51 protein-coding genes (1 of these 51 running past the window's edge) are annotated in these 57,506 nt (G+C 60.5%); 25 read left to right on the top strand and 26 right to left on the bottom strand.

Annotation, left to right across the window (positions count from 1 at the left end):
* Positions 1-1,004 carry the 3' portion of an aminotransferase class I/II-fold pyridoxal phosphate-dependent enzyme gene (locus AB4Z25_RS28945; protein WP_112390124.1) on the top strand. Its footprint begins 175 nt before the window's first position, so only the last 1,004 of its 1,179 coding nucleotides appear in the window; its start codon lies off the left edge, out of view; the stop codon is at positions 1,002-1,004.
* A complete protein-coding gene (locus tag AB4Z25_RS28940) occupies positions 994-1,740 on the top strand; it encodes a 4'-phosphopantetheinyl transferase superfamily protein (protein WP_112538975.1) in 747 nt (248 codons plus the stop codon). Before AB4Z25_RS28945 ends, AB4Z25_RS28940 begins: the two co-directional genes overlap by 11 nt.
* Here AB4Z25_RS28940 and AB4Z25_RS28935 read toward each other — a convergent pair.
* The 5 genes from AB4Z25_RS28935 to AB4Z25_RS28915 all read right to left on the bottom strand — a co-directional run bounded on the left by AB4Z25_RS28935 (position 1,710) and on the right by AB4Z25_RS28915 (position 17,264).
* Entirely contained in the window at positions 1,710-3,302 is a 1,593-nt protein-coding gene (locus AB4Z25_RS28935; RefSeq protein ID WP_112538994.1) for a glucosamine inositolphosphorylceramide transferase family protein, read from the bottom strand. The two genes, AB4Z25_RS28940 and AB4Z25_RS28935, sit on opposite strands and share 31 nt — an antisense overlap.
* A 29-nt stretch (positions 3,303-3,331) precedes the next feature.
* Positions 3,332-6,127: a condensation domain-containing protein gene (locus AB4Z25_RS28930; RefSeq protein WP_112538974.1), complete on the bottom strand. Its 2,796-nt coding sequence runs from the start codon at positions 6,125-6,127 to the stop codon at positions 3,332-3,334.
* Positions 6,127-14,208 carry a non-ribosomal peptide synthetase/type I polyketide synthase gene (locus AB4Z25_RS28925; protein ID WP_112538973.1) on the bottom strand — a complete coding sequence of 2,694 codons (8,082 nt, stop codon included), beginning with the start codon at positions 14,206-14,208 and terminating at the stop codon, positions 6,127-6,129. Before AB4Z25_RS28925 ends, AB4Z25_RS28930 begins: the two co-directional genes overlap by 1 nt.
* On the bottom strand, positions 14,205-16,124 hold the full coding sequence (locus AB4Z25_RS28920; protein WP_162698758.1) for a non-ribosomal peptide synthetase: 1,920 nt from the start codon (positions 16,122-16,124) through the stop codon (positions 14,205-14,207). Before AB4Z25_RS28920 ends, AB4Z25_RS28925 begins: the two co-directional genes overlap by 4 nt.
* Before the next feature lie 282 nt (positions 16,125-16,406).
* Entirely contained in the window at positions 16,407-17,264 is an 858-nt protein-coding gene (locus AB4Z25_RS28915) for a glycoside hydrolase family 16 protein (RefSeq protein ID WP_310294078.1), read from the bottom strand.
* 144 nt (positions 17,265-17,408) lie between these two features.
* Here AB4Z25_RS28915 and AB4Z25_RS28910 point away from each other — a divergent pair, with 144 nt between their 5' ends.
* The 6 genes from AB4Z25_RS28910 (at position 17,409) to AB4Z25_RS28885 (ending at position 23,886) form a co-directional block, all read left to right on the top strand.
* A complete protein-coding gene (locus tag AB4Z25_RS28910; protein ID WP_442210479.1) occupies positions 17,409-18,839 on the top strand; it encodes a hypothetical protein in 1,431 nt (476 codons plus the stop codon).
* Positions 18,836-20,062, top strand: a complete 1,227-nt coding sequence (locus tag AB4Z25_RS28905; RefSeq protein WP_112538971.1) for a polysaccharide pyruvyl transferase family protein — start codon at positions 18,836-18,838, stop codon at positions 20,060-20,062. Before AB4Z25_RS28910 ends, AB4Z25_RS28905 begins: the two co-directional genes overlap by 4 nt.
* A 212-nt stretch (positions 20,063-20,274) precedes the next feature.
* Positions 20,275-20,952: a Crp/Fnr family transcriptional regulator gene (locus AB4Z25_RS28900; RefSeq protein WP_442210501.1), complete on the top strand. Its 678-nt coding sequence runs from the start codon at positions 20,275-20,277 to the stop codon at positions 20,950-20,952.
* Positions 20,953-21,320: 368 nt separating this feature from the next.
* A complete protein-coding gene (locus tag AB4Z25_RS28895) occupies positions 21,321-21,962 on the top strand; it encodes a LuxR C-terminal-related transcriptional regulator (protein WP_442210476.1) in 642 nt (213 codons plus the stop codon).
* 218 nt (positions 21,963-22,180) lie between these two features.
* Complete coding sequence (locus AB4Z25_RS28890) at positions 22,181-23,371, top strand: glycosyltransferase (RefSeq protein ID WP_442210473.1); 1,191 nt, start codon at positions 22,181-22,183, stop codon at positions 23,369-23,371.
* A 119-nt stretch (positions 23,372-23,490) separates the two neighbouring features.
* Positions 23,491-23,886 carry a DUF1236 domain-containing protein gene (locus AB4Z25_RS28885; protein ID WP_112390116.1) on the top strand — a complete coding sequence of 132 codons (396 nt, stop codon included), beginning with the start codon at positions 23,491-23,493 and terminating at the stop codon, positions 23,884-23,886.
* Positions 23,887-23,959: 73 nt separating this feature from the next.
* Here AB4Z25_RS28885 and AB4Z25_RS28880 read toward each other — a convergent pair whose 3' ends face one another.
* From AB4Z25_RS28880 to AB4Z25_RS28865, 4 genes are all read right to left on the bottom strand, one after another.
* Entirely contained in the window at positions 23,960-25,003 is a 1,044-nt protein-coding gene (locus AB4Z25_RS28880; RefSeq protein WP_112390115.1) for a Gfo/Idh/MocA family protein, read from the bottom strand.
* Between the two features lie 9 nt (positions 25,004-25,012).
* Entirely contained in the window at positions 25,013-25,798 is a 786-nt protein-coding gene (locus AB4Z25_RS28875) for a ThuA domain-containing protein (RefSeq protein WP_112390114.1), read from the bottom strand.
* A 198-nt stretch (positions 25,799-25,996) separates the two neighbouring features.
* Positions 25,997-26,338, bottom strand: coding sequence for an SMR family transporter (locus AB4Z25_RS28870; protein WP_112390113.1), 342 nt, complete (start codon positions 26,336-26,338; stop codon positions 25,997-25,999).
* 18 nt (positions 26,339-26,356) lie between these two features.
* On the bottom strand, positions 26,357-26,920 hold the full coding sequence (locus tag AB4Z25_RS28865; protein ID WP_112390112.1) for a TetR/AcrR family transcriptional regulator: 564 nt from the start codon (positions 26,918-26,920) through the stop codon (positions 26,357-26,359).
* A 159-nt stretch (positions 26,921-27,079) separates the two neighbouring features.
* Between AB4Z25_RS28865 and AB4Z25_RS28860 the strand changes: the two genes are divergently transcribed.
* The 3 genes from AB4Z25_RS28860 to AB4Z25_RS28850 are packed head-to-tail and all read left to right on the top strand — an operon-like array spanning position 27,080 to position 28,372.
* On the top strand, positions 27,080-27,469 hold the full coding sequence (locus AB4Z25_RS28860) for a group II truncated hemoglobin (protein ID WP_112538968.1): 390 nt from the start codon (positions 27,080-27,082) through the stop codon (positions 27,467-27,469).
* A 7-nt stretch (positions 27,470-27,476) separates the two neighbouring features.
* On the top strand, positions 27,477-27,851 hold the full coding sequence (locus AB4Z25_RS28855; RefSeq protein ID WP_112538967.1) for a DUF423 domain-containing protein: 375 nt from the start codon (positions 27,477-27,479) through the stop codon (positions 27,849-27,851).
* Complete coding sequence (locus AB4Z25_RS28850; RefSeq protein WP_442210466.1) at positions 27,848-28,372, top strand: GNAT family N-acetyltransferase; 525 nt, start codon at positions 27,848-27,850, stop codon at positions 28,370-28,372. The genes AB4Z25_RS28855 and AB4Z25_RS28850 overlap by 4 nt, the downstream gene beginning before the upstream one ends.
* Positions 28,373-28,410: 38 nt before the next feature.
* Here AB4Z25_RS28850 and AB4Z25_RS28845 read toward each other — a convergent pair whose 3' ends face one another.
* The 8 genes from AB4Z25_RS28845 to AB4Z25_RS28810 all read right to left on the bottom strand — a co-directional run bounded on the left by AB4Z25_RS28845 (position 28,411) and on the right by AB4Z25_RS28810 (position 32,974).
* Positions 28,411-28,788: a pentapeptide repeat-containing protein gene (locus AB4Z25_RS28845; RefSeq protein ID WP_112538966.1), complete on the bottom strand. Its 378-nt coding sequence runs from the start codon at positions 28,786-28,788 to the stop codon at positions 28,411-28,413.
* A gap of 58 nt (positions 28,789-28,846) precedes the next feature.
* Entirely contained in the window at positions 28,847-29,620 is a 774-nt protein-coding gene (locus AB4Z25_RS28840) for a sugar phosphate isomerase/epimerase family protein (protein WP_112538991.1), read from the bottom strand.
* Between the two features lie 75 nt (positions 29,621-29,695).
* Positions 29,696-30,058, bottom strand: a complete 363-nt coding sequence (locus AB4Z25_RS28835) for a bleomycin resistance protein (RefSeq protein ID WP_112538965.1) — start codon at positions 30,056-30,058, stop codon at positions 29,696-29,698.
* On the bottom strand, positions 30,059-30,373 hold the full coding sequence (locus AB4Z25_RS28830) for an antibiotic biosynthesis monooxygenase family protein (RefSeq protein ID WP_112538964.1): 315 nt from the start codon (positions 30,371-30,373) through the stop codon (positions 30,059-30,061).
* An 8-nt stretch (positions 30,374-30,381) separates the two neighbouring features.
* Positions 30,382-30,654 (bottom strand): hypothetical protein, encoded by a 273-nt coding sequence (locus tag AB4Z25_RS28825; RefSeq protein ID WP_112538963.1) that lies wholly within the window; start codon positions 30,652-30,654, stop codon positions 30,382-30,384.
* Positions 30,651-31,061, bottom strand: coding sequence for a DUF2325 domain-containing protein (locus AB4Z25_RS28820; protein WP_112538962.1), 411 nt, complete (start codon positions 31,059-31,061; stop codon positions 30,651-30,653). Before AB4Z25_RS28820 ends, AB4Z25_RS28825 begins: the two co-directional genes overlap by 4 nt.
* A 112-nt stretch (positions 31,062-31,173) precedes the next feature.
* Positions 31,174-32,460: a TonB family protein gene (locus AB4Z25_RS28815; protein WP_112538961.1), complete on the bottom strand. Its 1,287-nt coding sequence runs from the start codon at positions 32,458-32,460 to the stop codon at positions 31,174-31,176.
* 61 nt (positions 32,461-32,521) lie between these two features.
* The gene (locus tag AB4Z25_RS28810; RefSeq protein WP_112538960.1) at positions 32,522-32,974 is read right to left on the bottom strand and encodes a hypothetical protein; all 453 of its coding nucleotides are present in this window, start codon (positions 32,972-32,974) and stop codon (positions 32,522-32,524) included.
* 144 nt (positions 32,975-33,118) lie between these two features.
* Between AB4Z25_RS28810 and hemP the strand changes: the two genes are divergently transcribed.
* The 7 genes from hemP (at position 33,119) to AB4Z25_RS28775 (ending at position 38,122) form a co-directional block, all read left to right on the top strand.
* Positions 33,119-33,298 carry a hemin uptake protein HemP gene (gene hemP / locus AB4Z25_RS28805; RefSeq protein WP_112538959.1) on the top strand — a complete coding sequence of 60 codons (180 nt, stop codon included), beginning with the start codon at positions 33,119-33,121 and terminating at the stop codon, positions 33,296-33,298.
* A 9-nt stretch (positions 33,299-33,307) separates the two neighbouring features.
* A complete protein-coding gene (locus AB4Z25_RS28800; protein ID WP_112538958.1) occupies positions 33,308-34,357 on the top strand; it encodes a ChuX/HutX family heme-like substrate-binding protein in 1,050 nt (349 codons plus the stop codon).
* Positions 34,358-34,367: 10 nt separating this feature from the next.
* Positions 34,368-35,300 carry a heme/hemin ABC transporter substrate-binding protein gene (locus AB4Z25_RS28795; protein WP_112538957.1) on the top strand — a complete coding sequence of 311 codons (933 nt, stop codon included), beginning with the start codon at positions 34,368-34,370 and terminating at the stop codon, positions 35,298-35,300.
* Between the two features lies 1 nt (position 35,301).
* A complete protein-coding gene (locus AB4Z25_RS28790) occupies positions 35,302-36,417 on the top strand; it encodes an iron ABC transporter permease (protein WP_112538956.1) in 1,116 nt (371 codons plus the stop codon).
* A gap of 10 nt (positions 36,418-36,427) precedes the next feature.
* Positions 36,428-37,213, top strand: coding sequence for a heme ABC transporter ATP-binding protein (locus tag AB4Z25_RS28785; protein WP_112538955.1), 786 nt, complete (start codon positions 36,428-36,430; stop codon positions 37,211-37,213).
* A gap of 148 nt (positions 37,214-37,361) precedes the next feature.
* Positions 37,362-37,712 carry a DUF883 family protein gene (locus AB4Z25_RS28780; protein WP_112390096.1) on the top strand — a complete coding sequence of 117 codons (351 nt, stop codon included), beginning with the start codon at positions 37,362-37,364 and terminating at the stop codon, positions 37,710-37,712.
* An 8-nt stretch (positions 37,713-37,720) separates the two neighbouring features.
* Positions 37,721-38,122 carry a hypothetical protein gene (locus AB4Z25_RS28775; protein WP_112538954.1) on the top strand — a complete coding sequence of 134 codons (402 nt, stop codon included), beginning with the start codon at positions 37,721-37,723 and terminating at the stop codon, positions 38,120-38,122.
* Positions 38,123-38,454: 332 nt separating this feature from the next.
* Here the strand turns inward: AB4Z25_RS28775 and AB4Z25_RS28770 are convergent, their stop codons facing one another.
* Together AB4Z25_RS28770 and AB4Z25_RS28765 are read right to left on the bottom strand one after the other, a co-directional pair.
* Positions 38,455-39,009, bottom strand: a complete 555-nt coding sequence (locus AB4Z25_RS28770) for an RNA polymerase sigma factor (protein WP_112390457.1) — start codon at positions 39,007-39,009, stop codon at positions 38,455-38,457.
* Between the two features lie 9 nt (positions 39,010-39,018).
* Positions 39,019-39,222, bottom strand: coding sequence for a NepR family anti-sigma factor (locus tag AB4Z25_RS28765; RefSeq protein WP_112390456.1), 204 nt, complete (start codon positions 39,220-39,222; stop codon positions 39,019-39,021).
* A 265-nt stretch (positions 39,223-39,487) separates the two neighbouring features.
* Here AB4Z25_RS28765 and AB4Z25_RS28760 point away from each other — a divergent pair, with 265 nt between their 5' ends.
* The 4 genes from AB4Z25_RS28760 (at position 39,488) to preA (ending at position 44,591) form a co-directional block, all read left to right on the top strand.
* Complete coding sequence (locus AB4Z25_RS28760) at positions 39,488-40,282, top strand: response regulator (RefSeq protein ID WP_112390455.1); 795 nt, start codon at positions 39,488-39,490, stop codon at positions 40,280-40,282.
* Between the two features lie 235 nt (positions 40,283-40,517).
* Complete coding sequence (locus tag AB4Z25_RS28755) at positions 40,518-41,483, top strand: PAS domain-containing sensor histidine kinase (protein ID WP_112538990.1); 966 nt, start codon at positions 40,518-40,520, stop codon at positions 41,481-41,483.
* Between the two features lie 417 nt (positions 41,484-41,900).
* Positions 41,901-43,262: an NAD(P)-dependent oxidoreductase gene (locus AB4Z25_RS28750; protein ID WP_112538952.1), complete on the top strand. Its 1,362-nt coding sequence runs from the start codon at positions 41,901-41,903 to the stop codon at positions 43,260-43,262.
* A gap of 15 nt (positions 43,263-43,277) precedes the next feature.
* Positions 43,278-44,591: an NAD-dependent dihydropyrimidine dehydrogenase subunit PreA gene (gene preA, locus AB4Z25_RS28745; protein WP_112538951.1), complete on the top strand. Its 1,314-nt coding sequence runs from the start codon at positions 43,278-43,280 to the stop codon at positions 44,589-44,591.
* A 93-nt stretch (positions 44,592-44,684) separates the two neighbouring features.
* Here the strand turns inward: preA and ftrA (AB4Z25_RS28740) are convergent, their stop codons facing one another.
* The 5 genes from ftrA (AB4Z25_RS28740) to AB4Z25_RS28720 form a co-directional block, all read right to left on the bottom strand.
* Positions 44,685-45,644 carry a transcriptional regulator FtrA gene (gene ftrA / locus AB4Z25_RS28740; RefSeq protein WP_442210455.1) on the bottom strand — a complete coding sequence of 320 codons (960 nt, stop codon included), beginning with the start codon at positions 45,642-45,644 and terminating at the stop codon, positions 44,685-44,687.
* A 56-nt stretch (positions 45,645-45,700) separates the two neighbouring features.
* Positions 45,701-47,611 (bottom strand): hypothetical protein, encoded by a 1,911-nt coding sequence (locus AB4Z25_RS28735; protein WP_442210452.1) that lies wholly within the window; start codon positions 47,609-47,611, stop codon positions 45,701-45,703.
* A 17-nt stretch (positions 47,612-47,628) separates the two neighbouring features.
* Entirely contained in the window at positions 47,629-48,573 is a 945-nt protein-coding gene (locus AB4Z25_RS28730; protein ID WP_442210496.1) for an ATP-binding protein, read from the bottom strand.
* Positions 48,574-48,620: 47 nt separating this feature from the next.
* Positions 48,621-50,918: a hypothetical protein gene (locus AB4Z25_RS28725; protein WP_442210449.1), complete on the bottom strand. Its 2,298-nt coding sequence runs from the start codon at positions 50,916-50,918 to the stop codon at positions 48,621-48,623.
* Between the two features lie 142 nt (positions 50,919-51,060).
* Entirely contained in the window at positions 51,061-51,447 is a 387-nt protein-coding gene (locus tag AB4Z25_RS28720; RefSeq protein WP_442210447.1) for a hypothetical protein, read from the bottom strand.
* Positions 51,448-51,997: 550 nt separating this feature from the next.
* On the opposite strand from AB4Z25_RS28720, the gene AB4Z25_RS28715 reads away from it, so the two are divergent.
* Complete coding sequence (locus AB4Z25_RS28715; protein ID WP_442210445.1) at positions 51,998-52,204, top strand: hypothetical protein; 207 nt, start codon at positions 51,998-52,000, stop codon at positions 52,202-52,204.
* A gap of 65 nt (positions 52,205-52,269) precedes the next feature.
* Here the strand turns inward: AB4Z25_RS28715 and ftrA (AB4Z25_RS28710) are convergent, their stop codons facing one another.
* Positions 52,270-53,319, bottom strand: a complete 1,050-nt coding sequence (gene ftrA, locus AB4Z25_RS28710; RefSeq protein ID WP_442210442.1) for a transcriptional regulator FtrA — start codon at positions 53,317-53,319, stop codon at positions 52,270-52,272.
* A 580-nt stretch (positions 53,320-53,899) separates the two neighbouring features.
* On the opposite strand from ftrA (AB4Z25_RS28710), the gene AB4Z25_RS28705 reads away from it, so the two are divergent.
* Both AB4Z25_RS28705 and AB4Z25_RS28700 read left to right on the top strand, forming a co-directional pair.
* On the top strand, positions 53,900-54,646 hold the full coding sequence (locus AB4Z25_RS28705; protein ID WP_442210440.1) for a hypothetical protein: 747 nt from the start codon (positions 53,900-53,902) through the stop codon (positions 54,644-54,646).
* Between the two features lie 177 nt (positions 54,647-54,823).
* Positions 54,824-56,890 (top strand): ATP-binding protein, encoded by a 2,067-nt coding sequence (locus AB4Z25_RS28700; RefSeq protein ID WP_442210438.1) that lies wholly within the window; start codon positions 54,824-54,826, stop codon positions 56,888-56,890.
* Between the two features lie 206 nt (positions 56,891-57,096).
* Here the strand turns inward: AB4Z25_RS28700 and AB4Z25_RS28695 are convergent.
* A partial coding sequence (locus AB4Z25_RS28695; RefSeq protein ID WP_442210435.1) for an abortive infection family protein occupies positions 57,097-57,506 on the bottom strand: 410 nt, incomplete at its 5' end.

The raw sequence follows: 57,506 nt of genomic DNA, 5'->3' as shown, positions 1-57,506 counted from the left end.
TTTCGGCGATCGCCGCCGCCGGCATCGGCCCCGGCGACGAGGTGCTCGTGCCCGCCTATACCTGGATCGCCACCGCCGCCGCCCCGCTCGCTGCCGGCGCCGTTCCCGTGCTTGTCGATATCGACCAGACGCTGACCATGGATCCGGCCGATATCGTGCGCAAGATCACGCCGCGGACCAAGGCGATCATTCCGGTTCACATGGCCAACATGGTCTGCGACATGGATGCCATCATGCGGATCGCCCGTGAGCACAATCTCCTGGTCATCGAGGACGCCTGCCAGGCGGTCGGCCTGACCTACAAGGGCAAGCGCACCGGCTCGTTCGGTGATGCGGCGGCCTACAGCTTCAATCAGTTCAAGAACATCAATATCGGCGAAGGCGGGGCTCTCGCCACCAACGATGCCACCCTCTTTGCCCGGGCGCGCATGTATCACGATATCGGCGCGCTGTTCCGTGGCCATCTCGAATTCATCAAGGAGCCGCCGATCCTCGGCGTCAATTTCAAGGCCAACCAGATCCAGGGCGCGATGCTGAATGTCCAGCTGAAGAAGCTCGATCCGATGATCGCCAAGATGCGCCGTCGCTATGATGTGATGACCGACATCCTGTCGCATAGCGACGTGCTGCGCGTCGGCCCGCATAACGATGTCGGCAATGCCGCCGGCCTGCATGTGATGTTCGACACCGAGGACGACGCCAAGCGCTTTGCCGCCGAACACAAGCGTGGCGTCTACCGCCTCTACGATTCCAGCCGCCACGTCTTCACCAACTGGCAGCCGATCCTGCAGAAGCGTACCGCCCATCCGGGCATGAACCCCTACAAGTGGGCCGACAAGAGCGTCGATTACGGCGGCGACACCTGCACCCAGTCGCTCGACATCCTGAAGCGTACGTGCCGCATCAGCCTCGGCGAAAACTATCCGCTGATGCTGATGGCCCATCTTGCCAAGCGGATGGTGCAGCAGCGCCCGGCCGGCGGGCAGCTCGCCTATGCGACCTGAGACGGCTGGCAGCGACGGCATCATCGACCTCTGGCTGTTCGATCTCGAACCGCCGCTGCCTTACGTCCACGATCTCGAACGGCTGCTCAGCGGCGACGAGCGGACCCGCGCCGCCGCCTTCGTCTTCGACGCCGACCGCAACCGTTACATTGCCGGGCGCGGGCGGCTGCGCGAAATCTTGGCGCACTATCTCGGCCTGCCGCCGCAGGACATCCGCTTTACCTACAACGAATATGGAAAGCCCGGTCTCGACGCCGGGCTTCACGGCGTTCTGCATTTCAATCTGAGCCACAGCGCCGGGCTGGCGCTGCTGGCCGTTTCGGACCGCTATTCGCTCGGCGCCGATATCGAACAGGTGGCGCCACTCAAGGAAGACGTGGCCGCCTATTGCTTCTCCGATGCCGAGCGGCGCGATCTCGCAGCCTTGTCGCAAGACGAGTACCTGGACGGCTTCTATCGCTGCTGGACCCGCAAGGAGGCCTTCGTCAAGGCGCATGGCGAAGGCCTGTCGCTGCCGCTGCAATCCTTCGACGTCTCTATCGGCACGGAAGCCGCGCCTCTTCTCAAGAGGCTGGACTCCGATCCATCAGGCCTTCGGAACTGGAAGCTTTTTAATCTCGCCCTGGCGCCAGGCTTTGCCGGCGCCCTGGCAGTGTTGACGGGCGGCAGGAACTCCCGGCTGCAATGGCGCAGCCTGGAGGAACTCTACGCCGTCAGCCGCGCATCCAGTATGTAGCGCCCGCCTGCCTCGTCGAAATGATGGCAGCCGTGCAGGCCAGCCTTGAAATCAGGCGTGATCACCCGGACGCACCGCTCGCGATAGGCATCTTCGCTGAGCTCATCGATCTCCATAATATTCAGACCATAGCCGTAGACGCCGTTGGTGTTGCGCTGCGACGGCCGGTAGAGATGCCCGCCGCGTTCGAACATCCGCCCGCCGTTGCGGGCCGCGACGCTGCCGATCACCACAGGATTGTGCCGGTGCGGCTTCAGACCCTTCAGATCCGGGCCATCGACCTCGTAGATATAGAGCTCGCTGCAGTGATCCTCATAGGCGTGATAGTCGGAGAGATTGCTGAACAGCCACCACTTGCCACCATGCTGGACCAGCATGTTGTCCGCGGCGGACCGCCCTTCGAGCGCCGTCGAATGCAGCTCCCATTTCAGCGGAAACTCGACGCAGCGCCAGATCTCGATGCGTTTGGTGGCATGCGTCTCCGGCATCATGAAGATGTCGTCGCCATCGCGAAAGACGTAGGGATAAGAGAGATGGTGCTCGCAATTCAGCGCGATGCCGACAGGAACGAGCTTGTCGCCCTCGAAGCGTCCGACCGAGATATGCGCCTTGTGACCGCCGGTCGAATAGGATTCGTAGAACAGGTAGCAATTGCCATCATGCTCGAAGAGAAAGGGGTCGGCCTTGATGTCGTCCTTGGTCGGCGGCACCTCGATCGATTGCGACGGATCGAAATCGTCGATCTTTCCCCGGCCGGTATAGAGCGTCCAGACGGCGGCGCGCAGATGCATCCGCCGGCCGGCAGCATCCGCCGCGCGTTCGAGGAGATGCAGGCCGAGCGCCGCGCCATAATGCAGCACAGTCGCAAGCTTCGGTGGTGTTGCAGGTTTCCGCACTCGGGCAGGCTCGATGTTGAGCTCGCCGGCAGCCGCCTTGCGCAGCTCGCGCATCAACAGCGTCACCGAACGTTCCTTGATGAAGGCGGTGTTGCGGGCTGCTGAAATCTTGATGTTGAAACTGCAGGCGGCAATTGTCGACTTGCCCGCCCCGCCGCGGTCGGCCGACAGGATAAGCTCGGTCGCCGGTGCCTTCGACAGCAGATCCCGGTATCCGAACCAGCTGCCGTCCGCCGAGCATTCGTCGGAGAAATTGAACGACCAGACGCCGAACGGCAGAAGGTTCGCCACCGTTGCCGGCAGCGATGCCGGTGTCATCCGGATGATCAGATCCAGCCCGAGTTCGACCGCGAGCCGCGCGACATAATTGCCCCGCGCCGCATCGTCGGACATCGCATGCATGACGTCGAAGCGCTGCTCGGCAGCCTGGAAGCTGCCGGGCAGATAGGCGGGCTGGCGGGCAAAAAGCCGGTTCTCGATCTGCCATTGCAGCCGGAACAGGCGCGATGCCCTCGCCGTGCCGTCGGGACGATCGTGGACGATGACGGTCTCGAGCACGAAACGGCTGTCGGCCTTGATCCGGTCGAGCACGGCCAGCTGCCAGCTTTCCAGCCCGTCCTTGTTTCCGGCCAGAACGCCGATCCTCAGCGGTCTGTCTTGTCCCATGATGTCGCTCCGTTTCAACGGGTTGCGGGTCATTTCTGATCTGCTGACTGCAGCTTCTTCGAGATTGCCGAAGCCAGTTCGCGGATCCCGTCGCTGCTGAGCGAGTCCTCATGCCAGCCGCTAAGGTCGACGCATGCTGTATCCTTGGCAACCGCCTCGCCCCAGCCGAACCGCAACTTGCGGGCGCGCGGGTGATGTGCCTGGCTACGCAGGAAGACGATCGACGGATCCTGCGTCTGCGCCGGCTTGTACTGCCTTGATGCGCGCACCAGCAGGCCGGTCACCGCCTCATTGGCGACTTCCTCGGGCGAATACTCGCCCTTGCGGACGCCGAAGAGACGCAGCAGGCCGAGCGTGACGTTGAACTCCTTCAGGTAATCGATGACAGGCATGCGGCCACCGAGCACCTTCTGCGTGAAGTAGATCGACCGCTTGACGCGCCGCTCTATCGTCCAGCGCTTCTGGCGGAACTTCGGCTGCGAGCGGAAATATCCCGGCGCCCAGGCATCGATCATCGCCGTGAACTGCACGTTCTTGCCGGCTTCGCGCAGCTGTCTGGCGATCTCGAAGGCGAGAACGCCGTTGACGCAAAGGCCGACGATGGAAACCGAGGTGACCTGCGGCGGGATCTGCATCGCGTCTATGGCAAGGGCGGCAATCTCCTCGAACGACTTGCTTTCCAGCGCATCATCGAGCCGCGCGTTGAACATGTTGACGTTGTAGACCGCGACCGTTTCCGGCAGCTCGCTTGCCAGCCGGTAGTAGAGGAACGGGTGATTCAGCGTATAGACCGCTTCCGTTCCCGTTCCCGGCTTGCAGGTGATCATTTCCCAGGGATTTTCAGGAGCTTGAACCTCTGCCTTCACAGGCGCCGTCGAGACGCCGAACACCGATGCGGTGAACCGCTCGAGCGTCGGTTCACGGAACAGCAGCTCGAGGTTCGGCTTTTCGTTGAACTTTTCGCGCACGGCAGCAAGCATCCGCAGCGCCAGCAGCGAATGACCGCCAAGCGCGAAGAAATCGCTCTCCGGCGCTACCGTGGGAACATTGAGGATCTGCTTCCAGAGGGCGGCAACCGCCGCCATCTTTTCCGGATCAGCCTTCATGGCGGCACCACCGGTGGCAACGGCCTGGACAGCCTTGGCCGGAGCGGACGCCGGCAGACGCACCGCCGAACGGTCGATCGATCCATCGGCCGACTTCGGAAGCCGCATCAGCACGCTGATTTCCTTCGGCAGCTTGTCACCGGGAATATGCGCTTCCAGATGGCGCATGAGGATCGCCGGCAGCCGGTCGAGCGCATCCTCGCAGCTCGGCGACGGAACGACGAAGGCCTGCGAGCCGATCTGCCCGCCACCGGAAACGACGGCAGCCTCGCCGACGGAAGGATGCGCACGCAGCACTCCCTCGACATCGTGCGGATCGAAGCGGTGAACCGCAACGGGAGCAGCCCCGCGGCGCGGCACCGTCAGTGCCGAAAGCGGCATGTCGGGATTGGCGAGCACCGCATCGTAGGTCTCCTTCCAGTAGCGCAGGAAGAGCTCTATGGTTTCCTTGTCAAACAGATCGGTGTTGTATTCGATCGACATGCGCCAGCCGCTCGGACGGCCGACCATCATGAAGCTCAGATCGTAGATGACGCCGGGCGATTGCGACGGAGCACTGATCAACTCGAATTCGCCATAGCGGCGGTCTTCGAGGAAAGCCTTGGACAGGTTGAAATTGACCGAGATCAGCGGATTGCGCGACGGATCGCGCGGCGGATTGATCATCCCGACCAGTTCGTTGAACGGCATGCGCTGGTGGTTGAGAACCCCTTCCAGCATCTCGTTCGACGAACGGATATGCTCGGCGAAGGTCGGATCGCCGCCCATGTCGTATTTCAGGACCAGCGTGTTGATGAAGACGCCGATCAGATTTTCGAGGTCGGTATCCTCGCGTCCCGCGACGTTCGAGCCGAACAGAACGCAGTTTTCCCCGGTCAGCCGCTGCAGCATGGCGCTGATCACGGCGGTGCCGTAGCTGTAGAGCGAGACGCGTGCCTTGCGCGCGGCGGCATCGATCTTGTCGCCGAAATCCATCGGCTGCAGGACCGAGATCAGGTCGGCGCTGGTGGTCTTGACCGGGCCGCGCGGCCGGTCGGGAGAGACTTCGAAATACGGCGCATCCGTCAGCTTCTCGCGCCAGAAGGTGCTTTCTGTCTCGAAGCCGTAACTCGCCAGATATTCGGTCTGCCACAGCGCGTAGTCGCCATATTGCAGGGCAAGCTCCGGCACGTCGGGCTGGCGTCCGGCATCGATTGCCGAGGCGATCTCGCCCAGTTCGCGGCCGAGCACGCGGATCGACCAGCCGTCGAAGCAGCTCTGATGCGCGGTGATCAGGAGAACGCCGACATCGTTTTCCATCATCAGCAGGGTGACGCGGAAGAGCCCTGCCTTGCTGAGATCGAAGGGCACCCGCGCGGTTTCCTCGCCAATCGACGGCACGCGGCTCTTGCGGGTTTCCGGCGGCATATTGCGCAGATCGATGACTGGCATCTTGAAGTCGACGCTGTCGACGACCTGCTGGTAGGGACGGCCATCCTTTTCGACGATCCTGGTGCGCAGCACTTCATGGCGCTGGATGATTTTGCGGAACGCCGCTTCCAGCGTTGCCGCCTTGAAGTTGCCGCGGATCTCCCAGCGGACCGCGACGTTCAGCCCCGGATTGCCGGGATTGAGCTGGTTCAGGATCCAGCAGCGCAGCTGCGTTTGCGTGCACGGAAACTCACCGATGATCTGCTGGCCGTCCTCAGGCTGCGCAGGTGTCTTTTCGAATGCGCTCATCATGCTCTCCCCAAGCCGCGGCGTGCGCCATTACGGAAATCCTTCAGTGAAGGGACGTGGTACTGCGCCGCCGTCTGGCTCATCACGTCCTGCTGCTCGGCGAAGGCCGCAAGTTCGGCGATCGACGGATGGCGCAGCAGGTGCTTGGCTTCGAGCGGCAGGCCGGCATCCAGCATGCGGGCTGCAATGCGGAAGATGGCGAGCGAGTCGGTGCCGAGCGCGTAGAGGTTGTCCTCGACGCCGACATCCGGAAGGTTGAGAACATCCTGCCAGATGGCGAGCAGCTTGCGCTCCATCTCGGTGCGCGGCTGCACGGTGATGATCTGCGCCTCACGCTTCGGCACACCCCGCAGCTTCAAGGTCTTGCGGTCGAGCTTGCCGTTGGCCGTCTGCGGCAGCTGGGCTTCGGGCACCCAGAAGGACGGCACCATGTAGCCCGGCAGCTTGGCCTTGGCATGGGCTGCAAGCTCTGCCGGAGACGGCTCGCCTGCACCTGCTGCCGGCACCACATAGGCAACCAGCGACTTGTCGCCCTTGTCGTTCTCGGCAACCACCACCGCGCATTGCGCAATCCCCGGGACCTGGCCGACGACGGATTCGATGTCGCCGAGCTCGATGCGGAAGCCACGCAGCTTGACCTGCTGGTCGCGGCGGCCGAGCAGCTGCAGCGAACCATCCACCAGACGCCTGCCGACATCCCCCGTCTTGTAGAGACGCTGTGGCTTGCCCTGATCGAAGGCAACCGGGACGAAGGCTTTCTCGGTCAGGTCGAGACGGTCAAAGTAGCCGTTCGCCAGGCCGTCACCACCGATGCAGAGCTCACCGGTAACTCCGATGGGTGCGATCTGGTCGGTATCGTCGAGGATGTAGAGCTGCGTATTGGCGATCGGATGGCCGATCGTGATCGGCTTTGCCGCATCGGTGACCTGCTGGACGGACGACCAGATGGTGGTTTCAGTTGGGCCGTACATGTTCCAGAGCTCGCCGCCGATCGACAGCAGCGACTTCGCCAGATCCTTCGGCAGCGGTTCACCGCCGCAGAGCATCTTGAGAGCAGGCTTGTTCTTCAGCCCGGCCTCGACAAGCATCTGCCAGAGGGTTGGCGTTGCCTGCAGAACATTCGCGCCACTCTTGTTGACGAGATCGACCAGCGCAAAGCCGTCCTGAACCGTTTGGCGATCGGCGATGATGACCTTGCCGCCCGAAATCAGCGGCAGGTAAAGCTCCAGCGCCGCGATATCGAAGGAGATCGTCGTAACGGCAACGATGCTGTCATCGGCCGTGAAGCCAGGCTCGCGCTGCATCGACAAGAGGAAGTTGACCAGAGCGCCATGCGAGACTTCGACGCCCTTCGGCACGCCGGTCGAACCCGATGTGAAGATCACATAGGCGGCCGCGCCGGCCTCAACGGAGTTTTTTAGGACTGCCTCCGTCATCGATGCGGTCTGTGGCTTGTCGAGGCGGATAACCGGGACACCCGAGGCAAGGGCCGCCAGATCGTCGCTGTCGCAGACCATGCCGCCGATCCGGGCCGCATCGATCGTCTGGCGCAGGCGCTCGACGGGATGGCCGGGATCCATCGGTACATAGGCATGTCCCGATTTCATGATCGCAAGCAGAGCCACAACCATGCCGATCGAGCGTTCGCAGAGCAGCGCTACCCGCTGGCCGGGCTGCGGAACAGCCATCTGGATATCCAGCGCAAGGGCGTTGGAGCGGGCCTCGAGGTCGCGGTAGCTGATGGTCTCGGCGCCATACTGGACCGCCGTTGCATCGGGCTGCTCGGCAGCGCGCTTGGCAAACAGCGAGACAGCAAGCTCTTCCTGGTCGTAGGGTGCGGCCGTGTCGTTGAGCCCGCCGATCAGCCAGGAGCGTTCGGCCGCCGTCAGCATCGGCACGTTCTCGATCGGCAGCGTCAAATCGTCGGCCAGCGCACTGACCATCGTATCGAAATGACCGATCCAGCGCTCGACCGTTTCGCGGTCGAAGACATCGGCATTGTAGTCGACGTCGATGCGGACACCGTCGCGGCCTTCGATCATGTTGAAGAACAGGTCGAAGTTGGAGAAGGCCTTGGCATTCGGCGCCATCTGCGCCTTCAGATCGCCGAAGCTCTCGCCGCCGGCAACACGTTCCAGGTTGAACTGGATTTCAGTCAGCGGCAGTCGGCGTGCGTCACGCTTGACGCCGAGCTTCCGGACCAGCGTGCCGTAGGTATAGCCCTGGTTTTCGAAAGCCTGGAACACCAGCTGCTGGGTGGCCTTCAGATGCGTCAGGAAGCTTTCATGCGCATCGACGGTCTGGCGAAGCGGCAGAAGATTGACGCAATGGCCGAAGAGCACGTCGTCGCCGGCAAGCGTCTGGCCCGCCGATGGAATGGCGATGACGATATCCTGCTCGCCCGACAGGCGGGAGACCATGACCTGCAGCGTGGCAAGCAGCGTCGAGAACAATGTCGCCCCCGACTTCGCCCCGGCCTTCTTCAGCGCCTTGTAGTACTTGGTGTTGATGAAGCCCGTGCAGGTGCCACCAGCAAAGGTGCGCGGTTCCTGGCGCGGACGGTCGAGCGGCAGTTCCGGCAGACCCGGAATGGTCTTGAACTGATCGAGCCAGAAGGCTTCGGTCGCAGCCGAGCTTTCCGTGGTCGGCGCATATTGCGTCGCATAGGTGGCGAAGGACATAGCCTTCGGCAGCGCCACGTCCGTGCCTTCCTTGATTGCCGAATAGACGGTCGACAGCTCGCCGACGAAGATATTCAGCGACCAGCCGTCGCAGATGATGTGGTGGCCGGTGAAGACGAAGACATGCTTGTCCTTGGCAAGCTTGATGATGGCCGCCCGGGCAAGATAGCCCTCGACCAGATCGAAGGGCGTGCGCGCCTCGCCGTCGAGAATTTCCTGCAGCCGTGCGTCCGGATCGCTGTCGCCGGACATGTCGATCAGCGGCACTTCGAGGCGGAAGTTCGGGATGAATTCGAAGCTTTCGCCGCTACGGGCAAAGCGGATGCTGAGCGCGTCATGGCGTGCCGTGACACGATCGACCGCCTGCTGGAAGATCGCATGGTCGAACTCGCCTTCCAGCGTCAGCAGGAAGGATTCGTTGAAAGCGCACGAGGCTTCGTCACCGGCCTGGGCGGCGAGCCAGACTTCCTTTTGCGCTTCCGTCAGCGGTGCGGACTGCAGCTTCGGCTGGCTTTCGGTCTCCGACTTGTAGAACGGGTTGGAAGCGCCGTTGGTCTTGCGCTCCGCCGGTGCAAGGATGCCGACACCCTGCAGGGCATCGAGGCTCTTGCGGAAAGCGGCGGCAATGGCGTTGAAGTCCTCTTCGACATGCGCCGTGGTCAGGAAGCAGGGATAACCCTCCTGGATGTGGATGCCGTTGAGGCGCATATGGGCGTAGATCAACGAACCGAGCGGATCCTCGCTGCCGAAATCGGTGATGAACCAGCTCTTGTAGCCCTGGATGACAATACCGATGCCGCGCTTGGCAAGGTCGGCGTTCATTTCGGCGATCAGCGCCTGGGTGCGTTCGGCAACCCAATCATAAAGAATGGCACCGTCGCCCTTGATATGGTCGATGACCGCACGCATGGCGGCCAGAACCAGAGGATGGCGGACGAAGGTGCCGGCGAAGAAGGTCGGCGCCGTCATCGGAACCGAGTCATCGCCATAATTCCAGTTGCCACCGTCGAGCGCGTCCATGAAGCGGCTGCTGCCGGTCAGAATGCCGATCGGCATGCCGCCGCCGATGACCTTGCCATAGGTGGCCATGTCGCCCTTGATGCCCCAGATGGCCTGCATGCCGCCCGGATCGACGCGGAAGCCGGTGACGACTTCGTCGAAGACAAGCGCGAATTCGGCATCGGTGGCGATCTGGCGAAGCGAGCGGACGAACTCGACCGGACGAAGTTCCGGATGACGGCTCTGCACCGGCTCGATGATGACGGCAGCGATATCGTCTGCGTTGGAGCGGATATATTCGAGGCTCTCGGCAGCGCCGTAGCGCAGCACGATCATGTTCGAAACCGACGCCGCCGGAATGCCCGAGGCAACCGGAATTGCCGTCGGATTGTCGGCGCGGTTGCGGCCCTTGACCAACACTTCATCGAACTGGCCATGATAGTCATTCGAGAAGACGACGATCTTGTCGCGGCCGGTCACGGCTCTGGCAAGACGCATGGCGGCCATCACCGCTTCCGAGCCGGTGTTGCAGAAGGTAACGCGCTCATGGCCGGTCAGCGTGGCGATCATGTCGGCCACTTCGCCGGCAAGCGGCGTCTGCGGTCCGATCGCAAAGCCATCGTCGGCCTGGTCCTTGACGGCACGGACGACGAAATCGGGGGCGTGACCGAAGGCCGTCTGGCCGAAGCCGTTGACCAGATCGATATATTCGTTGCCGTCGATATCCCAGATGCGCGAACCCTTGGACCGGTCGCAGACCAGCGGGAACACCATTTCCTTCCATTCAGGACGGAAGCCGGAGGCGGTGCGCGGATCGGCGAGGCGGCGGCGATAGCGGGCGGTCGAGGACTTGGAGCGGCGCGTCTTGGTCTCGTATGCCGCGATCAGATCGGTGATGAACTGGCGCTTCTCGGGCGAGAGCTCGTTGACGGTGCTCTTCGTGCCCGGCTTGTAGAGCTTCATGCGCCGGGATTCCACCGGTGCATCGGCGGGCGCGCTTTCGCCAGCGGGTGCCACTGAAGGTGCCGGTGCGGCCTCGACCGGCTGTGGTGCTGCGGCAGCGGCCGGCGCGAAACTCTGGACCGGCGCCGGTGCGGCCAGCGCCGTGCCGCCCTGCATCAGGCTCATCTGCTGCGCAAACAGCGACTGCATGACCTGCAGCTGGGACTGCATCAGGGCTTCGAGGGTACCGGGTGCGGCAGAGAGTGGATTGGCAAGCGGCGGAGCGCTGATCATCACCGGCTGTGCGGCAGCCTGAACCGGTGCCGGTGCGGCTACTGCGGCAGGGGCTGCAGCAACAGCGGCAACAGGTGCGGCCTGCGCCGGCATTTCGCGGTCCAGATGGCGGGCAAGATCGGCGATCGACGGGATGTTGCTCAGCAACTCGCGGAACGAGATCTTGACCTTGTATTCGCGCTCCACCTTCTGAGCGAACTGGCCGATCAGCAGTGAATCGAAGCCAAGTTCGAGGAAGGTCGCAGCAGTCTCGTTCGCACTGAGCGACTCACCCGAGATGTCGCTCAAAATCCGAAGCAGCGAGGCTTCGAGAACAGGAACACGATCGACAACGGAAGAAACGGTCATGGATTTACTCTCACCGGTAGGTTGCGTTTGCAGTTCTTGAACTCCGGCGACGGATGCCGTCACCGCAGCGGGGGCTGATACGGTTGCTGGTTGGGCTTGTACGGGGGCAGTTGTTGCTGCCCGCCGCGTGGAAGGAGGCGCATCGACCCAATGGCGCTTGCGCTGGAAGGGATAGGTCGGCAGGTGTGTTTTGCTGCCGCCATGCGACCATGCCTGCCAGTCGATATTGCAGCCGGCCATCCACAGCTTGCCGACGGCTTCGCCGAGCGTTTCGGCGGCAGCGTCGGCACGGTCATGTTCCGGCAGCGACTGGATGATCGTCGCAACGCCTTCCTTGGGCAGCGTCTGCGATGCGAAGGTCGAGAGCGCCCGGCCGGGGCCGATTTCCATCAGCACCGGCTTGACGCCGCGGCACAGCGTTTCGAGGCCGGCCGAGAAGCGAACGGTTTCGCGGCAGTGGCGTGCCCAATAGTCCGGGGACGTACCGCGTTCACCGGTCTGCCAATCGCCGGTGACGCAGGAGATGTAAGGGAGCGTCGCCGTGCCGTAGGTCACCCGCGCCGTCTCGTCACGCAGCGCATCGGCGGCATTGTCCATCATCGCCGAATGGAAGGCATGCGAGGTGTGAAGGCGGCTATAGGCGATCCCGGCCCCGTCGAGCGAGGCGCAGACGGCATCGACGGCCGTGAAGGTGCCGGAGATGACGCAGAGCTTCGGCGCATTGACGGCAGCGATCTCGACGCCTTCGCGAAGATAGGCCGAGACCGTATCGACATCGGAGCGCACCGAAACCATGGCGCCATGCGGCTGGTTCTGCATCAGCCGCCCGCGGGTGGCGACCAGGCGCAGGCCATCTTCGAAGGAGATGACGTTGGCAAGCGTTGCGGCGACGAACTCGCCGACGCTGTGGCCGATCATCGCGAAGGGGCGTACGCCGCGGCTCATCCAGAGGCGGGCCAGCGCATGTTCGACGAGATAAAGGCAAGGCTGGGCGATCTGCGTCTCGCGCTGCTCGTCCATCATCGCCTGCGTCACCGCTCCGGAATGGCAGATATATTCGCGCAGATCCGCATTCAGCGACATCTTCAACAGCTCGGCGCCGCGGTCGATCCAGCGGGTGAATTCGGGCTCGCGGCTGTAGAGCGCTGCACCCATGCCGACATATTGCGCGCCCTGCCCCGGAAACATGAAGGCGATCGGCGGTGCCGCGTCTTCGGCCACCATCGAGGTATAGCGCTCCGACTTCAGCCGCTCGATCGCATCGTCGCGGCTGCCGGCAGCAAAAGCGCTGCGGTGATTGAAGGTGCGGCGGCCGCTCTGCAGCGTGTGGGCGACATCGGCGAGCGCAGTGTCCGGATGGGTTTCAAGATGCGCGTGCAGCTTGCCGCGCATCGCCGAAAGCGCCTCCGGCGAACGGGCCGACAGCGGGATGATGAAGGGGCCTTCGGCCGGCACCGTCTCGGCAACCGGGGCTTCCTGCAGCACGACGTGAACATTGGTACCGCCGACACCGAAGGCGCTGACACCAGCGCGGCGCGGCGTCTCGGAGACCGGCCAGTCGGCGGTCTCGCTCAGGATATAGAACGGGCTATTGGCAAGATCGATGCGCGGGTTCGGCGCCCGGAAGTTCGGCATCGCCGGGATCTTGGCATTCTTCAGCGCCAGAGCCGTCTTGATCAGGCCGCAGACACCGGCGGCCGCATCGAGATGGCCGACCGTTCCCTTGACCGATCCGAGCGCAACATTGCGCCGATGCCCGGCAATGCCGGAAAAGGCTTCGCTGAGGCCGCCGAATTCGATCGGATCGCCGAGCGGTGTCGCCGTACCGTGGCATTCGATATAGCCGATCGTCTCCGGATCGACGCCGGCATTGGCGATGGCTGAGGAGATGACATTCGCCTGACCGGCGATGCTCGGTGCCGTGAAGCCGACCTTCTCCGAGCCGTCATTGTTGACGGCATAGCCGCGGATGACGGCATAGATATCGTCGCCGTCGCGCTGGGCATCTTCCAGACGCTTCAGCACCACGACGCCAGCACCGCTGCCGAACACCGTACCGGTGGCATCGGCATCGAACGGACGGCAAACGCCGTCGGCGGACACCATGCCGCCTTCCTGGTAGATGTAGCCGCGCTTCTGCGGCAGGGTGATCGACACGCCACCTGCCAGCGCCATGTCGCAGCTATAGGTCAGAAGGTTCTGGCAGGCCTGGGATACGGCGAGCAGCGAGGTCGAGCAGGCCGATTGCAGCGAGAAGGCCGGACCATGCAGGTCGAGCTTGTAGGCGATGCGCGTTGCCAGCGCATCGTTCAGCGAACCGACGATCTGCTGGTAGAAGCCGATCTGGTAGTTTGAGGTCATTTCCTCGGCCGTCGCCCGGTCGCGGAGGATGTTGTTGATCAGATAGGTCGGCATCGAAGCGCCGGCAAAAACCCCGATCAGGCCGTCATATGCGGCCGGATCATAGGCTGCATCCTCGAGCGCTTCCCAGCAGATCTCCAAGAAGATCCGGTGCTGCGGGTCGGTGACCGCCGCCTCTTTCGGAAACATCCCGAAGAACTCGGCATCGAACATGTCGACCTCGGTCAGGTTCGGCCGTGCCGGAACGAAATTCGGAAGAGCCCGCTCTTCGTCCGTGAACGAATCCTCGAGTTCTTCTTGCGTGAATTTGGAAAAGGCATTCCGGCCGGATGTTACCAGCTGCCACAACGCATCGACGTTCTTGGCCCCTGGAAACCGTCCCGACATTCCGACAATTGCGATCTGCCCGGCATCCTGCAAGGCTTCGTCAGCATCGCCCCCGCGATCCCCCATCATTTCGTATTCCTCCGGAAGCGAGCCATATTGTTGCGCTGTTGCTCGGCGCGCTGGGCTGCGGCGGTTCCCCGGGCCGAACTGTCGAGTTTGCCGTCCAGGAACCGGGACAGTTCCCGGATCGTCGAATGTTTGAAGAGCAGGACGACTGGGATCGCCCGGCCGAGTTCGGCCTCGATCCGCGCGTGCACTTGCATCAGCTGCAGCGAGGTGCCGCCGAGATCGAAGAAATTGGTGTCGGCATCGACCGGCTTGTTGCCAAGCGCCTCACGCCACAGCCGCGTCAGCATCGCCTCGCCGCCGCTCTTGGCGGTCAGGTCGAGACTGCCGGGGACGGCTTCGGGTGGCGGTGCAAGCAGCTTCGAACGGTCGATCTTGCCCGAGCGGGTGAGCGGCATCTCATCGATGACGACAATAGAATTCGGGATCATGAAGGCGGGCAGCCGGCCGCGCAGAGCCGCCATCACATCCCGCGTCAGTTCCTGGTCCCTGCCCCGCAGATCCTCGCGCGGGCAGAGATAGGCGATCATCTGCTTCAGTTCCGGCCCCATCACCTGGCAGACAACGGCCGCCTCGGCGAGCCGGGTGTCGCTGCGCAGCGCGGTCTCGATCTCGTCGAGCTCGATGCGCTTGCCGTTGATCTTGACCTGCCGGTCGCGACGACCGCGGAAATAGACCATCCCATCGGCGTCCATCGTGCCGAGATCGCCGGTCAGATAGCAGCGCACCGGGCCGTCGCGCGTATCGACGATGACGAAACGCTCGCGCGTCAGCTCCGGGCGGTTGAAATAGCCGAGCGCCAGGCCATCGCCGCCAATCGCGATCTGCCCTTCCGTTCCGTAAGCGACTTCGCGGAGCTCGTCATCGAGAATGCGGATCTCGGTATGGGCGATCGCCTTGCCGATCGGCAGCTCCGAGCCCTTGAAATCGGCAGGGATCGAATAGGCGGTGACGAGAACGGTCGCTTCGGTCGGTCCATAGACATTCGAGACGCGGCAGTTCGGATGCGACTGCATGAAGCGCAGCGAATGGGTGACCGAGCCGACATCGCCGCCATAGATGACATGGCGCAGCGACTGCATGCGCTCCTGCCCGTAGTCGGCCATGAGATTGAAGAGACCCGGCGTCGAGGCGTGGAAGGTGACGCCGTGCTCTTCGATCAGCTCGCAGAGACGGCTGACCGAGAAATTGACATCCAGCATGCCGACCAGCTTGCAGCCGTTCAGCAGCGCGCTCCAGATTTCCAGCATCGACGCATCGAAGGAGATCGTCAGCGCATGCAGCACCACATCCTTGGTGGTGAGGATATTGTGGCGCTGGTCGAGGATCAGATTGCTGAGGCCGCGATGCGGAACGACGACACCCTTCGGCCTACCGGTCGAGCCGGAGGTAAACATGACATAGGCGGCATCGCAGCCGCAGGGCTGGCCGGCCGGCTGAGCGGCCGGGCGCGCGGCCGAAGCGTCGGTAATGGCCGCGCGGGCATCCAGCGTTTTCGTCTCGATACCCGGGATCAGCGCCAGCTTCGGAACCGAAGACGTCTCGGCGAAGATGATCTTCGGCGCGCATTCGGCAATCACATAATCGAGGTGTTCGGCTGGATAGGCCGGATCGAGCGGCAGATAGGCGGCACCTGCCTTGAGAATGGCCAGCATGCAGACCACGGTTTCGAGGCTGCGGGGAAGCAGCAGCCCGACGACATCGCCGCGGACCACGCCGCGCTCCTGGAGCATGACGGCGAGCGCATCCGAAATGGTATCGAGCTCGCCATAGCTCAGCTGGCTGTTGCCGAAAACCAGCGCGGCAGCGGCCGGATTTCTGAGCGCATGGCCGTGGACGATCGCCGGCAGTCCGCGATCCCTGTCGTAGTGGCCGATGTCCTGCGTCTCGGCCGTTTCTGTGTAAGCAAGGCCCGTCATCGCCTTTTCCCCTTCATACCCCGCTGGCGGGTGTCTGCTGAGCGGCATCCGTGAGCCGACCTTCCCATTTCACAGGGATTCCGCCAGATGATCATTGGGATGAAATCGGCGCTATCTGGCGGTAGAGGGTGTAGAGGAGTGGCCGCAAAGGGCTAGGCGGCCGCACCGGACCTAGCCGAAAGAATTAGGTTTGCCGCTGGTGGCAAAACGCAGCGGGAGCGGCATCTCTGCCGCTCCCGCTATCCATTTCTGGTGCTGTTGACTTGTTTTCCAAGCTGCCGCTCAGGGCAGCCCGTAGACATGCACGTAATCAACGAACATATGCGACGGATCGGGGGCACTGGCCTTCGTCACATTATCGACGAGGCCGAGGTTGAGCAGCACATACATGGGCTGTTGATGCTCGGGCCGCGTCTCGGTCTTCCAGACCAGTTTCCTGTCGAAATACATGCGGATGTATTTCGGGTCGATCTTCACGCCATAGGTATGGAAGTCGCCGGGCTTGGCCTTCAGGAAGGCGTTGATCCGCGAGAATTTCGAATAATGCTCGCCGGTCTTGTACCAGACATGCACGGTCGACGAATAACCGTCCGGCTTGTCGCCGTAATATTCCATGACATCGATCTCGGCCGTCGATTTCGAGCGGTCCTTGCCGATCAGCCAGAAGGCCGGCCACAGACCGGGACCGGTCGGCAGCTGGGCGCGCGTTTCAAAATAGCCGTATTGCTGCGCAAAACCGTTGCCTTTCGGATCGACCGAGGCAAGGAGCCCCGAGCGCCATTCGCCCTCACCGTCCTTCGAGGACTCGATGCGCAACACGCCGTCATCGATGGTGAAGGGGAAGCCATCCTTGGGATTGGCAAAGCGCGCCCCGCCAAAATCTCCCGACCACGGCGTATGCGCAATCCAGCGCGTTCCCGGCCCCCAGGCCGAGACGCTGAGGTCGTCGAACTCGTCGGCGAAGGTGATCTTCATCTTGTCAAGGTCGAGAGCGTCGCCCGTATCGCCGGACGCCGCGTCGTCTGCAAAGATCGGTGCCGCCGTGGTTGCAGCGAGCGCAGCCGCGCACATGGCCAGCAGCAACGGACGCCGCCCGCCGGTCAGATGCTCGTTGCGAGATGTCTTGAATATATTGAACATGGCGCAACGATAGGCAGACCCTGAAACCGGGTGAAGAACCACGTTCGGCCGAGCCCCTGCCCGAAAGAAGTAGCCGCGGGCGTAAATACGCGGTGCTTTCCTGCATGCTACTGTTTCTGAAAATAGGGCTGGGCAACGACTTCCATGCACTTTCAGATCATGGGATTTCTGACGTTGGTATTGGGCGCGGCGGCACTTTACATGCCGCCGGTCTGGTCGTTCCTGCTGATCTTCGTGTCGACGGTTTTCGGTTCTGCCGCCGCCTTCAACCTGTCGGGCCTCGGCGGTGCATCGGTTCTGGTTCCCAACCTTTTCCTCGTGTTCTTCTTCATCCGCGTGCTGATGAGCTGCGGCGAAGGCCGGATACTGGCGGCCTTCGCGCCGTCCAGGATCGGCTTCTATCTTCTGGCGCTGACAGTCTTCGGGCTGGTCACCGCCGTCTTCTTTCCGCGGCTGTTCCAGGGCATGGCCGAGACGATGATCGTCGAGCGCCAGGTCGGCGCGCGCAGCTTTATCGCGCTGCAGCCGCTGCGCTTCTCGTCCAACAATATCACCCAGTCAGTCTATGCCGTCGGTGGGCTGCTCTGCTTTGCCTGCACCTTTGCCTGGTTCCGCCGCGAAGGCATTGCTACCTCGCTGGTTACCGCGCTGATCGTCACGACCGTGGTCGACCTCTCCTTTGCCGTCGCCGATATCATCACCTATTACTCGCATACCGAATGGTTGATGAGCTTCGTGCACACCGCCAACTACGCGTTGCTGACCGCCTCTGAAAAAGGCGGACTGAAGCGTATTTCCGGGACCTTCCCGGAAGCATCCGCCTTTGCCGACTATACGCTGGTGCTGTTTGCCGCCGTCTCCAGCCTCTGGCTGGATGGCGTGCGCAAGAGGATCACCGGCATCCTCTCCCTGGCGCTGCTTACCTCGCTGCTGCTCTCGACATCGGCAACCGCCCTCGTCGGCGTCGCGGCAATCATGCCGTTCCTGCTGATCCGGGCGATCCGCGGCCGCCACGCACTGGCGATCACCCTCGGTGCTGCGGCCTTGCCGCTTCTGGCGGTCATTGTTGTTGTCGCGCTTCCCGATCTCGCCACCGGCCTGCATGACTTCCTCGACGAAATGGTCCTCTCAAAGGCCGACAGCCAGTCAGGCCGCGAGCGGTTCATGTGGAATTCGGTCGCCTACGAAAGCTTCGTCAATACCTATGGCTTCGGCGCCGGACTGGGCAGCGCACGCGCATCGAGCTTCGTGCTCGTGCTGTTGTCGAACCTCGGCGTTGCCGGGACGGCGATCTTCGTGATCTTCTCGCTCGCCGTCGTCCTGGCGCGCCTGCCGCAGCATGATGCCGAACGTCCGGAGGATATCGCCGCCGTACGCGCCGCCAAGCTGGGCTTCTTCGCGGTGCTGGTGACGGCCACCATCTCGGGCACTGTCTACGATCTCGGCCTCACCTTCTATATCCTCGCAGGCAGCGTCGCAGCCCTGACGCTGCCGCGCGCGCTCAGCCGCTCGGCACAGGCCGCACCGGCCTTCCGCTTCCGAAGCAGCCAGGACGCAGCACAGGCTCACTCATGAAAATCGTCGTCTTCAACGTCAAATACAGCGAGAACCTTGGAGACGGCCTGCTGGCCGACTGCATCGAAACCACGCTGCGCGCCGAAGGCATAGAGGTCGAGACGCTCGATCTGGCCGGCCGCACCGCCGTCGGCACCAGCAGGAACCGCAGCCTGATCCTCAATATCCTGCGCCACCTCCCCGCGCGGCTGCGACGCGCCGTCGTCACGAAGGCACTGGCCAAACAGTTGCGCGAAAGCAGCCGCATCTGGGACGCGAAGATCGCGGCCGCCGATGCCGTCATTCTCGGCGGCGGCAATCTGTTTCAGGATGACGACCTGAACTTTCCGCTGAAGGTCGGCACGCTGCTCGATTGCGCCGCACGGCAGGGAAAGCCCCTTGCCATCTATGCCGTCGGCGTCGGCCCGCACTGGTCAGAACCGGCAAAACGCCTGTTCCGGCGGCTGCAGGACACCCAGCTTGCACATCTCTCCGTCCGTGACGGCTTCGCCTATCGCAACTGGCTCGAATATTTTCCCTCAGGCCCGGTGCCGCAGATCGAGCCCGACCCCGGCTTGCTCGCCGCAAGCCTCGTTTCGGGGGATCTTCCTGCCGTCCATAAATCCGTCGGCCTCTGCGTCACCGAGCCGAAGATCCTGGCACGACACGCTTCGCGCCCGGCGCTCTCCATTCCGCTGACCACGGTCTCCGATTACAGCGAACTCATCAGCCATCTGACCGGCGCCGGTTACCGCGTCACTCTGTTTTCGAATGGGGCCGGCGAAGACCAGAAGCTGGCAGAAACCGTGCTGTCGTCATGCAGGGCTGCCGGTATCGGCACCGCCGGGACGCTGCGTCTGGCCGACCGCCCGCGCGATCCGCAGCAGCTGCTGGCGATCCTCAGGCAGAACAGTGTCATCGCTGCCCACAGGCTGCATGCCTGCATCGCCGCACACGCCATGCGTATCCCGGCGGTGGGCCTTGCTTGGGACGGCAAGGTCGAGGGATTCTTCCGTGAGATGAACCGCTCCGGCGCTTTCGCCGCCGCTGGAACCAGCCCCGCCGGGATTGCCGCGATGGTCATGCGCGCAGATCAGGAAGGGCTCTCTTCCGAGGTCCATCACGAACAAGTGACTGCGGCCAGGTCCGCACTAACGAATGTGTGCTCGACTTTATTTGGGCTGAACCGGCCAGACACGATTTCCCGCTCCAAAAAACGTAATAAATTGGTACATAACGTATAAAAATGAGATTTATTCTGCACCAATATTGAAAATAACCATTCCGGCAAATCTATCCTCTTCAACAATCCCGATTCCGAGACAACATGAAATATTCATGTTACGATGTGCTCATATTTAATGGTTAACAGGTGTCTAAGGGGAAATAAAACCACGAAGTTTGCTGGAGGCGGGGCGTGGCGATATACGAAGGGTCGGACCACGAAAATCTTGGGCTGGTCAGAATACAGGGGCAAAGATTCACGTTATCGGGCGGCTCTCACCGCGCGTATGATGACGGCGATATTGTATTCGACCCCGAAGCCCGGAAGGCGGCGCTGCTTATTCTTGTAAGCGGCTGGGCCGTGTCCTGCAAATCGCTGCCGAACGGCACCCGCGTCGTGCTCGAATTCATCCTTCCCGGCGACATCATCTGGACGCCATCGGTAGCGACCGCCCGGGAAACGATCGAAGCCATCTCCCATGTCCAATTCTATGAGCTGAGCGGCCATGTTCTGGCCCGCTATCTCGACAGCAACACCGGCCAGAACATCATTCTCTCCGAAATGATGCGCTGTCATGCCCGCATGTCCGAGCGTCTCGCCAATGTCGGCCGCCGCGATGCGTTGGCCCGCACCGGACACCTTCTTCTCGAGCTCGCTGCGCGCATCGGACCGGACCGCAAGCGACCGGGCCTCGATGGCTTCCTTTGCCCCCTGACCCAATCCGACATCGGCGATGCCGTCGGCCTTTCCACGGTACATATCAACCGTGTTCTGAAGGATCTCCGGGTCAATGGACTACTGTCGTTCAGAAACGGGACCGTCGAATTTCTCAATCGTAGAAAGCTCGAAGAACTTGTTGAATTCGACGATAGTTACCTCGCGACACAACCGCAGATATTTTCCAGATAAATTGATAGTTCAAAGTAATTAGTCGGCCATTTCTGGGCTAATTATTTCAGAGGTTGATATTTTAACAGAACATTAACCTATGTTAATGCCGCCTCATTTGGCTTCCTCCATATTTACATACAAGAGATCAATTCCGGAGCCATGGAATTCAAACAGACATAGCACCTAGTGCTAAGTAATAATTCTCGGGCTTACTTCTCTTACACGTTTAGTATTGAGTTCAACCAATGTAGGGGCGTGAAATGGAAGGTCTAACAACATCGAGTGAGCAGATCAGATCTGATACAGCTCACCTTATCTCTCTTCGCACATCCGATTCCATGAGACACTATCAGGTCTCCTCCCGGGCAGATTCCCAGGAAGAGCTGATGGATTATGTCCTGCTGCTGGATTCCCGCTCGCTGCAGAGCGAGTGCCTCTCCAGAAGCCTTTCCGAATATGACGAGGATCTCAAGGTCATCACCGCGACCTCGATCGAGGAGTGGCAGCGCAAGCGCATGCGGTTCGAACCGGCGCTGATTCTGTACATGATCGGCGGAAAGCATGTCTCAGAACCGGATGTCAGCGACAAGATTGCTAAGCTGGCGCAGAAATTCCCGTCCGTACCTGTCATCGTCGGCGCAGAGGGCGACGAAATCCAGCAGGTGCTGAAGGCACTGGAATGTGGCGCCAAGGGCTACATCCCCGCCAATATCGGCATCGGCGTTGCCGCCGAGGCAATCGCTCTGGCCCGTGCCGGTGGCGTTTTCGTTCCGGCAAGCAGTCTGCTCGCCGCCAAGGAGATGATCACCTCAAGCACGACGGCAGCGAAATGCGGCGATCATTCCTTCACGCCACGCGAAATGTCGGTGGCGGATGCACTTCGCCGCGGCAAGTCGAACAAGATCATCGCTTACGAGATGAACCTCTGCGAAAGCACAGTCAAAGTGCATATTCGCAATATCATGAAGAAGCTGCACGCGACCAACCGGACGGAAGTTGCCTACAAGATCCGCGAGTTCGCTCAATAATCTCCCATTCCTCCGAAGATCTAGCCGGAGCGCCAACGCGCTCCGGTTCTTTTGCATGCCTGCCACCCGGCCTCCTGCACGAGGAGCCAGTTTCCCGGCCGCGTAAGACTTTCGGCTAGGCTCCTACCCCCAATTGACGCCGCTCAGCGCCGATGAAGGCGCTAGGGTGCGCCACCGAACTCAACGATGATGGCACCGCTTCACTTGAGGGGATAATTATGCGCGTCGCGATCGTACATTACTGGCTCGTGTCCATGCGCGGCGGCGAAAAGGTCGTCGAAGCGCTCTGCGACATGTATCCGGACGCGGATATTTTCACGCTTGTCTATGATGAAAGCCGGATGTCGGAAACGATCAAGCGCCACAAGGTCACCTCCTCCTTCCTGCAGAAGATCCCCGGCGCCGTGAAGCACTATCAGTCGCTGCTGCCGCTGATGCCCTTTGCGCTCGAAAGCCTCGATCTCAGCGGCTACGACCTGATCATCTCCAGCGAGTCAGGCCCCGCCAAGGGCATCATCGCGCCACCGCACTCGACCCATGTCTGCTACTGCCATTCGCCGATGCGCTATATCTGGGACCACTATCATGTCTATCGCGCCCGCGCAGGTCTCGCCTCGCGGATGATGCTGCCGGTGATGGCGCCGCTGCTCCGCTCCTGGGATGTCAGCACCAGCCTGCGCGTCGATCGCTTCGTCGCCAACTCGCATCACGTCAAGGCGCGCATCGGCAAATATTACGGCCGCTCGGCGACGGTCATCCACCCCCCCGTTGCCGTCGACGACTATGCCGTCTCCGACGACATCGGAGATTTTTACCTCTGTGCCGGCCAGCTCGTGTCCTACAAGCGCATCGACCTCGCCGTACGCGCCTTCACCAAGATGGGCCGCAACCTCGTCGTCATTGGCGAAGGCAAGGAGCTTGCGGCACTGAAGGCGATCGCTGGTCCGACCATCACCTTCCTCGGTCGCACGCCCTTCCCGGTGATGAAGGAAAAACTTGCCCGCTGCCGCGCCCTGATCTTCCCCGGCGAAGAGGATTTCGGCATCGTTCCCGTCGAAGCCATGGCCAGCGGGCGGCCGGTCATCGCCTTCGGCAGTGGCGGCGCGCTGGAAACGGTGCTGCCGGGCCTGAGCGGCATGCTCTTTAACGAACAGACGCCGGAAGCCATCATCGACGCCGTGGAAAGCTTCGAGGCACAGGCCGCGATGTTCGACCCGCAAGCCATCCGCGCCCACGCCGCCCGCTTCAGCACCCGCAATTTCAAGCTTGGCATGGAATTGATCATCCAGGAGGAACTGCGCGCCCGCAAGACCGCTGCCCTGCAGCCCGCCCCCCACGGCGAAGCCCGCCGCTTCCCCTTCGACACCGTCTTCCCGGTCCCTGCCCCGGAGACCGACCGGGTGCACTAGGCCCCCATATCCCGATCCTCACGCCATATGACCACCGCACGGAAAGCGTGACTCCCGGCGCGGAACAACAAATAGGATGCACCGTTTCCCCCCCGCAAACCGAGCTAAGGAGAAATACAATGTACAAGGTTCTACTTGTCTCCAGCGCACTGGCGCTGTCGTCCCTGGCCACGAATGCGCTGGCTGATGGTGCGGTCACCGGGGCTGCCGGTGGTGCGGTAACGGGTGCGATTGTCGGCGGCCCGATCGGCGCTGCCGTGGGTGGTGTCGCAGGCGCCGTCGCCGGTGCCGTGATCGATCCGCCGCCGCGCGAAGTCGTGACCTATGTCGAAGCCCAGCCCGCTCCGCCGCAGGCTGTCGTCGTTCAGCAGCCGATCGTCGTCGGCAAGCCGCTTCCGGCTGAGGTCCAGGTCGTTCCGGTGCCGGAGAACCCGAAATATGCCTACACAGTGGTGAACAACCAGCGTGTGATCGTCGAGCCCGAGACGCACCGCGTCGTGCAGGTGATCCAGTAATCGCGAAGACCTAAGCTGGAAACAGAAAAGCCGCCCTTAACCCGGGCGGCTTCTTTTGCTTGTGGCGCGGAAATCAGACTTTCAGTTCCCGCCGCTCACGCTCGGTGACGACTGACAGATCGATCACCTTCTGCAGGTTGGCGGCATGACGGAAGTTGGGATCGGGCTGGACACCAGTCATCACCGCTTCGGCGAAACGCTGATAGTTGGTCGGAACCGCGGGAACCTCGATATCCTTCCAGGTCGCCGTCTCGACATCGTCGCCGAAGCAGCCGCGCAGCGACGAGCCGTTCGGGTTGTGGTTGACCTCGAGGCTGCCACGCTCGCCATAGATACGCAGTTTCAGCTCATTCAGATGCCCGGTTGCCCAGCGGCTGGCATGCACGACGCCGAGCGCGCCATTGGCGAAATCGACCGACATGGTGAAGCTGTCATTGGCATCGAGCATATATTCGCCGATCTGGCCGCCCGGCGCCTTGTTGAAGGTCTTCAGGCGGGCAAAGACATGGTCGATATCGGTTGCCGCACCATAGGCCGCGAAGTCGAGAATGTGGATGCCGACATCGCCGAGCACGCCGTTCGAGCCGTGACCGGTCGAAAGACGCCAGAGCCAGGTCGATTCCGTGCGCCAATCGCCCCAGGCGCGTGACACCAGCCAGCTCTGCAGGTAGGACGCCTCGACATGCTTGATGGTGCCGAGCTCGCCGGCCAGCACCATTTCGCGGGCGCGCTGCAGCGGCGCGACATTGCGGTAGGTGAGGTTCACCATGTTGATGACGCCGGCGGCTTCCGCAGCTTCGGTCATCTCCAGCGCCTTCGGATAATTCTCCGCCAGCGGTTTTTCACAGAAGACGTGCTTTCCGGCGGCAATCAGCGCCATGGTCGTCGGGTGGTGGATTCTGTCGGGCGTCACATTGGTCGCCGCGTCGAATTCGCCCCAGGCGATCGCTTCGTCGAGGGTCAGGAAACGCTTTTCGATGTTGAACTTGTCGGCGAATGCCGCAAGGCGGACGGTGTCGGTATCGACAGCACCGACCACCGTCACACCGTCAATGCGGGTGAAGTGGTCGAGCTGGTTTTTCGCCATCACGCCCGTTCCGAGAACGAGTAGTCGCATGGATGTTCCTCAGCGGTAACCGGCTTCGCCGGCCTGGTGCAGTCTCGGGCCGCGTTCTTCGATCGGCTCCAGGGCCTTCTCAACCGGCACATTTGGGGCATCGTGGATGGCAGTCAACGCACCAGCCGGGTTATGCGCCCATTTTACGCCGTTGATCAGCACCTTCTTGACGTTGGCGTCATGATAGGTCGGGTAGGTCTCGTGGCCCGGGCGGAAGTAGAAGATGTTACCAGCGCCGCGGCGCCAGGTCATGCCGGAGCGGAACACTTCACCGCCCTGGAACCAGGAGATGAACACCGTTTCCAGCGGTTCCGGAACGGAAAACTGCTCGCCATACATTTCCTCGTTTTCGAGGACGAAATTCTCATCCAGGCCGGCGGCAATCGGATGGCGCGGATTGATCACCCACAGCCGCTCGCGCTCACCCGCCTCGCGCCATTTCAGCGCGCAGGGCGTTCCCATCAGCCGCTTGAAGATCTTCGAGAAATGGCCGGAATGCAGAACGAGAAGGCCCATGCCCTCCCAGACGCGCTTGGCAACGCGTTCGACCACTTCGTCGGACACTGCGCCGTGATCCTTGTGTCCCCACCAAAGCAGCACGTCGGTCTCGTCGAGGCGCGACTGCGGCAAGCCATGTTCGGCCTCCTGCAGCGTCGCCGTCGTGGCGCTGATCGCCGGGTCGCTGTTCAGCGCCTTGGCGATCGTCGTGTGCATGCCCTCCGGGTAGATACCCCTGACGATCTCGTTGGTATTCTCGTGGATATTCTCTCCCCAGACGACGGTACGAATGGCCATTGCCGGTGCTCCTCTAGGCTTCGGGGGTTGTCAAAACTGGCGGGTCAAGAAGAATTCAAAGCGCTTTGGGAAATTGAACAAATCTGCGCCTCGCCTCCTCCAAGTCACAAGAAGACATAGACCTTTGGCCGCAATTTGACAAAGGGGAAAATTAGCCGCCGGGGCATGCCGCGGAACGGCAGCTCAACCCCATGAAAATCAATGGGAAACGGATTTGGAGAACAGATTGACGACGAGAACGCCCGATATGATGAGGCCAAGCCCGATCATCGCCGGCAGGTCGAGACGCTGCTTGAAATAGATCAGTCCGACCGCCGAAATCAGCACGATTCCCAAAGCGCTCCAAATCGCATAGGCGATGCCGACGGGGATCGATTTCAGCGTCAGCGACAGCAGGTAGAAGGCCGTCGCATAGCAGACGACAAGCACCGCGCTCGGCAGCAGCTTGGTGAACTGCTGCGACATCTGCAGCGCCGTCGTGCCGATGACTTCGAGCACGATCGCGAGAAAAAGCAGCGCATAGACGGCAGCCGGGCTCATGGTCTTCTATCCCTGGAATTATCGCTTGGTCAGTTCGGTCAGCCGCGCAATCAGTGCCCGGCGCTCGGCAAGCCCGAGATCGTGGCTCTCGGTCGTATCGGAGAGCCAGAGCCCATCGGCCGCAAAGCGGACGATCTGCGCATCGACCGACGAGTCCGTTCCGACATATTCGTCGGCACGCGCCTGCACCCATTCGCGCCAGCGCTGGCGAAGCCGCGGCTCGGCGAGCATGGCAATCGTCACCTGCGCCCAATGGCGCGATTCGTCGCGATCGCTCTGGATATCGGCGACGGCCAGCAGATAGGCGCGGGTGAAGCGGCCATGGGAGACCGCATCGCGGCGCATCAGCTCCTCGATATCGGCATCGAACCGCTCCAGCAGACTCTCGAACAGCGCATCGAGCAGCGCATTCTTCGTCGGGAAATGATGCAGCAACCCGCCCTTGCTGACGCCTGAGGCGCCAGACACCGCATCCAGCGTCACCGACGCCATGCCGCTCTCCGTCGCCAAACGTGCGGCGACGTCCAGCAGCTGCCGGCGGACGAGTTCGGGTTGTTTCTTGCGGTGATGTGCGAGTGCCATGCGTTCTAAAAATACCGTCTGGACGGTTTTGTCAATTAAAATCCATGTAGAGCGTTGGTATCGCAGGCGTTTGGACGAAATGCCGCGCCTTGGTCTTCCCGTGTTGCGCGCCGATGCGTGCCGGTGCATGAAGACTGCGGGGTATCGAGGGATGGTTCAGTGACGGAAGAGGCGATCACGCTTTATCAGGCGATCGGTGGCGACGAGACGGTCAAGGCTTTGGCGCATCGCTTTTACCAGCTGATGGATACGCTGCCGGAGGCCAGGCACGTGCGCGCCGTTCACCCTCCGAGCCTGACGGGCAGCGAGGAGAAGTTCTACGAATATTTGACTGGCTATCTTGGCGGCCCGCCGCTTTACACCGACAAGCGCGGCCATCCCCGCCTGCGCAGCCGCCATTTCGTCGCGGAAATCGGCCCTGTCGAGCGCGACGAATGGCTGCTCTGCTTTCGCCAGGCGATGGACGAGACCATCGCCAATCCCAAACTCCGTGACATCATCTGGCCGCCGATCGAGCGGCTGGCCTTCCACATGCAGAACAAGGAATAGCGCCGCCATGATCAGCAACAACAGCATCGCGCCGTTCTTTTTCCTCTTCGCCGGCCTCTTCGGCGTCGCAGGCGTCGGCTTGGCCGCAGTCGCGGCCCATGGCGGCGGCGATGCCAGTCTTGCCGCCTCGGCGTCGGCCATGTGCCTGGCGCATGCTCCTGCCCTTCTCGGCCTCGCACTCGCAGGCGACAGGCTCAAAACCGCCTGGCTGGCCGGTTTGCTGATGATCGCCGGCACCGCGCTTTTCGCCGGCGATCTCGTCTCCCTGCGTTTCGTCGGCCACGGCCTGTTCCCCTACGCCGCGCCGACCGGCGGCTGGGCGATGATGCTCGGCTGGCTGGCCATTTCCGTCGGCGGTTTCCTGCGCCGGCCGGTCCGGTGAACGGCGTCACCATCCGCAACGCCCGCGCCGGCGAGCTCGAAGCGCTGCGCACCATCGAGATGGACGCAGTCATCGCCCTTATCGACGCTGGCGTCCCCTTCCCCGGCGAGCCGCACCCGCTATCCTCGGAACAGCTTGCCGCCTATCGGGCGGATGGTCTGTTGATCGTGGCCGCCGGCGCGGAGGACACGCCGGTGGGTTTCGTTGCGGCGGAGGAGATCGGCGGCATGCTTTACATCGCCGAGGTCGACGTGCTCCGCCGCCTGCAAGGCAAGGGCATCGGACGGTTGCTGATGCAGGCCGCGATCGATGCAGCGCGAAGCCGCGGCCTATCCGCCGTGGCGCTGACGACAGACCGGTTCGTGGTGTTCAATTATCCGTTCTACCGGTCGTTGGGCTTCGTGGAGCCCGAGGCTAAGCACATGCCTGCGGCTCTACGGGCGGTCCTTGACGCCGAGATCGCCAACGGCATGGGTGCGGAGAGGCGCGCGGGGATGGTGCTGCGCTTTGGAGAATGCTGATTTCAACTCGGCGCAAATGCCCCCCATCCTGCCCTTCTTCATTTCGCCTTTTCATAGGCGTCGAATAGATCGGTGACGAGAATTCCGTTGATCCGCATCCCGGTCAAATCGGCATCTCGAATGTCCGAATTCGCCAATGTGACACCGCTTATGGTCAATCGCGATAGGTTCGCATTGGTGACAGCCGCTCCTGACAGATTGACGTTATTGAAGCGCGCGGCTTCAAGGTTGACGTCGTCGAAATCCGCTTCGCTTAAATTGGTGTCGATGAATTTTGCTTTCGTCAGAACAGCGTAAAATCGTGCGTCAGCAAGATAGACACCATCGAAGTTGGCGCCTGACATATCTGCGCGCTCGTAGCGCGCTCCTTGCATCTGAGGGCCATCAAACGGGTTGCGTCCTCGCTGATCAGTCATCGTCGTTTCCTCCTGCTATGCGGCCAATGTCCGCCATTGGCGCAAAATCGCCGACCCCTCACCCCGAATGCGCCATGAACCGGCTGAGATAGGCAAAACTCGTCTGCGCGAATTCAAATGGCTTGCGAGGGCTGTCGTGCTCGACAACCAGCGTTTTGGCACCTTTCGCCAGCGCCAGCCGCCAGAGCGACGGCCACATCAGCGTCCCGGCGCCGACATCGGCCCAGCCGTCTTCATCGGGATTGGCACCCTCGGGCGCCCTGTCCTTGACATGCGCAGAGACCAGGACCTTGGCATAGCGCTGCAGCCACTCGGCCGGATCGACGCCGGCGCGGGACATCCAGGCGATATCGGCCTGCCAGACGAGCGGGCTGCCGCGGGCCGCTTCGAACATGACCTCGAAGCCGTAGCGCGCGGTGGAGAGCAGCGAGAAGCCGGCCATCTTGTTGTGATAGCCGACCGATATGCCATGCGGCCTGTAGCTTTCCGCCAGCCGACCGAGTTCGGCGCCGAGCCGTTGCCAGCCGCCCGTCGTCTCGGGCGGCAGGAACGTTGCCGATTGCGGCACGAACAGCTGGGTGATGCCGCAGGCCTGGCAGGCCTCGGCGACATGACGCGGTTCGTCGCGGAGAAAATCCAGGCCGATATGGGCCGTGGGGGCGGCGAGCTGATGCCTGGCAAGCGCGTCGCTGAGCCCCGTCGCATCCCGCAGCTGATGCCCGAGCGGCTCGACCGACTCGAAACCCGCCCGCGCCGCCGCCGAAAGCTGGGCATCGAGCGAGCCGAGCTCGCGCAGCGAGAAAAGCTGAAGGGATAATGTCGGCCTCGTCATTGTGACAGGATAGCACGGCAGGCGGCTGCGGCCATAGCGCGGTTGCGGCGCCAGCGGCAAATTGCCCGCGCAGATTCAGCGGCCGGGAATACGGCCGAAGCGCAGGAGATTGCCGTGCGGATCATGGACGAAGAATTCCTCCATGTTCCAGGCCTTGAGCTCAAGCGCCGTCAGCCGCGGCACATCCTTTTCGGAATATTCCCGGTGCAGCGCGCCGATCCGCCCGCCACGGATATAGACGGCGCTGCCTTCGCAAAGCGCCCTGTTATCCGTCAGCCGGAAATGCAGCTCCATCTCCTGGCGGCGGACGATCAGATAGGCCGGTGTCTCGTAGGTCACGGCAAAGCCGAGCTGGTCGCGGTAGAATTCCCGCGTCTCGCCAATATCGAGCGACGGCAGGATCGGGATGACTTCGACACGCTGTGGATCGTCAGGCAATCAGATGCCCTCGACGACGGTAAAACCTTCGAAAACCGGCGGCCCCTTGTACATCGCCTTGCGGTCGCCGGCATTGCGATGGGCAGCGCGAAAGCTCTCTGACCTGGTCCAGTCGAGAAAATCCGCTTCGCTCGCCCACAGCGTATGCGAGGAAAACAGCGTGTAGCCCTCCTCGGCATTTTCCCGGCCGCGTAGCAGCTTGAACTCGACAAAGCCCGGAACCGCGGAAAGGCTGGAATCGCGGTTGCGCCAGACGGCCTCGAAATCGCTTTCCGCGCCCGTCGTTACCTTGAACCGGTTCATGGCAATATACATGCAGACCCTCAGCGCTTGACCGTCTTGCCGGCCTTGCGCGCCGGCGGGAAGGCAACGATGTTGTTGCCGTTGGCGGCTTCCCGGCCGAGCGGTTCGTCCGGTTCGACGCCCGGCATGCGCGTTTCCCAATAGGGAAACTCGGTGACATTCGGGTAGTCGGCCTGGCGTTCTGCATTCTTCATCAGGAGCTCGTAGAGTTCGGGCACAAGGCCGTCGCCGTTCTGTGCGGCCAGCTTGTGCAGGCCGATCATCATGAAGCCCTCGGGGCGCTGGTCTTTCATCGGGCGGTGTCTCGTTCGTTCATGGTGTTCAAGGCCCGCTCGAGGCTGGATTTGCTGCCGCTGCGCAGCGGGATGAAGGCCTTGCCGAATTTCTTGCAGCCGGTCTTCACGCGCACGCAGGCATCGTGGCTGATACAGTCGATCGGGCAGAACACGCAGTCGACGGAGGGCAGAACGGTGTCGATACGCGAGACCGCTTCGCGAAGCCCGCCATCGTGGTGGATCAGTTCGGCGCCGAAGCTGCTGGCGATCTCGCGAAGATGTGCCACCTGGCAATCCCGGCCGCCGACATAGAGAAAACTGCGGCCATCCAATTTGGATCGTCCGGACGGCTGCTGCGTCTGCGCTGCCGCATCCGCGCTGACGCGGATGTCCCGGTTAGATCCCTTCTTCGCCTTCCGAGCCATTTACCACCCGTTCGCTCGTTGATCGTCACACGATTCCAGTGTGCAAGCGGGACCTTATTAAACTTGATTTTTAGAGTAAAGTATAAAGTTGACTCTTTTGATCATATTTATTTCAGCGGCCAGTGACCTGGACTTCCTGGGTGAATGTCCAGGTCGGCTTGCCCCATTCCGGCGGCAGCGGCGGGAATGGCGAAGCGCGTTGAACACCGGAGACAACCGCCTGATCGAGCTCGGGAATTCCGGAACTGCGGGCGACTGACAGACCGCTCAGCGAGCCGTCGCCGCCGATCGTCAGGCGAACCCTGACACTCATCGACGCGCTCATCCGCTTGTATTCGGACGGCACCTTCACAGCGCGGCGGATGCGCGATTGAACCTTGCCCGGATAATTGGCGACAGCCGCACTGCCTGCCCCGCCAGAGCTTCCTGCCGAGCGCGAATTCCGGTCGGCATTGGCGACTTCCTCGCCGTCGCTGGCCCCGCGGCGCGAATCCTGCTTGTTCTCGCCCTGCGATCCCGCAGCCTTTTTCACCACCTTCTTCGGTGGCTCTTTCTTCTCGGCCTTCGGCTTCTCGACCGGCTGCACCGCCTTCGGCTTGGCGATCGGCGTCGGCGCTTCCTCGGGCTGCACCGGATCCGGCAGCGCCTCGGCCGTCTCGACGGGCTCGACCGGCTTCACCTCTTCGGGAACCTCGGTCGCCATCGGCTGGACGACAGCGGTTTCGGCCGGAACGTTGGAGGTCAGAACCTCGGGCTCGGCGGCCGTCACCGTTTCAGGCGAAACGCGCGTCACTTCCTCAGTTGGCTGAACGGGCTGCGCTTCAACCGGCTGCGCCATCTCGGGCTGCACTTCGGTCGGCTGAACCTCTGTCGGCTGCACGGTTTCCGGCTGGACGCTTTCGGCGACCACTTCCTCCGGCTGCGGCTCCACCTGCAGATCGGGATCGCCGGCCGAGGCCTGGTCGGCTTCGGAATCACCGAGAATAATGACGCTGACCGCCTCGCCGGCCTCCTCCTCAGGCTCATGCGGCGCGACGACGAAGCCGACGGCCAGCGCGGTGAAGAGAATGGCATGGAAGGCAAAGGACGTCAGGCAGGCGACGACGACGTTGCGCTTGGCAGGCTTGGCGCCCGCCTCCTGCTTTTCGATCGCGGAAGTATCCATCGCCGGAGCGTCGGCGGCACCGGCCTTCGGTCCCTGCGCATGTTCCGGGAAGGAGCCGATATGGGCAAAGCGGGTATAGTGGACGACGGTTTCGGCGGCCGGCTGGCGCGGCGCGTTGCGCAGTTCCCGCATCTCGTGTCCGGGATGCAGCCCCGGCAGATTGTCGTTCGACGTGCCGGCATCCTGCTCGGCAAGGAACGCGTGCCGCGATGTGGATTTCGCTGAAACTACCATCTGCCTTGCCTCGGCCAGTTTGAAACTGAAGCCTGCCGGAAATCATCTCCGGCGGTCTGTCTTACCCTTCGAAGGGCACAGAAATCTGCGAGCGGGTAACGAGACCCTTCATGCATGCACCGGCAGCCGGGCCATCACAAACCGGCGTATCGTTGATGATGATGCGGGTCACCGCCTCGCATTTCATGTTGGGCATGTCGAACTGGCGCACGCGCTTCTTGCCCTCGGGCAGATCGCGGAAATCGAGAACGGTGATCTTGTCGACCGCGTTCCTGTCGTTGAAGAAAGCCAGTTCGAAGGAGATCTTGTTGACGGGCGCAGCCAGCTTGTTCAGCGCCACGAAGGTCATCATGCAGCCCTTCTGCGATGGCGCCAGCGCGTTCAGCTCGACTTCGAGAGCGTTGGCCGGAGCGGTCGGAGCAGCAGCGGCGGCATCCTGTGCATAGGCAGGAAGAACGCTTCCAACGACCATCAATCCGCCCGCCACAAACGATGCAAAACTGCGTGCCGCCATCACCACTTCTCCATGCGATTTCGAAAACTTGAGTTGATAACTCTTCTATTGCGTCTTTAAAAAATGGTGACTATGAAAGTCAAGATAAATGTATCGAGGCCGCCGGAAAACAAGCCGCGGCAAAAGCGGAAATTGCCAACCGAAATGATGGTTGAAAAGCCTGACACCTTTAAGCATGCGCCGTTCGTCAAGGACGCGGCGGAAGTGCGCACGATCGAAAGCGGAGACATCTTCCGCGGCGCGAACGAGATCATAATCCGGCATGACGGCGTGGTCTATCGCATGAAAATTACCCGCCAGGGCAAGCTCATTCTCAATAAGTAAGGGTAGACCATGACCGAGAACACCAGACCGGCACCGGCCGAAATTCGCGCGTTCCGCGCCGAGAATCCGAAGATGCGCGAGCGCGATATCGCCGCTCAGCTGAAGATTTCGGAAGCAGCCCTCGTTGCCGCCGAAGTCGGCATTTCCGCCACCCGCATCGATGCCAGCGCCGCCAAGCTTCTGGAGCGCGTGGCGACACTCGGCGAGGTCATGGCCCTGTCGCGCAACGAAAGCGCCGTGCACGAGAAGATCGGCGTTTACGAGAACATCAGCGTCGGCCAGCACAATGCCATCGTTCTCGGCGAAAACATCGAACTGCGCGTCTTCCCGAGCCGTTGGGCCCACGCCTTCGCCGTCACCAAGAAGGACGGCGACACCGAGCGCCTCAGCCTCCAGTATTTCGACAAGACCGGCAATGCCGTCCACAAGATCCACCTGCGCCCGGCATCCAATGTCGAAGCCTATCACGCCATCGTCGCCGAGCTGACGCTCGAGGACCAGTCGCAGGAATTCGTCGAGCAGGAAGCAAGTTTCAGTGCCGATGAAACCGGCGACGTCAACCAGAACGAACTGCGCGACAGCTGGAGCAAGCTGACCGACACACACGAATTCTTCGGCATGCTGAAGCGCCTGAAGATCGGCCGCCAGGCCGCCGTGCGCACCGTCGGCGACGACTACGCCTGGAAGCTCGACAACACCGCGACGGCCGACATGATGCATGCCTCCGTCAAATCAGGCCTGCCGATCATGTGCTTCGTCGCCAATAACGGCATCGTCCAGATCCATTCCGGCCCGATCCACAACGTCCAGCCGATGGGTCCGTGGATCAACGTTCTCGACGAAACCTTCCACCTGCATCTGCGTCAGGACCACATCGCCGAGACCTGGGCCGTGCGCAAGCCGACCAAGGACGGCCACGTCACCTCGCTCGAAGCCTATGACGCCAATGGCGAGATGATCATCCAGTTCTTCGGCAAGCGGAAGGAAGGCACGGATGAGCGCGGCGACTGGCGCGAGATCATGGAAAACCTGCCGCGCGCGGCAAGCGTCGCCGCATAAGGAGCCGATCATGAGAATGCCTTCAAGCCTGCGCCGCATCCGCCTCTGGGAACTGGCGCTGACGGCTGCTGTCATGGCCCTGCCGCTCATCCCCTCGCCGGTCGCCACGCCCGGCTATTCCTTCGTCCGCGCTGCTCATGCGGCTGAACCGAAGAAGCTCGACACCTCGCGCGTCGTCTCGGTCGGCGGCGACGTCACCGAGATCATCTACGCGCTTGGTGAGGAAGGCCGCATCATCGCCCGCGATTCCACCAGCATGTATCCGGAAGCGGCAGTGAAGCTGCCGGATGTCGGCTACATGCGGGCGCTGTCGCCTGAAGGCATTCTCGCCGTCAATCCGTCGGCGATCATCGCCGTCGAAGGTGCCGGCCCGCCGGAAGCGCTGACGGTTCTGAAGAATGCCAGCGTTCCTTTCGAGACGGTTCCGAACACCTACGACCGCGAAGGTATCCTCAAGAAGATCGATCGCGTCGGCTCCCTGCTCGGCGTCGAGGACAAGGCCAAGGCGCTGGAAGCCAAGGTCGGCGCCGATCTCGATGCCGCGATCACCGATGCCGAAAAGCGTCCGGAGACCGAGCGCAAGCGCGTGCTCTTCATCCTCAGCATGCAGGGCGGCAAGATCATGGCTTCGGGCACTGGTACGGCTGCCGATGGCATCATCAAGCTCGCCGGTGCCGTCAATGCTGTCGGCACCTTCCCGGGCTACAAGCCGCTGACCGACGAGTCGATCATCGAGGCCAAGCCCGACGTCATCCTGATGATGGACCGCGAAGGCGGTCATGCGGCCGCCAATGACGATCTCTTCAAGCAGCCGGCGATCGCGCTGACACCAGCGGCAGAGAAGAAGGCCGTCATCCGTATGGACGGCCTGCACCTGCTCGGCTTCGGCCCGCGTACGGCAATCGCCGTCCGCGAACTCAACACGGCGATCTACGGCGGCTGATATGGCAGTGCAGGATGTGATGACGGACGGCAAGCGTTCCATGTTTTCGATCGCCGCATTGCGCGAAAGCCACCGGGTTGGCGATCGTACCCGGATCGCTGCCCTCGTCATCGCCCTGCTCGTCATCGGCTCGGTCTTTTCGCTGCTGTTCTCGGTCACCACAGGCGCGTCTGATGCTTCGATGTTCGACGTGATGGCCAATCTCGGCGGCCAGGCCGATGCGCTGACCACGCGCGACCGGATCATCATCTTCGATATCCGCATGCCGCGTGCCATCCTCGGTTTCCTGGTCGGCGGCTCGCTCGCCGTATCAGGAGCGGTCATGCAGGGTCTGTTCCGCAATCCGCTGGCTGACCCCGGCCTTGTCGGCGTCTCCTCGGGCGCCGGTTTCGGTGCCGTCATTATGATCGTGCTCGGCGGCTCGATCGCCATGCCGGTGTTCAACCTGCTTGGCATCTATGCCCTGCCGCTCGCAGCCTTCGGCGGCGGCCTCGTCACGACGCTGCTGCTCTACAGGGTCGCCACCAGCAACGGCCAGACCTCGATCGGCACCATGCTGCTCGCCGGTATCGCGCTCGGCGCTCTCACCGGCGCCCTGACCGGCCTTCTGACCTACATGGCCAACGACCAGCAACTCCGCGACCTGACATTCTGGGGCATGGGCTCGCTGGCGGGCGCCACCTGGATGAAGATCGCCGCAGCCGCGCCGATCATCCTAGCCTCCTACATCGTGCTTCCCTTCATGGCCCGCGGCCTGAACGCCATCACGCTTGGCGAGGCGGCGGCATTCCACATGGGCGTGCCGGTTCAGCGTCTGAAAAATATCGCCATCGTCACCGTCGCAGCCGCCACCGGCGCCTCGGTTGCGGTCAGCGGCGGCATCGGCTTCGTCGGCATCGTCGTGCCGCATGTGCTGCGCATGGTGATCGGCCCCGATCACCGCTATCTCTTACCCGCCTCCGCCCTGCTCGGCGGTTCGCTGCTGATCTTCGCCGACGTGCTAGCGCGCACCATCGTCGCCCCGGCCGAACTGCCGATCGGCATCATCACCGCGGCTGTCGGCGGCCCGTTCTTCCTTTGGATCCTGCTGCGCCAGCGTTCGCGGCTTGCCCTCTGAGAGCATTTCCATGATCGAGCTTTCCAACGTCTCCGTCGATCTGTCGGGCAAGACCATCGTCCACGGCGTCAGCTTCACCGCCCGCGCCGGCCAGCTGACGGCGATCGCCGGTCCCAACGGCTCCGGCAAGACGACGACGATGAAGGCGGTATCGGGCGAATTGCCCGCCCAGGGATCGGTGAAGATCAACGGCGCCGAAGTCAGCGATATGGCACCCTGGAAGCTCGCGGCTATCCGCGGCGTGCTTCCACAGGCAAGCGCCATCTCCTTTCCCTTCACCGTCCGCGAAATCGTCCGCATGGGCCTGACGACAGGCGTCAACCTTCACCCGGAACGCGCCGAGGAAACCGCCGCCCGCGCGCTCGGTGCCGTCGATCTCCACGGTTTCGAGGGCCGCTACTATCAGGAACTGTCGGGCGGCGAGCAGCAGCGCGTCCAGCTTGCCCGCGTTCTCTGCCAGATCGCCGAACCGGTGGCCCACGGAAAGCCCTGCTGGCTGTTGCTCGACGAACCCGTCTCAAGCCTCGACATCAGCCACCAGCTGACGATCATGCGGCTCGCCCGCCAGTTCTGCGAAGCCGGCGGCGGCGTCATCGCCGTCATGCACGACCTCAACCTGACAGCACTCTTCGCCGATCAGATCGTATTGATGAAGTCGGGCCGGCTGGCAGCAGCTGGCAGCGTTCGCGAGGTGCTGACGGATCAAAACATGCAATCGGTCTTCGGCTGCCCGCTGCGCATCAATCAGGTGCCATCAGACGGCACGCCCTTCGTGCTTGCCCACAGCGCGCTCTGAGGCTTTTCCGGGAACCTTTCCCAGTCTTTCGCGTTCTCCGTGTCGATGATTTGGGTCATTGCCGGGCGCTTCTTCAAGACAGCAACGGTGACGGCCTGTGATTTTAAACAGGCGGCGCATGTGCACGCCCAAAAACATGGAGAAAATCATGGCTTCATCCATCCTCCAATCCGTTCGCGGCAGCCGCAAGGGCAATGGCACGCTTCACAGCATCGAAAGCACGATCGAAGATCAGATCGAGCACCTCCGCGACGAGATCGACGCCCTGACCAAGCTGGCCGCCAAGAGCTCGCGCCGCCAGTCAGACAAGCTGCGCTATCAGGCCTCTGCAGGTTATGACGAGATCGTCGGCCGCGGTGAAGACCTGCTGCGCGATCTGCAGGACGGCTACCTGCGCGGCGCATCCGAAGTGCGCGACACGGTGCGCAAGCATCCGGTTGCGACCATTGGGGCCGCGGCCGCATTCGGCCTCGTCCTTGCTCTCCTCGCCCGCCGCTAGGAGGCTCGATGCTCTTTCCTCTACTCAGTATGCTGGTAGGAAACGGCGTTCACCGTACCGTTGCGCGGACCAAGCGCAACGGTATTTTCATTGCCATCACAGCCCTGTTCCTGCTGACGGCCTATGCGCTCGCGGTCACCGCCGGTGCAATCTGGCTTGCGGGGATTTATGGCCCAGTCGGGGCAGCCCTGTTCCTGGCAGCATGCGCCGTGTTCATCGCCGTGGTGGCGCTGATCGCCATGGTGATCATGAATGCGCAGGAAAAACGTCAGGCCAGGGATCGGCGCCTGGCGCTCGAATCCGCAGCCACCGCCGGCATCGGCCTGATCCGCTCGCAGCCGCTTCTGACGGCCGGGATCTTGATGGCGCTTGTGGCCTCCAATCTGGTTGGGTCCAAGAAAGACGACTAGTTCAGGGCGCGGGGTTGGTTGACGGCCACACCCCTCTCCACCCTCATTCCTGTGCTCGTCACAGGAGTCCAGTTGCCGCGCGTCGGCGCGGCAGGAAGAGTCTTTTCAGCCCAAGGACTTGGGCTGGCGGGATCCCTGTGACGAGCACAGGGATGAGGGAGAAATAAAGGCTCCGGCCCCCGCATCCGTCCTTCGGGCACCTTCTCCCCTCGGGGAAAGGTTGCGGCAGCTGGATGAAGAGCCTCCGGGCCGCAAACCTTTCCAATCGACGCAAAACAAAAAAGCCGGCGCCTTTTCAGGCGACCGGCTTTTTCCTCCCAAGTATCCCTTGGTTAGAACGCAAAGGCCTTCGATGTCAGTGGCGCCGATGTTGCATCCGGGCCGAAGTCGGCTTCGCCGGTGATCTGCAGCAGTTCCTGCAGCCGCTGACGGGCGCGGTTGACGCGGCTCTTGATCGTGCCGACGGCGCATTCACAGATTTCCGCGGCCTCTTCGTAGGAAAAGCCAGAAGCACCGACGAGAATGATCGCTTCACGCTGGTCCGGCGGCAGCTGATCGAGCGCCTTCTTGAAATCCTGCAGATCGAGCGCGCCATATTGCGACGGATGCATCGCCATGGACTCGGTAAACAGGCCGTCGCTGTCCTGGATTTCGCGGCCGCTCTTGCGCATCTGGCTATAAAGCTCGTTGCGCAGGATGGTGAACAGCCAGGCCTTCATGTTGGTGCCCATCTCGAAATGGTCCTGCTTGGCCCAGGCCTTCATGATGGTGTCTTGAACGAGATCGTCGGCGCGGTCGTGGCGGCCGGTCAGCGAGATGGCGAATGCGCGCAGGCTTGGCAGGGCTGCCAGCATCTCGCGCTTGAAGCTCGGTTGCTCTTTTTCCATCAGATCACCCTATTCTGCCAGCTTCGCCGAGGCCATTTCGGCCTGGTCGAGCTTTTCGAGCAAATCAAGGAACCGGTCTGGAATGGCCTCATCCTGCGCCGCCGCGTAAAGCGAGCGAAGCTTCACACCGATCTGGTTGTTGGGATCGAGAATGTCGCTCGCCCTTACATCCAGCCGCTGCTGATCTCTTTCTTCATTCTGCTGTGTAGCCATCAAATCGTCACTTCTCGCCTGTTGTCTGTAAAACCGGGCAGCTTTTCCGTTGAAAGCGGCTATCGACACCGATAGCACCAGCTGCCTGTTGGGCAGTTGATGCCGATACGCTGCCTAAGTCCTGCTTCAAGCTGGTGCGCCCTTTATTCGTCGGCAGGATAATGCGGCTGTCTGAAAAAAGTTCCGCAAGCTCCGGAACTTTTTTACCCGTCTCACGTTTCTGCCTCATTAGCGCCAGTTACCGGCCTACAGACGGGAGTTTTTAATGACACTTTCTACTCGAATTGCGCCGCACCTTCCTTATCTGCGTCGCTATTCCCGGGCTCTTACCGGCACTCAGACCTCTGGCGACGCCTACGTAGCCGCCGTGCTTGAGGCAATCATCGCCGACCTATCCATTTTCCCGGATACCGCGAACGACCGTGTTGCACTCTACAAACTGTTCACCAAACTGTTTGGTTCCACGGCAGTCCAGATTCCGGAACCGGCGTCTCCCTACGCCTGGGAACAGCGCGCGACCGTCAATCTCGCCAAGGTTTCTCCCCGCGCCCGCCAAGCCTTCATTCTCGCATCGGTCGAGAACTTCCGCGTCGGCGAGATCGCCGAGATCCTTGAGATCGCCGAACAGGACGTGATGGGGCTTCTGGACACCGCCTCGCAGGAAATTTCCCGCCAGGTGGCGACAGACATCATGATCATCGAAGACGAACCGCTGATCGCGATGGATATCGAGCAGATGGTCGAAAGCCTCGGCCACCGGGTCACCGGCATTGCCCGCACGCATACCGAGGCGGTTGCGCTTTACAACAAGACCAAGCCGAGCATGGTTCTCGCCGATATCCAGCTTGCCGACGGCAGCTCCGGCATTGATGCCGTGAACGACATCCTGAAGACCTCGAACGTGCCGGTGATCTTCATCACCGCCTTCCCCGAACGCCTGCTCACCGGCGAGCGTCCGGAGCCGACATTCCTTGTCACGAAACCCTTCAACCCCGACATGGTCAAGGCGTTGATCAGCCAGGCGCTGTTCTTCAATGAATCCACCAAGGTTGCAGCCTGAAACCCGGGTTTCCGGGTGACGGAACAAAGCAATAGCCGGGGCGTTCCAGCATGACTGGTGCGCTCCGGCCGCTTTAACTGTTTCTGCAACGCTTGGTTATAAACTGACCGGCGGGTTGGCTGATGGGCCAACTTCTATCCAGCTGCACCAGACGGATCGAAGGAAAGGCGGCTTGGTGAATACGACAGAACCATTGACCGGCAAGCCGATCCGCACGGATGGCAAGGCCGCAATGATGGAGCGGGCGCTGCGCAGCGCCGGAATCTCGATTGTCTTCCAGGACTCAAGGCTTGAGATGGCCTATGCCGAGAATCTCCCCGCTCATTTCCAAGATTTATTCAGACCCGGCATGACGGACGCCGATCTGTTCGGCAGCGCCTATGGCGAGTATCTGCATGCATTGAAAATGAAGGTGCTCGACACCGGGCTCGCCACGACCGCTGAGATCGAAGTCAATGTCGGCGGCGAGATGCGCAGCTACGAGCTGAAGGTCGAGCGCGCCAGCGAACGCGACAGCGAACGCGACAGCCATGGCGTGCTGACGGTGCTTTCCGAAGTGACCGAAACCCGCCACCGAGAAAAGGTCTTGAAGTCGCTGTTGCGGGAACTCTCGCACCGCTCCAAGAATCTCTTGGCGATCATCCAGGGCATCGCCACACAGACGGCGCGAAACACGCTGTCGCTCGATGGTTTCCTGGTAAAATTCCGCGGCCGCCTGCAGTCTCTCTCAAATTCGCAGGACCTGATCACCGATTCCAGCTGGCGCGGCGCCTATCTGTTCGAGCTCGCCCAAAAGCAGTTCGCGCCCTACTGGCCGGAGACTGCTGGCTCGCTGCCGATCTATGGGATCAACGCCCATATGACGCCGAACGCGGCCGTCCATCTCGGACTCGCGCTGCACGAGCTCATCGTCAACTCCGCCTCCTTCGGCGCAATCGCCGGCGGCGCGGCGTCGATCACGCTGAACTGCCGCGAGGCGGAACTGAACGGCAGGCGGGCGATCGAAGTCACTTGGGCGGAAGCGCTGCCCGACAAGACCGAGATCCATGAATTCAGCGAAAACAGCTTCGGCAAGACGGTTCTGGAACGCGTGGTGCCTTCCTCTATGAATGGCAAGGCAGAACTGAAGCTGATCCCCGGGCGCATCGAATACTCGCTGCTCGTCCCCGAGACAGAATTCGAAATCCTCAAGCGGGCGTGAGATAGCCCCCGTCTCCCGTTACAGCGCTGCAAACCGCACAAAGTAAAACAGCCAGTGCGAGGGCGGCGCACTGGCTGTTTTTACTCACCGGGAGGGGACCGTGAGTAAGATCCGGATGATGGGTTGGGGGCGCGCATGTTGGGTCGATGCGGTCATCATCTGGATATCCCAATAACGGCGCCGTTAACCTTTGGTTCCAACGCTGCGGAAAAAAAGTGGACTTTTGTGAATCTTTTTTTGCCTGGCCCTGAGCGCCCAGCCCCAGGCAGCATTTCCGCTCATGATACCAAAACAAAAAACAACATGAAATCAGCGGTATAGCCTGCAAAATATTCCAAAATTTTACCATTTGATAAATTTTTAGACCTGAGTTACGCTTTCCCTCACAGGCCGTTTACCAATAATGAGGGAACTTCAATGGAACGTCTGGAAACTGGGATTCATGCCGGCCGGCTTTCGCCCGCCGAGTATGACGCGAACTTTTCCGATCTTCATCCGCGCCTCGACAAGCATGAGGCGCTGGTTGCTTCCGACCGCTGTTATTTCTGCTACGACGCGCCGTGCATGACGGCCTGTCCCACCTCCATCGATATCCCGCTGTTCATCCGGCAGATATCGACAGGCAACCCGCTGGGTTCGGCGAAGACGATCTTCGACCAGAATATCCTCGGCGGCATGTGCGCCCGCGTCTGTCCCACCGAAGAGCTGTGCGAACAGGCCTGCGTGCGCAACACGGCAGAAGAAAAGCCTGTCGAGATCGGCCGCCTGCAGCGCTACGCGACTGACGCCGCGATGAACGCCGGCCGCCAATTCTACGATCGCGCCGCCGCAACCGGCAAGAAGATCGCCGTCGTCGGCGCCGGCCCGGCCGGGCTTGCAGCTGCCCACCGCCTTGCGGTCAAGGGCCACGACGTCGTCATCTACGACGCCAAGCCGAAATCCGGCGGCCTCAACGAATATGGTATCGCCACCTACAAGTCGGTGGACGACTTCGCCCAGAAGGAAGTCGATTACGTCCTTTCAATCGGCGGTATCGAGGTCAGGAACGGCGAGCAGCTCGGCCGCGACTTCTCGATCTCCGATCTGCAGCAGCAATATGACGCCGTCTTCCTCGGTCTCGGTCTTGCCGGCGTCAATGCCCTGAAGGTCGATGGCGAGAGCCTGCCGGGTGTCGAAGACGCCGTCGATTTCATCGCCGGTCTGCGCCAGTCTGCAGACAAGGGCGCGATCGCCATCGGCCGCCGCGTCGTCGTTCTCGGCGGCGGCATGACGGCGATCGACGCCGCCGTCCAGGCAAAGCTGCTCGGCGCCGAAGAGGTGACGATCTGCTACCGCCGCGGCAAGGAACACATGAACGCCTCGGAATTCGAACAGGATCTCGCAAGCTCCAAGGGCGTCATCATCCGCCACTGGCTGGCGCCGAAATCGATCGTCGCCAACAACGGCAAGGTCGCCGGCATCGAGGTCGAATATACCGCGCTCGCCGAGGGACGTCTGGTGACGACGGGCGAAACCGGCGTCATCGCCGCCGATCAGATCTTCAAGGCGATCGGCCAGACCTTCGAGGCCTCCGGCCTTGGGGCACTGCGCATGGAAAACGGCCGCATCACCATCGATGCCGAAGGGCAAACCTCGATCGAAGGCGTCTGGGCCGGGGGCGACTGCGTGCTCGGCGGTGACGACCTCACCGTCTCGGCCGTGGCACAGGGCCGCGATGCCGCCGAATCCATCAACCGCATGCTGACTGCAGGTTTGCAGCCGGCCGTTGCCGTCGCGTGAAGGGGAGAATGAACAATGGCTGATCTCCGCAATAATTTCGTCGGCATCAAGTCTCCGAACCCGTTCTGGCTGGCGTCTGCGCCGCCGACCGACAAGGCTTATAATGTCGAGCGCGCCTTCAAGGCGGGCTGGGGCGGCGTGGTCTGGAAGACGCTCGGCGAGGAAGGCCCGCCCGTCGTCAACGTCAACGGCCCACGCTACGGCGCGATTTGGGGCGCCGACCGCCGCCTGCTCGGCCTCAACAATATCGAGCTGATCACCGACCGCGATCTCTACACCAACCTGCGAGAAATGAAGCAGGTGAAGATGAACTGGCCGGATCGCGCCCTGATCGCCTCGATCATGGTGCCCTGCGAGGAGGAGAGCTGGAAGGCGATCCTGCCGCTGGTCGAAGAGACAGGCGCCGATGGCATCGAACTCAACTTCGGCTGTCCGCACGGCATGTCCGAGCGCGGCATGGGTGCCGCGGTCGGCCAGGTGCCGGAATATATCGAGATGGTGGTGCGCTGGTGCAAGCAATATACCCGCATGCCCGTCATCACCAAGCTGACGCCGAATATCACTGACATCCGCAAACCGGCCCGCGCCGCCAAATCGGGCGGCACCGATGCAGTCTCGCTGATCAACACGATCAACTCGATCACCGCTGTTAATCTCGACACCTTCTCGCCGGAACCCTCGATTGACGGACGCGGCAGCCATGGCGGCTATTGCGGCCCGGCCGTCAAGCCGATCGCCCTCAACATGGTTGCCGAAATCGCCCGTGATCCTGAAACCTACGGCCTGCCGATATCTGGCATCGGCGGGGTGACGACCTGGCGCGATGCCGCCGAGTTCCTGGTTCTCGGCGCCGGCAACGTACAGGTCTGCACCGCAGCGATGACCTACGGCTTCAAGATCGTCCAGGAGATGATCTCAGGCCTCTCCGACTGGATGGACGCCAAGGGCCACCGCAACCTCGACGACATCACCGGCCGCGCCGTTCCGAACGTTTCGGACTGGCAGTATCTGAACCTCAACTACATCGCCAAGGCGAAGATCGACCAGGACGCCTGCATCAAATGCGGCCGCTGCCACATCGCCTGCGAGGACACCTCGCACCAGGCGATCACCCAGTTCGTTGACGGCGTCCGCCACTTCGAGGTGATGGAAGACGAATGCGTCGGCTGCAATCTCTGCGTCAACGTCTGTCCCGTCGAGAACTGCATCACCATGGAAGCCCTGCCAGCAGGCGCGCTGGACGAACGCACGGGCAAGATCGTCGATCCGAACTATGCCAACTGGACGACGCATCCGAACAATCCGATGGCGAGACAGGCCGCGGAATAGAGATTGGCGCCGCGTAGAATTTTGCTCCGCGGCGTTGCCTACCCCCTTCCCTCATTCCTGTGCTCGCCACAGGGATGAGGGTGGCAGAGGCGCTCACCCCGCAAACGTCTTCCGGTACGCCCCAGGGCTCGTTCCTAGCCGCCTGCGAAAATGATGCCGCATCGTCGCCAGCGTCCCAAACCCGCTGGCGGCGGCGATGTCGTCGAGCGAGGTGGCGGCCGGTTTTTCGAGCAGCTCCCGGGCGTGGCGCAGGCGCTCCTTCAGCAGCCATTCGCCAACGCTGAGGCCCGTCGTCTTCTCGAAACGCCGCTGGAAGGTGCGCTGGCTCATGCCGGCTTTTTCGGCGAGCAGGGTGATCGGCTGTTCGGTATCGAGCCTCTCGCGCATCCATTCGATCAGCGGCCCGAGCCGGATGCCTTCGCGCTCCTGCGGCACCGGCGCATGGATGAACTGCGCCTGTCCGCCCTCGCGATGCGGCGGCAGGACGAGGCGGCGGGCGACGCTGTTGGCCGCCTCCGCACCGAAATCGCCCCGCACCACATGCAGGCAGAGATCGATACCGGCGGCACTTCCCGCCGCAGTCAGGATGCTGCCCTCGTCCATGTAGAGGACGCCGGCGTCGAAGGTGATATCGGGATAGCGCGCCGCAATTGCGGCGACATAGCGCCAATGTGTCGTCGCTCTGCGGCCGGAAAGCAGCCCTGATGCCGCCAGCACCGCGACACCGGAGCAGAGCGACATGATGCGGGCACCGCGCTGATGGGCAGCCCGCAAGGCCGCAACGAGATCGTCAGGAACCGGCGCATCGATCGCCCGCCAGCCGGGCACGACGATCAGGTCTGCATGCTCAAGCACATCGAGAGCGTGATCGGCAGAGACGGTCAATCCGCCTGCGGCCCGCAACGGCCCCGGCTCGATGCCGCAGACCGAATAGCGGTACCAGCCCTCGCCCATCTCCGGACGCGGCAGGCCGAAGACTTCGTAGGCGATACCGAATTCGAACGTGCTATCGGGACCGGACGAGAACGATTCTGCTAAATCGCTGTTTTCCAATTAAAGCGCCGGAAGATTCGATTCTATCGGACGGGTTTAAAACGATTCTACAGCTTCTAGGCGCGCCAAGCTAACCGGTCCCCGTAGTGTTTCTCCACCGACCCACGCTCGTGTGCGACTATCTCGCGTTTTCCTAGAGCCCCCAACTTCAACTCCTTAGCGATTGAATGGTGGTGCATCCCTACTCCCGTCGCTATCGATCCTCGACGGAGGATTTCAGGTCCTAAGATGAACTTGTCGTGAAAGAGCCAGACGTTCCCTATGGTCAAGTCCGGCTGCAAAAGATGAACGTGGTGCATCCTCAGCAGCATCTCTCTTCGCAAGCCTAAAATAACGCAGGCCGTGCGATTATCTGCGGGGAGTTCGGACAGTTCTTCGACAATTCTAGCAACACGAAGGAGCTCGCGCAGCCTGTCAAAGTCTGCGACTCGCAGCCGATGGATGAGCACGCCCTTCCCCTCCGCAAGCCAAACTTCCAGAGTGCCTCCGAAGATTGCGTCGAAGACAGCTGGAAAGGGATTAATTCGCCTCCCTGAAAGAGTGCTAACAGCATCCGCTAAAGACATACTGGAGGAGGGTAGATCTCGTCGTGACGACAGCGCCCGAAAGCGCTCTTCAAGAGATTCTTTCGGTGGTTCACCACATCGCTCAAGGTATGGATCAACCGCGTTATCTAAAATCTCAATGAAATTCCCTGCAAAAAGGTCGGGAAGAAGGCAGATCGGGATACCGGACTGCTTCGCGAATATTCGTGTTTGCTGAGAGCTTCTAAGCATTAAGAACCTTGCGTCGAAGGATCCAATAGTTGATGCGCCACTTTGACTGAGATATGCGACGGTGTTGACTGCCTTCAACCCAGATCTGTGGTTGCGCCCCCAGAAGCCCCTAGAGAGTTTTAACTTCGGTCCTTGATCCCCCGGCTTACTCGTAATTAAGGCGAGCGAACGGCAAGCCACGCGTCGCTTTTCTTCTTGAAACTTGGAAAGTATGATCTTCCGAAGACGATCATCGAGCAACGACAAAATCTGCGAGAGTGGAGGTCGATATCGCTCCTTTGCGTGCGTTCTCAGTTGCTTTATTTTTTGATTATAGAGCATTTTATCATGAAGCTCATTAAGTCCCTCCGGCCAACTCATTATAGAGCGTGCTGCCTTTGCCATGTCTTCCGGATAAGGAGTCTGATGACGCAATAGAGCGTCGCGACTGGGGCTTCCATCGATTTGAAAGAAATTCCATAGCCGAGCAATATTGCTTATAAGTTCGAAGATTGCTCCGGGCCCAAACTCTCGAATTGGTTCCGGGACACTTGTTAGGTCTATGTCTTGTACATCTAGTTCCGGGTCTACCAGATCGAGCGGAAGTCGTAAGGCCTCCTCATCCTCGACCTCAACGATAGGCTGAACGAATTCCCTCAAATCAACCACGTCGCCGCGTTCATAGCACGCCGCGCAATACTCGATTCCATATGACCTAAAGAATGTGAGCGGTTTCGTGCAAACCGGGCAATGGAATAGTAGTGTCTCGCGTGTAGTAGGATCGAACGTGATGCCCCGCACACTCCAGATCGCCTTCTGATAGCAATCTCGCCTTAGCGATAGCGGCGACACCATCCGATAACTCTTAAAAAACGCGTGCCCGCGGACCTCGCGACCAAAAAAATTGTAGTGAGTTTCAGCGGTCCTAGTTGCTCGATACTCGAGACGTTCAATCTCGTTAGCACTGGGGAGGCCCAGTACAAAAGCCACTCGTGCAGCATCGATCGCTTGTCCTGCGAGCGCCCCATGAGTAAGTCTTGCCTCCGGGCCGAGACCTATCAGGCCCAAAACCGGTGCTGGTGAAAGATAGCCGTTTTCAGCCGTTGCCCGATATAGGAGATCGGCGAGCCCCTCACCTGACTTCGCGTTCACAGGATACGATAGTTCGCCCGCCTCGTAGTCAGAGGGCGGTTTCCTCACGGTGCGTGCCATTCGATTTCTCCTGAAACTTAATCCTGCTTGAGCGGCAGCGTCGACTTCGGCCCTTCCCTAAAGGGGTTGTAGTCGATATATTTTTTGCGGATTGCGAATGTATCCGTCGCCATCTCGAGGTGTTTTCTTTCGACACGCATCGCACCATCTTCGAAAGCGATCTCAGCGGCCTTCCAAAGAACCCTTACCATCGTTCCGAGCAGCCCTTTACTCGCCAGAAAAAAACATTGCAAAGTGTCACCGCTCAAGAAATCACTCCAATCACGCATGATCCCTTTTTCTTGCAGGATGATGCCCAGATCCGCGGCAAAATCCATCAGCAGCTGATGGTCTTCGGCCTTTCCGTAATCAAGTGGCTGTGGGCTGATAGGATAGAGATCTCTTTCGAGCATCTGATCTTCGCTGAAAAGCTTTTCGTGTGCCTCAGGAATTCCAACAAACATGATTGGGTATCCCTCGATCAACAAGTTCTTCAAATGGTTGTGGACCGAGGTGGCTTCGTCACGCTTTGTAGAGTGTCTGGGCGGCGGAACACGCAAGTGATCGACTTCATCGATAATGAGGAGTTCCACCTTATGCTTCCGCATCAACATTCCCGCTCTGAATGTCTGCGCCTCGATGTTGGCCCCCTGATCAGGACGAGGATCTCCGAGAGCAGCAAGTAGGCGTTGCATCAACGCCTTCATTTTCGTTGCTGATGGAAGAGTGAGGTGTAGCACGAGCCTCTGTCTCGCTAGTACCCGTTCGCGGGGGGTATCCCGAGTGAACAGTCCGCGCTCGTAGCATTCGTCCACGACCCGGCGTTCTAAGTACATGCGAATTATAGTAGATTTCCCATAGCCGCTGTCGGCGAAGTAGGTTCCAGCAACCATTTCACCACTGCCGGGGGAAAGTCGCTTCCCTTCCCGCATTGTGTCCAAAGTGTCATAGACTAGCTTTGCACGCGGGTGGCTGATCCGCATAGCGAGAAATCGAGCAGCTATTTGCCCCTTCGAAGTCACGAGATCTATCACCAACGTCCCCCCTTCTCGGCAGCGCGGCGCCGCAAGAACTCCTGAACATCCACCACGTTTGGCGAAGGATTTGTCTCCTGATGAACTGGGGCAGGCGCGGAATTTTGATCGACGCCGTGAATGTCATAGTCCATTGGTGCTGCGCGCTCCTGGTTGCGAGATTTTCCAGAGGGTTTGCTATTTGGCTTCTTGGAAGCGCCACCACGCTGCTGCCCCACTGGCGCTTGACCGTGATTTCGACGTAGGGTCACAGGCGCGGTGTTCGGAATCTTCTGGCCGTTCATACCCGTGACAGAAGGATCGACCGCGACCTCGACGACTTCGTCACCTGGGACCAACGTCAACGATTCTGCATGGTAACCACGAAGGTCTTTTCGGCTATTCTTCTTCTTGTGAGCTTCTTCAGCTAGTTTTGATGCAGAGTCTTCGAACAACTTCCAGCGAGCCTCGCACCGCTCAACTTCGGTGTGGAACGGCAACTCTTCTTTTGCCGCATACAGGCGGAGCTTCTTGGACATCTCAAAGGACAGTCCTTTGGTCGATTCGGGAAATCGATTTTTCATCCTCATGAGTTGTCCCGTCCCCTCATTGAGGACGTTCAGAAACGAGCAGTCGAGCGGATCGCGAAAGGTATTTACTCGAATAACGATAGTCTGCCCGAGGTCGCGTTGGTCACGCTGTTTCCCGAACCGCGTCATATCTCGTATAAGGATCGAAGTGACGGCTTGGTCATGAAACTTCTCTCCCATGAAGCTAATGCCACTGGTGGTAAGAGTTGCTCGGCCATATTGACCAATCATCCGATCTAGGACGTTCACGTCATCTACAGTGTCCCGCCCGTGTTCAACTATACCCTTGGCCCATTTCCTTGCGGGGGATTTGCCGCCTTTAGAGCCCTCCACGTGGTATCGGCACACTATGAATTCGCTGAGTTTTCGCATTGCCTGGGGAAGAGTGTACTCAGCATCTTCGCGAGCATCGTGATCGACCATCTTGCGCTTGTCTAAACCACCTGGGCGGCCTCCAGGCAGCTGATGCCACAGATTGTTGGTGGTCCCAAAAATACGTTCGACCTTCGTCTTGTGTTCTGGCGTCCGCAGCGAGGCGTACTCGATATCAATGCCAACACCTTCCATGACGGTCTGTAGGGAGACCCCGATATTCTCTAAGCCATTATCGAGAATTAGGACCGTCGGCTTCCCCCACCCGTCCGTAGCCCCCTTGTAGTGACCAAATCGCTTCTCAAGTTCGGTTTTGGGCCGAAGGATATGCCGTATGCATTTCATCAAGCTGTACACTGAGGGCGGCTCGAACGTCAGGAAGAAGCCAAGAACCATCCCGGAATAGACGTCGATTGCATAAACAAGGTAGGCGCGCATCGTCCCGATGACGTTGCCTTGACTATCGACTATCTTGAGCCAGAGATCGATCTGCGTTTGGTCAAGTATGACGTACTCAAGAGGCCTAGAAGCTTTTATGCTGTCAACCGTGCCCACATGTCTTTTGTGGGCATTTCTTGCGCCCCATTTCTTGGCGTACAGTTCTTCGGTTTCTGAGTCGCGTATCCAGTCATTCATAGTCGTAGCGGCGGGTGGTTTGATTAGCGTGAGACCTCTTTTCTTCCGCTCTTCCTCAAACTTAGTGATGTAAAAATTTCGGGCAGTATCTTTCGTGATCAAACGCGCTGACCAATACAGCTTGATCATTTCGCCCTTCAGTTCGTCCATCCAGCCTGGCCAATGGCTGACCTTATGCTTTCCTGACGTGGCCAGAATTTGCCCTAGATTGCGATTACCGGGTTCGCCGAATTGGTTTAAAAAGATTCGAAACTGGCTTTCAGATATCCTCCATTCAAATCCCTCTTTCCAGGCCTTATCAGCGGTTCTATTGAGAAACAGCCCGAGTTTGTTCACGTAAGTCGTGGCGTTTGGGTCGTTATCGTATTCCTCAAGAAAGTAGAGAATGGTCCGCGCTCGCAACACCTTTTTGGCTGCCGCGATGCGTCGTTGGCGCTCCTTCTTTCCGATCTCTACGTCATCTTGGTCGAGTAGATGATACGAGCCGAGCGCATCGGTGTGCGTTGGAACACCCTTGCGCGCGACTCTGATCGCAATGCCCAAACCACGCATGATCGTAAACGCGGAATAGGGAACAACCGTTTCTTCACCAGTGTCACGATTGCGTAAGACGATCGAGCCATTGCGATTGGTTCGAACGAACTTGAAATTCCCTGCCAAGTTCGGATCTGAAATGCTGTATTCATCGCCTTCTGATGCATCGACAATTTTTGCCATCAGCTACAGCCTCGATCGAAAACTTCAGCTCTCGCCCGCCAAACGCAAAGTGTCGACTTCATACCTCCAGCCATGAATTCATGGAGCGCTGCACCGACCTGCAGTGAACAGAATTGTTTCAAACACCGGGCCATAGACGACATCACCATCCCAAGAAATTCACCAAGCTGTCCTCTCCAAGCTCGTCGCTAAGATCGATCGAAAGATCGCGACGCACTTGGAAGGCCGCGACTTTGGACGCGCCTACGGGGCCGCCTCCCAGAGCGGCGACAACCTCGGCATAAGTAAGCCGCATCTGCCGGCCCAAGAATATCGTACGGAGGATGTCGAAGTCTTGGAGAGTAACTTCGGTATGCCGCCTATCAGCAATCAGTTTCAGGCGAGCGTTCACATCGTTCGGTATCTCGTCGCTGCGTACGATTAGGAAAAGCAGCCGCAAACGCGCATAGATCTGCCCCGCCAGGTCAAGCTTGGTTTGATACCAAGGGTCTTCAAGGCGCGGGTCGTTATCGCGCTTGACTTCGATCACGACTCTCCGGCATCGGGATCTCGGCGTTCTGAGCGTCCTCGATCTCAGTGCCAGTTCCCAGAACGGCATGCCGCAGCGGAGATCCTTCCAGAGTTCGTCATCGACCCAGAGTTCGAGATCGGGAAAATAGATCAAGGGCGCCTTTTGCTGCACTACGCGGAGCTCTAACCGGTGAGGCTGGGCAAGCAGACCCGCGACGCCTGTGCATACCTCTGCGAGACGGATGACCGGGAGCTCGCCTTCCCGAGACTCCCAAGGCATGGCACGCAACTCCCCCTTATGCGAGACGAAGGTCCCTGTTCGCCCTCTCCTGCGGCCATTCAATATACGACGTATCGGACCGCCGTCATTTGATCGAAAGATATGCGCTACGATACCACGGTGTTCAGCGATCTCGGGATACTCGTCCATCCTGTTGCTTCTCCGTTAATGGTGACAGAACTCTCTCTCAGGTGTGCAAGAGCGCTTGTGGTCAGGACCTTCATGCTCAGGTGGCAAGGCCAACACAAAGCGGAGCACTTTGTCAAATATGCATATAATTCAGATGCTTATGGCTATTTTCAAGGATTCGACAGGATTCGATTTCGGAGATGCCAAAGACTCCTTTGATCTCTTCGCGAGCAAATCCGACCGTTATCCACAGAATTTCGGACTTGATGGCCCAAGTTATGAGATGAAACCCGATAGACGTGCGGTGGAGTTTTTAAGCCAAGGCGGCGCAACCAGCATTGTGGTCACCGTTAAGACACCTCGCTGAGCCGGGGCATTTACGCGCTGTGCCCAAATTGCGAATGGAGGATCGTCCGTCAAAGGGAAGTACCGTCAGGCGATCACAGCATCGTGCCGACGATCACCTGATTGGTCAGCGTTAAAGCGCTCGCGATATGCTAGGGGCGTGGTGCCCATTCGAACCCTAAAGTGGTGACGAAGCGCCGTGGCAGATCCAAACCCGGCCGCATCTGCGATACCTTCGATCGACATATCCGACGCCTCGAGGAGTTCGCGCGCACGCCCCATGCGCTCGAGTAGTATCCATTGGGAAGGCGTTGTGCCTGTTAAGTCCTCAAACCTCCTTAGAAAGGTTCGTTTGCTCATGCCAGCGCGCTTAGCCAAATCATCGACTCGATGGGCTGTCTGGATATGATCGCGGATATAATCGAGCAGCGGACTGATACGAGAAGCCTCATGATCCTCGGGAACCGGACGGCCGAGCAGCTGTGCTTGCCCACCTTCACGATGGGACGGTAGGACCAACCTTCTTGCCACCGAGTTGGCGGCGGCGGCTCCAAAATCACGCCGGATCAAATGGAGGCAGAGATCCAGCCCGGCGGCACTGCCTGCTGACGTCAGAATGTCGCCTTCATCAACGTAGAGCACGCCTTCAACGACGCTAATCGCCGGAAACATGGACTTCAGCAGCTCCGTGTATCTCCAGTGAGTGGTCGCCCGCTTATTGGTCAGCAAGCCTGCTGCAGCTAGTACGAAAACACCTGAACATATTGACAGGACCCGGGCTCCGCGCCCGGCCGCGTGCTGGAGCGCTTTGATCAAATGCTTGGGAACGGGACAGGCGGCACCGCGCCATCCGGGCACCACGATGGTGTCTGCAGCTGTGAGGAGATCTAGTCCACCATCGGCTTCGATCGTGACGCCTCCCATCGCCCGAAGTGGTCCTTCGTCCACCGAAGCAACTGCAAATGAATACCAGTTTGATCCCATCTCTGGCCGTGGAAGACCAAAAACTTCGACAGCCAAGCCAAACTCGAAAGTGCATAGTTCGTCGTAGGCGAGCACGACAACGGAGTGATTACTGACTGGCGTTGGAAACTTGGTCATTGGGATCCAATATGCAAATTTAGCTCCGTCGGTCATCCAAAACATTTTATCCAGATTTTGCTATCCAGATGATGGGCGCGCGCGCTGCAGCATCCTTGAACGACTTCGAGGCAGCGAAGATATTCGCGATGGGTGAAAAACCGCTTCTTCCGCCAGTTTACGGAAAAACGGAAGCCCCCCGACGTTCACTTCGGGGGCCTATAGGCCTGGTTTCCCAGCGCGTGTTCGCAAAGGTGAACGCCTCGATCACCAGACAGATCGATCGCCAAATCTAAATCGGCGCCCCGATCGCAACTTGGCACTGTGGGCTCGGATGTTAGTTACAACTTTTTGCGTGAAAGGCGCTCCGATAGGCGCCTAGTCTCTTCTACCAAATCCGGGGGACCATCCCAACCGGGCCCCACGATATTCACCGATATCATCGAGGTCCAAGGATGCTAGCCACTTGCGATACCGAGTTGGCGATGTACGCTGTCCCATGATCAAAACTCACCCAGATTTCGCATCCCTTCTCTATCGCTGCCCCACAGATGCCTGCTTCCACGAACTTCGAGCGATCATTCCTGTGCAGGTGGATCGGCGCCAACGCCAGCTTGTCGTATGCCCGAGGTGTGAGATGCAGAGCACGGTCGCCTTCATAAATGGCCAAGCCTATATCGAAGAAATGCCCGAGACGCCGTTGACGCTGCGCGCTGTGGAGATCAATGCGCCCGATGCCAGGACCTTCGATGAGGAGGATGAGCCGCCGCATCATCCCTATGATGTCTTCGTTCGAGCATTCGCCGACGCGAAGACGCTTGCATCCGTAGTCGTTCACAAGAGCGCAGACCAACTCATGACGCGGGTGGTCTATCAGCAGTTCATCACGCTGATGGAGGCGTTCTTGGGGGACACGTTCATCTACGTCTGTGAGCGGGACGATAAGATGGTGCGGGCAATCATCATGAAGATCGGTCGCTTTAAGGACGTTAAGGTTCCCATCCGGGCTATTGCAGCGGCGCCGGAGCAATACCTTCGTAGCCAGCTTATGCCATGGGTCCGGGGCCTTTCCTGGCATGACACCGAAATCGCGGATAAACTCAGCATCGCGGTGTTCGGCAAGTCTGTCTTCCCCGACGATGCCACGCGGCAAGCGATCGTCCAAGCGGTGGAAGTTCGGCACGATCTCGTTCACCGAAACGGGAGAATGAAGGATAGCAATGAATATCGCGTCCTAGATGAAGACGATATTCACGAGGTCGCCATGAATGTTCGGAGTCTCGTGGAGCACGTAAACCACCTGTTCCTGGAATGGCTTCCGAATTTCTGGTTTGATGACGTACCCGAATTCGAGGACTTGAAGGAGTGGAAACTCGAGGGATGATATTTGTAATGGAAATGGCGCTCTCTGCAACGCCGACCTATCAAGCCGCGATTTTTTGAGCCTAGGACGAAATTCCCAGCTTCAATCAATTAGAAGTCATGGTAGCATCGGGCACCCTCCGATACGAGCGACGGGGCGCACCTCGAACCACACCACGCCGCAGACAGGCCGGACTTCATGAACCAGATCATCGCCCTCCAGCCAGGAATGCTCCGTACGAACCTAAGGGGTCAGATCCGACAGACGCAGCTTCCAAAGTGGAAGGCTCTGCTGCCATTGTTCGAAGCGGTGATGAACTCGTTTCAAGCGATCCAGGACGAGCAGTCGGACAAACGACACCGGATAACGATCGTTGTTGAGCGCGACGGCGACCTGCTCGCCAATGACAACGCTCCGATCGTCGGCTTCGAGATCAGTGACACGGGGATAGGGTTCACCGACGAGAATTTCGACTCGTTCAACACTGCCTATTCGGAACACAAATACGAGCGGGGCGGCAAGGGTCTCGGTCGGTTCATGTGGCTCAAGGCGTTCGAAACGGTGCACGTCAAGACAACATTCCAAGCCAAGGACGGCGACGACGCGCCCGGTAACTGGCTTCGGGATTTCGAGTTTGGCTTCGAATACGATCCTGACGCAGCCAGCGCGACACAACTCGACGGCGGTACAACAGGGACGACCATCAAGCTCGGAGGCTTTCTTTCACCCTACCGGGAGCAGTGCCCTACTGACGTTGAGGTTTTGGCTCAGCGGCTTGCCGAGCATTTCATACTTGTACTGATGCAGCCGGACTGCCCCGAAGTCGAGATCCACGATGGAGGCATCAAGCTGTCCCTCAACAAAGTCTTCGCTGAAAACTTCCAGCGCGGGGGACACAGCGAAACATTCGAGATCGGGGGTCGGACCTTTCGCATTGATGGCTTCCGCCTCCACTCGCCTCGGGCGTCACAGCACAGGCTGATCTATGCGGCGAACTCACGCGCGGTGATTACCGAACGCCTAGACCAATTCATCCCGAACTTCATCGGAAGATTGCAAAACGAAAAGGGGGAGAGTTTCGTCTATCTCGCCGTGGTGCAGGGCGACTACCTGAACGACCGAGTCAATAATTTCCGTACCGACTTTGACATGTTGCACGAAGAGCTGGACGACGCCCAAGGCGACCTGCTGCAAGTTGAAGACTTGAGGCGGTCTGATATCCGCGCTCATTGCCTTGCTTTCGTGCAACGGGATCTTGCTGACCTCATCGATAGCCTTAATGCCGCGAAAGCCAAGCGGATCCGAGACTACGTCCGAAGCGAAGCTCCGCAGTACAAGCCTCTCCTCCGTTATCTCGACGAGTTCATAGGGTCGATCTCGCCAACCGCGTCCAAGATGGACATGGAATTGGCGCTGCATCGCGAGCTTCACCAACGTGAAGTAAGCCTTAAACGAGAGGGATCACGCATCCTAACCGAGGCGGCCAAGCAGGACGATTACGAAGGGTACCGCAAGCGCCTGTCGGAATTCATGGAGCGCTCAAACGAACTCGGCGTCTCGGCTCTTGCACAGTACGTTTCCCATCGCAAGATCATCATCGAGCTGTTGGAGAAAGCGCTTGCCAACGACAAGCGCACCGGGAAGTATCCCTTGGAGGAAGCAGTTCATAAGATCCTGTTTCCGATGAGGGCGACGGATCAGGAGATCCTTTATTCGCAGCAGAACCTCTGGATCATTGACGAGCGCCTCAATTTCCATTCGTTCATAGCGTCAGATCGGCCATTGAACTCCCATACCGATTTTACGTCGGATTCGCGCAAGCGGCCGGACGTTTTTATTTTTGATAGAAAGATCGCCTTTTCGGAAAAGCCAGACGACGGGATGCCGCTCAACAGCATTACGGTGATCGAGTTCAAGCGCCCCCAGCGAGACGACTACACTGGTGACGACAATCCGCTAAGACAAGTGTTCGAGCAAGTACAGCTTATTCGCGGTGGCCAGTTCAAGGATGACAACGGCCGTCCGCTCTCGGTGGCGGGAGATAAGATCCCCGCGTTCGCGTATGTCGTGTGTGACATCACGCCCAGCATGCACGCCGAGCTGAAGATGTCGGATGCCATGGTCACCCCTGATCACCGGTCGTACTACGGCTACCACCGCACATTCGGGATCTATTACGAGGTCATCGACTACGGTAAGCTTCTCTCGGATGCGAAGCGTCGCAACCGCGTATTCTTCGACCGCTTGAATCTCATGGACACGTAGCGGATGTAAGTTAGCAAAAATTCGGGTGGTGGAGCGATCTGCTTAGTCGTGCTCGAATCCAGTCGGCGGCCCCTCAGGTCCAGCGAAAAGGACGTGGCTCGCTCCAGACTTCTCAGCCCGCACCTGTTTCGGATCAGAATCCGCCGATCTCGCTCAGAACAGTCTCGAGAATGTTGGATCGGCGTCTTCGGCGGTCTCGCCAGCGGCTAAGCATCCGCCGGCTCCTTCTCGATATGGCGCTCGTGATAGGTTTCGGTCACAAAATCGATGAAAGCAACCGCCGCACCAACAGCTAGCCTCGCATGTCTCGGCTCCAATCCACGATGTCGGCCATCGCGACCGTGACCGGACCCGTAGAGCCCCCGCAACTCAGCGATATGCTGCGTGAGGACCGAAAGATTTTGCAGGATCAAGCGTATCGTGTTCGCTCCCTTCATCTCATCAGATATGCCCTCCGGAACGAGCTTTGTGTTTCGGCGTGGAATATTGACCCCCCTGGCGGGGTGACCGGCGTCCAATTTTGACCCCCCACCTGTTTCGTCTGACCATCCGTCTTTTGCTGACGGATGGAGGGGGAGTTGAAGCGAGTGGATACGATTGCGCGTGTTCGTCGAGC

This window comes from Rhizobium sp. RAF36 (genome assembly GCF_052114105.1).
GTDB lineage: Bacteria > Pseudomonadota > Alphaproteobacteria > Rhizobiales > Rhizobiaceae > Rhizobium.
The sequence above is the reverse complement of the archived record's forward strand: the minus strand, read 5'-3'. Positions and strand labels throughout refer to the sequence as shown.

What these genes read in the sequence shown, in the direction of transcription:
- AB4Z25_RS28920 (WP_162698758.1), bottom strand. Translation starts at nt 16,124, where the DNA reads ATGACGGGCCTTGCTTACACAGAAACGGCCGAGACGCAGGACATCGGC.
- AB4Z25_RS28855 (WP_112538967.1), top strand. Translation starts at nt 27,477, where the DNA reads ATGATCAGCAACAACAGCATCGCGCCGTTCTTTTTCCTCTTCGCCGGC.
- AB4Z25_RS28775 (WP_112538954.1), top strand. Translation starts at nt 37,721, where the DNA reads ATGCTCTTTCCTCTACTCAGTATGCTGGTAGGAAACGGCGTTCACCGT.
- AB4Z25_RS28700 (WP_442210438.1), top strand. Translation starts at nt 54,824, where the DNA reads ATGAACCAGATCATCGCCCTCCAGCCAGGAATGCTCCGTACGAACCTA.
- AB4Z25_RS28840 (WP_112538991.1), bottom strand. Translation starts at nt 29,620, where the DNA reads ATGACGAGGCCGACATTATCCCTTCAGCTTTTCTCGCTGCGCGAGCTC.
- AB4Z25_RS28780 (WP_112390096.1), top strand. Translation starts at nt 37,362, where the DNA reads ATGGCTTCATCCATCCTCCAATCCGTTCGCGGCAGCCGCAAGGGCAAT.
- AB4Z25_RS28795 (WP_112538957.1), top strand. Translation starts at nt 34,368, where the DNA reads ATGAGAATGCCTTCAAGCCTGCGCCGCATCCGCCTCTGGGAACTGGCG.
- AB4Z25_RS28760 (WP_112390455.1), top strand. Translation starts at nt 39,488, where the DNA reads ATGACACTTTCTACTCGAATTGCGCCGCACCTTCCTTATCTGCGTCGC.
- AB4Z25_RS28935 (WP_112538994.1), bottom strand. Translation starts at nt 3,302, where the DNA reads ATGGGACAAGACAGACCGCTGAGGATCGGCGTTCTGGCCGGAAACAAG.
- AB4Z25_RS28810 (WP_112538960.1), bottom strand. Translation starts at nt 32,974, where the DNA reads ATGGCGGCACGCAGTTTTGCATCGTTTGTGGCGGGCGGATTGATGGTC.
- AB4Z25_RS28825 (WP_112538963.1), bottom strand. Translation starts at nt 30,654, where the DNA reads ATGAAAGACCAGCGCCCCGAGGGCTTCATGATGATCGGCCTGCACAAG.
- AB4Z25_RS28880 (WP_112390115.1), bottom strand. Translation starts at nt 25,003, where the DNA reads ATGCGACTACTCGTTCTCGGAACGGGCGTGATGGCGAAAAACCAGCTC.
- AB4Z25_RS28890 (WP_442210473.1), top strand. Translation starts at nt 22,181, where the DNA reads ATGCGCGTCGCGATCGTACATTACTGGCTCGTGTCCATGCGCGGCGGC.
- preA (WP_112538951.1), top strand. Translation starts at nt 43,278, where the DNA reads ATGGCTGATCTCCGCAATAATTTCGTCGGCATCAAGTCTCCGAACCCG.
- AB4Z25_RS28790 (WP_112538956.1), top strand. Translation starts at nt 35,302, where the DNA reads ATGGCAGTGCAGGATGTGATGACGGACGGCAAGCGTTCCATGTTTTCG.
- AB4Z25_RS28765 (WP_112390456.1), bottom strand. Translation starts at nt 39,222, where the DNA reads ATGGCTACACAGCAGAATGAAGAAAGAGATCAGCAGCGGCTGGATGTA.
- AB4Z25_RS28885 (WP_112390116.1), top strand. Translation starts at nt 23,491, where the DNA reads ATGTACAAGGTTCTACTTGTCTCCAGCGCACTGGCGCTGTCGTCCCTG.
- AB4Z25_RS28895 (WP_442210476.1), top strand. Translation starts at nt 21,321, where the DNA reads ATGGATTATGTCCTGCTGCTGGATTCCCGCTCGCTGCAGAGCGAGTGC.
- AB4Z25_RS28755 (WP_112538990.1), top strand. Translation starts at nt 40,518, where the DNA reads ATGGAGCGGGCGCTGCGCAGCGCCGGAATCTCGATTGTCTTCCAGGAC.
- AB4Z25_RS28820 (WP_112538962.1), bottom strand. Translation starts at nt 31,061, where the DNA reads ATGGCTCGGAAGGCGAAGAAGGGATCTAACCGGGACATCCGCGTCAGC.
- AB4Z25_RS28735 (WP_442210452.1), bottom strand. Translation starts at nt 47,611, where the DNA reads ATGGCACGCACCGTGAGGAAACCGCCCTCTGACTACGAGGCGGGCGAA.
- AB4Z25_RS28875 (WP_112390114.1), bottom strand. Translation starts at nt 25,798, where the DNA reads ATGGCCATTCGTACCGTCGTCTGGGGAGAGAATATCCACGAGAATACC.
- AB4Z25_RS28815 (WP_112538961.1), bottom strand. Translation starts at nt 32,460, where the DNA reads ATGGTAGTTTCAGCGAAATCCACATCGCGGCACGCGTTCCTTGCCGAG.
- AB4Z25_RS28930 (WP_112538974.1), bottom strand. Translation starts at nt 6,127, where the DNA reads ATGAGCGCATTCGAAAAGACACCTGCGCAGCCTGAGGACGGCCAGCAG.
- AB4Z25_RS28800 (WP_112538958.1), top strand. Translation starts at nt 33,308, where the DNA reads ATGACCGAGAACACCAGACCGGCACCGGCCGAAATTCGCGCGTTCCGC.
- AB4Z25_RS28715 (WP_442210445.1), top strand. Translation starts at nt 51,998, where the DNA reads ATGGCTATTTTCAAGGATTCGACAGGATTCGATTTCGGAGATGCCAAA.
- AB4Z25_RS28940 (WP_112538975.1), top strand. Translation starts at nt 994, where the DNA reads ATGCGACCTGAGACGGCTGGCAGCGACGGCATCATCGACCTCTGGCTG.
- AB4Z25_RS28750 (WP_112538952.1), top strand. Translation starts at nt 41,901, where the DNA reads ATGGAACGTCTGGAAACTGGGATTCATGCCGGCCGGCTTTCGCCCGCC.
- AB4Z25_RS28915 (WP_310294078.1), bottom strand. Translation starts at nt 17,264, where the DNA reads ATGTTCAATATATTCAAGACATCTCGCAACGAGCATCTGACCGGCGGG.
- hemP (WP_112538959.1), top strand. Translation starts at nt 33,119, where the DNA reads ATGATGGTTGAAAAGCCTGACACCTTTAAGCATGCGCCGTTCGTCAAG.
- AB4Z25_RS28870 (WP_112390113.1), bottom strand. Translation starts at nt 26,338, where the DNA reads ATGAGCCCGGCTGCCGTCTATGCGCTGCTTTTTCTCGCGATCGTGCTC.
- AB4Z25_RS28925 (WP_112538973.1), bottom strand. Translation starts at nt 14,208, where the DNA reads ATGATGGGGGATCGCGGGGGCGATGCTGACGAAGCCTTGCAGGATGCC.
- AB4Z25_RS28865 (WP_112390112.1), bottom strand. Translation starts at nt 26,920, where the DNA reads ATGGCACTCGCACATCACCGCAAGAAACAACCCGAACTCGTCCGCCGG.
- AB4Z25_RS28910 (WP_442210479.1), top strand. Translation starts at nt 17,409, where the DNA reads ATGCACTTTCAGATCATGGGATTTCTGACGTTGGTATTGGGCGCGGCG.
- AB4Z25_RS28785 (WP_112538955.1), top strand. Translation starts at nt 36,428, where the DNA reads ATGATCGAGCTTTCCAACGTCTCCGTCGATCTGTCGGGCAAGACCATC.
- AB4Z25_RS28770 (WP_112390457.1), bottom strand. Translation starts at nt 39,009, where the DNA reads ATGGAAAAAGAGCAACCGAGCTTCAAGCGCGAGATGCTGGCAGCCCTG.
- AB4Z25_RS28845 (WP_112538966.1), bottom strand. Translation starts at nt 28,788, where the DNA reads ATGACTGATCAGCGAGGACGCAACCCGTTTGATGGCCCTCAGATGCAA.
- AB4Z25_RS28905 (WP_112538971.1), top strand. Translation starts at nt 18,836, where the DNA reads ATGAAAATCGTCGTCTTCAACGTCAAATACAGCGAGAACCTTGGAGAC.
- AB4Z25_RS28830 (WP_112538964.1), bottom strand. Translation starts at nt 30,373, where the DNA reads ATGTATATTGCCATGAACCGGTTCAAGGTAACGACGGGCGCGGAAAGC.
- AB4Z25_RS28705 (WP_442210440.1), top strand. Translation starts at nt 53,900, where the DNA reads ATGCAGAGCACGGTCGCCTTCATAAATGGCCAAGCCTATATCGAAGAA.
- AB4Z25_RS28730 (WP_442210496.1), bottom strand. Translation starts at nt 48,573, where the DNA reads ATGCGGATCAGCCACCCGCGTGCAAAGCTAGTCTATGACACTTTGGAC.
- ftrA (WP_442210442.1), bottom strand. Translation starts at nt 53,319, where the DNA reads ATGACCGACGGAGCTAAATTTGCATATTGGATCCCAATGACCAAGTTT.
- AB4Z25_RS28725 (WP_442210449.1), bottom strand. Translation starts at nt 50,918, where the DNA reads ATGGCAAAAATTGTCGATGCATCAGAAGGCGATGAATACAGCATTTCA.